Origin of the sequence: Bradyrhizobium sp. (assembly GCF_030646015.1) — a bacterium.
In the GTDB taxonomy this organism is placed as follows: Bacteria; Pseudomonadota; Alphaproteobacteria; order Rhizobiales; family Xanthobacteraceae; genus Bradyrhizobium.
This window is the reverse complement of sequence record NZ_JAUSLT010000049.1, coordinates 1-56,632: the sequence shown is the minus strand read 5'-3', so window position 1 is coordinate 56,632 and position 56,632 is coordinate 1. Positions and strand designations below refer to the sequence as shown.

The window sequence follows — 56,632 nt, the reverse complement described above, 5'->3', positions numbered from 1 at the left end:
GAATTGGGAGCGGTGGAAACCACCGGCGTGTCGCGAACGCCGGTGCGCATGGCGCTGGTCCGGCTCGAGGAGGAGGGCCTGCTGGAGGCGATTCCCTCCGGCGGCTTCATGGTGAAAGCCTTCACCGAGCGCGACATCCTCGATTCCATCGAGCTGCGCGGGGTGCTCGAAGGCCTGGCAGCACGCTTCGCCGCCGAGCGCGGGGTGAGCGCGCGCGACCTCGAACCGCTGAAGCAAAGCCTCGCGGAGCTGGACGAACTGGTGGCGCGCGACGCGGTCTCGGTGGAGGCGTTCTCCGCCTACGTCACCATGAACGCCCGCTTTCATGCCCTGCTCACGGAATTGTCCCGCAGCGCGCCGCTGATCCGGCAGATCGACCGCGCCTCCGCTCTGCCGTTCGCTTCTCCTAGCGGCTTCGTCATGGCGCAATCGGCGCTGCCGGAAGCGCATCAGACCCTCATCATCGCGCAGGACCATCACCGCATCGTGGTCGACGCCATCGAGAATCGCGAAGGGGCGAGGGCGGAGGCCGTGATGCGCGAGCATGCGCGGCTCGCCGCGCGAAACCTGCGGCTGGCGCTGCGCAACCGGACCCATCTGGATCTGCTGCCGGCACTGGCGCTGATCCGTTCGCCCGTCAGCGAATAGCAAAGCGTTTTCAAGCGAAGTGGGCACCGGTTCGCGTCAAGAAAACGCGTCAAAATAGAGAGTCTACGCCATGCGGTTCGAACGCAAATGGACGAAATGCACGGTTCACGCCATCCGCGACGTGACATCAACAATTCGCGAATTCGTGCTGCGGCCCGAGCCGTTCTCCATCGAACATTATTCGCCCGGCAGCCATGTCGCTGTCGGCGTATCGATCGACGGACGGCCGGAAACACGCAACTATTCGCTGGTCGGCGACGCCGGCCCTGACGGCTACCGTATCGCGGTTCGGCGCGCGCCCGACAGCCGCGGCGGCTCGCGCTATATGTGGTCGCTGCAGCCGGGCGCGCGGATCGATGTTTCGAGCCCGGCCTCGCTGTTCGAGATCGACTGGTCGCGACAATCCTGGTGCCTGATCGCCGGCGGCATCGGCATCACCCCGATCGTCGGCATCGCCGGCGCGCTGATGCGCCGCAACGCCGACGTGGAGGTGCACTACGCGGTGACATCGCGGCGCGACGCCGCGTTTCTCGATGAACTCACCGACCTGCTAGGCGATCGCCTGATCGTTCACGCCGGCGACGAAGGCCGGCGCATCGACCTCGACCACAGCTTTGGTCGCCTGCCGCCCGATGCCATGGCCGCGATCTGCGGCCCGATGCGGCTGCTCGATGCGGCACAGCGCAGCTGGGCATCGGCTGGGCGCGCGCCCCAGGATTTGCGCTACGAGACCTTCGGCTCCAGCGGGTTGTTGCCGACCGAGCCGTTCCGGATCCGGATCGATGCCACCGGCCAGGAGATCCTGGTGCCCGAGAACAAATCGATGCTGGATGCGCTGGGCGAGGCCGGCTTCGAGGTGATGTCGGACTGCCAGCGCGGCGAATGCGGCGTCTGCGCAATCGACGTCATCGCGGTGGACGGCGCGATCGATCACCGCGACGTGTTCTTCAGCGATCACCAGAAGCAGGCCAACGGCAAGATCTGCCCCTGCGTGTCGCGCGCCGTCGGCGCCGTTACCGTGAATACGCACTACCGGAGCGACGCCCGCTAGCGCTTTTCTTCTCCCCTCCCTCCGCGAAGCGGTGGGGAGGGGTCGGGGGTGGGGGGTCTATCGGCGTATTCTTCTGCAAGCGAGTTTGCGGAAGCGCCCCCCACCCCCGACCCCTCCCCGCCACGCGCAAGAGCGCGTGGAGGGAGGGGAGCGAAGAGCATCGCGAAGCATCTGCATCTCGAAGGATGAAGCATTAGAGGTGGAAGATGCTTGAGCGCTAAACTAGCCGCTATTCTTCCTTGACCCGCGACAGCAGCGCCAGGCCGGCGACGAAGAACAGCACCAGCACCGCCATGCCGGCCTTCTGGCTTGCGGTGATGGCGGTGATGGCGCCGACCAGTAGCGGGCCGACAAAGGACGTCACCTTTCCGGTCAGCGCGAACAGTCCGAAATATTGCGCGACGCGGTCTTTCGGCGCCATGCGAACCAGCAGCGAGCGCGACGCCGCCTGCAGCGGGCCGCCGGCCATGCCGATCAGGCAGCCCAGCACCAGATAGGCGCGCTCCGCGGCGCCGGAAAACAGCGCGCCGCCGGGCACCGGCGGCGCCACCTTGACCAGGAAGATCGAATCCCTGTCGACGGACAGAATGGCGATGATCGACAACAGCAGGACCACCGTACTGCCGGCGATGACCCGCTTCGGTCCGAGCGTATCGTCGAGCTTGCCGCCGAGCCACGCGCCAAAGGTGCCGGCGATCGCGAGCAGGATCCCGAAGGTGCCGATCTGGATGGTGTGCCAGCCGAAGGTGCTGGCGGCGTAGATGCCGCCGAATGCGAACAGCGACACCAGCCCGTCGGTGTAGATCATGTTGGCGAGCAGGAACGCCGCCATCGACTTGCGTTTCGGCAATTCGGCGAGCGTTCCCTTCAGTTCGGCCAGGCCCACGCGCAACGCGTCGCGCACCGGCAGCTTCGCCGGATAGTCCGGCGTCAGCAGGAACATCGGCGTCACGAAGATGATGAACCAGATCGCGGTCAGTGGACCTGTGATGCGATCGCCCTGGTGCGACACCGGATCGAGACCGAACAGCGGCATGAACCCGAACAGCGTCCGTCCGGTCGCGGGGTTGGCCGCCAGAAACCCGAGCACCAGGATCAGGCTGATGATGCCGCCGACATAGCCGGTCGCCCAGCCGGTACCGGACAATCGCCCGATCTTGTCCGGCGGCACCAGCGACGGCATCATCGCATTATTGAAGACCATCGCGAATTCGACGCCAATGGTCGCGATGCCAAAGGCCAGCAGCAGCGCCGGGATCACGCTGGGATCGCCGGGCTTGCCGAACCACATCAGCGAGGATCCGATCACCAGCAGCGCGCCGAACACAGCGATCCACGGCTTGCGGCGGCCGCTGGCGTCCGCGATCGCCCCCAGCACCGGCGACAATAGCGCGATCACCAGCCCCGCCGCCGCGGTGGCAAAGCCCCACATCGCCTGCCCGCTGGCGGGATCGGACGCCACATGGGTGACGAAATAAGGCGCGAACACGAAGGTGGTGATCAGCGTGAAATAAGGCTGCGCGGCCCAGTCGAAGAATATCCAGCTGACGACGGCGGCGCGTCGCGGATAGGTCTTGGTATCCGCAATGCGCGCATCCGAGGCAACGACTGTCATGCTCAAAATCTTCTGTCGAATCACGAAGAGGCGTTTTGCCCCCCGCATTGGAACTCATATAGCATTCGTGGCGGCAAAGAGACCGCGTCATTTCACTGATCCCGGCCCACAATGGATGGTTTGATGGTTTCGTTCACAGCCGAACGGCGCACATTCCTCGCCGCAATCGCACTGGTTGTTGCATTGGGCGTGCCCGCAGGCGCGCAGGAGCGCCGCGCCTACATCCCCACCGGCGCGGCTCACGCCGTTTCCGCCGAGCACGGCATGGTGGTGGCGCAGGAGAAAATCGGCGCGCAAATAGGCGCCGATATCCTGCGGCAGGGCGGCAATGCGGTCGACGCCGCTGTTGCGACCGGCTTTGCGCTGGCCGTCACCTATCCGCGCGCGGGAAATATCGGCGGCGGCGGCTTCATGATCATCCACTCGGCGGAGCACGGCGAGGACGTCGCCATCGACTACCGCGAGACCGCGCCTGCCGCGACGACGCGCGACATCTTCCTCGGCGCCGACGGCAAGCCCGACATCGCGAAATCGCGCGATTCCGCGCTCAGCATCGGCGTGCCCGGCACTGTCGCGGGCCTGGCGCTGGCGCTGACGAAATACGGCTCGGGAAAATTCACGCTGGCGGATCTGCTTGAGCCGGCCATCGAGCTCGCGCGCGACGGCTTTGTCATTGCCGACGACATGGCCGACACGCTGCCCGGCATTGCGCGGCGGCTGTCGCGCTGGCCGGCCTCGGCAAAGGTATTTTCCCGCGCCGACGGCAGTTCGCTGCGGGAAGGCGACACCCTGGTTCAGACAGATCTGGCGGCGACGCTCGCGGCCATCGCGACGCAGGGAGCCCGCGGATTTTACGATGGGATGGTCGCGGAAAAACTGGCGGCCGGGGTTCGCAACGCCGGCGGCATCATGACGGTTGACGACCTCAAATCCTATCAGCCGGTGATCCGCGCGCCGGTACGCGGCAGCTACCGCGGTTACGAGATCATCTCGATGCCGCCGCCATCGTCGGGTGGCGTCGTGCTGCTGGAGACACTGAACATTCTGGAAGGGTTTGCGCTTGGCGACATGAAGCAGGGATCGGCGCCCTCGCTGCATGTCATGATCGAGGCGATGAAGCGCGCCTATGCCGATCGGGCGCGCTATCTCGGTGATCCCGATTTCATCAGCGCGCCGGTGGCGACGCTGATGTCGAAGGAATACGCTGCCCAACAGCGCGCCAGCATCGACCTCGACCGCGCCACGCCGTGGACCGATGCACTGTCGGCGACGCCGCCGGCGCCACCGCGCGAAAGCAGCAACACCACGCATTATTCGGTGGTGGACAGCCGCGGCAACGCCGTCAGCAACACCTATACGCTGAATTTTCCCTATGGGGTCGGCCTGATCGCCGACGGCACCGGCGTGCTGCTCAACAACGAGCTCGACGACTTCACCGCCGCGCCCGGCGCCTCCAATGCCTTTGGCCTGGTCGGGTTCGAAGCCAATTTGCCGGGACCCGGCAAACGGCCGCTGTCGTCGATGTCGCCGACCATCGTGCTGAAAGACGGCAAGCCAGTGCTGGTGACGGGCTCGCCGGGCGGCAGCCGCATCATCTCGACGGTGCTGCAGGTCATCGTCAACGTGCTCGATTACAAAATGGATGTCGCAACTGCCGTGGCGGCGCCGCGCCTGCATCACCAATGGCTGCCGGATGTGGTGCGGATCGAACGGGGTTTCGCCGACGACGCCCTGGCTGAGCTGCGGGCCAGGGGCCACGAGGTGATCGAGCCGCTAGGCCAGACCTCGGCCAATTCGATCGCGGTGACGCCGAACGGATTGCTCGGCGCCCCCGATCCGCGTACCCGTGGCGCGGAAGCCGCGGGGCAATAGGGCTGATCAAACCATCGGTGCCTGCGGCCCATGCTTCGAGACGCGGCCAAGAGGCCGCTCCTCAGCATGAGGTTGTTGTGTTTCAACAAGCTAAACCTCATCCTGAGGAGGCCACAAAGTGGCCGTCTCGAAGGATGGGCCGCAAGCACTGCTGGCAAAGACCATGGCAGGGGAGAAAAACATGACGTCACTCAAGGGCAAGACGCTGTTCGTCTCCGGCGGCAGCCGGGGCATTGGGCTTGCGATCGCGCTGCGCGCCGCGCGCGACGGCGCCAATGTCGCGATCGCCGCCAAGACCGCGGAGCCGCATCCGAGACTGAAGGGCACCATCTACACCGCCGCCGAAGAGGTCCGCGCCGCCGGCGGCAAGGCGCTGCCGATCCTGTGCGATATCCGCGAGGAAGCCCAGGTGATGGCGGCGATCGACCAGACGGTCGCCGAATTCGGCGGCATCGACATCTGCGTCAACAATGCGAGCGCCATCAGCCTGACCAATTCGCAGGGCACCGACATGAAGCGGTTCGACCTGATGATGGGAATCAACACCCGCGGCACCTTCATGGTGTCGAAATATTGTATCCCGCATCTCAAGAAGGCGGAAAACCCGCACATCCTGATGCTGTCGCCGCCGCTCGACATGCAGACGAAATGGTTCGAGCATTCCACCGCCTACACCATGGCGAAGTTCGGCATGAGCATGTGCGTGCTGGGTCTGGCCGGTGAACTGAAATCGGCCGGCGTCGCCGTCAACGCGCTGTGGCCGCGCACCACCATCGCCACCGCGGCCGTCGGAAATCTGCTCGGCGGCGACGCCATGATGCGCGCCAGCCGCACCCCTGACATCATGGGCGATGCCGCCTACGTCATCTTTACCAAACCGTCGCGCGAATTCACCGGGCAGTTCTGCATCGACGACAAGGTGCTCTATGAAAGCGGCGTGCGCGATTTCGAGCATTACCGGGTCGATCCTTCGGTGCCCCTGATGTCGGATTTCTTCGTACCCGACGACGATTTGCCGCCGCCCGGCGTCAGCGTGAGGGCGCTGCCTTCCGTGGGCGAGGCGCAGAAGGGGCGCTGATCGGGGGGAGGACGCGTGGTCCTGCGAAAACTCATGGCCGGCGCAGTCGTCACGGCGCTCCTGGTGGCAGGCGCCGCGGCGGCGGCGGTCATTTTTCGCCCCGATCGCGCCATTCGCGTCGCCACCGGCGTCGTCGCCCATAACCTCTGCGTCAAAGTCTTCATCTCCGGCCTCGATCCGCAAACGGTGTTTGAGGAGGGCAACGATCGGGCCGGTATCCGCCGGCTGCGCTATCTGCTCGGCTATCGTCTCGATGCAACCGCAAAAACCGTCGAAGCTTCGACTTTTGGATTCTTCCGCAGCCGCGCGGCGTTTCATGAAGGCCAGGGCTGCATCGAATTGCATGGATCGAATCCGCCCTATCTGCTGAGAAGCGATCTGCAGGCGCTGAAGGTGCCGAAAACGCCACCGCTTCTTCCCGAGATCGCGGGACCTCGCGTGGTCGAGCCATCCGATCCCGCCCTGAGGGCCGCACTCGACCATGCCTTCGAGGAACCGGCCGCACCGCCGTTGCGGCGGACCAAGGCGGTGGTCGTGGTGCATGACGGCCGCGTCATCGCCGAACGCTATGCCGCCGGCGTCAGTGTCGATACGCCGCTGCTCGGCTTCTCCATGACCAAGTCCGTGGTCAACGCCCTGATCGGGATACTGACCCAGCAAGGCCTAGTCACGCCGTCGATGCCGGCGCCGATTCCGGAATGGCGGGCGGCTTCCGACCCCCGACGCGAGATCGAAGTCGAGCATCTGATGCGCATGACATCGGGCCTCGCGCTGGATGAAACCAATTCCGGCTTCGATCCATCGAGCCAGATGTCCTTGCATGACGACATGGCCGGTTTTGCCGTGAGGGCAAAACTGATCGCGCCGCCGGGATCCCGATGGCATTATTCCAGCGCGACCACGCAGTTGCTGGCCCGGATCGTCCGCGACGCCGTCGGTGGCCCCGAGCAGACGCTGGCCTTCGCGTGGCGCGAATTGTTCAGTCCGCTGGGAATGCGCCACGTGACGCTGGAGTTCGACGGCGTCGGCACGCTGCAGGGATCGAACTGGATGCTGGCGAGCGCCAGGGACTGGGCGCGGTTCGGCCTGCTCTACCTCAATGACGGCGTGGTCGGCGGCAAACGTCTCCTGCACGAGGACTGGGTGGATTTTTGCATCGCCGCCTCACCCGGTTCGGACTACGCCGCAGGCTTCTGGACCAATCGCAGCGAGCACCCGAACGCGAAAGGGCGCATCGGGCTCGGGATTCCGCACGACGCATTCTTTGCGTCCGGCGATCTCGGCCAGCGCGTCGTCATCCTGCCATCGCACAACCTCGTGATCGTCCGGCTCGGCGACTCCGTCGACCCCACCGGCGACATAAGGGGGCTCGGTCGCCTGGTCAGCGAAGTGATATCAGCCACGCGGCCGTGATGCAGGGTTGAATGAGCCGGCGCAGCGCCTCGCATCATGGCTCCGGTGCTGGCGCTCGCCTCACCTGACCCCGATCCCGTAATACTACGGGGCGCAAGCGTTCCAAAGTTCTTAAGATCTGCGCGGTATTGGTCAATCTTTCTTAATCGGAGAGACGACATGATTGGGTTCCGCAATATTGCGATCATTGCCAAAATTGCGGTCCCAGCGACCATCGTCGCGGTCGTATCGATCGGGATCGTGCTTTATGCCTCGCTGGCGGTGACCCAATTGTCAGACACCGCGGCGGCTCTGGTGGACGGCAACGCCACGCGGGTGCAGCTCGCGCTTCAGGCCGAGAGCGCCTTCAATAATGCCGCCATCAGCGAAAAGAACGTGATCCTCAGCGACGAGGAAAAGGTGGCGAAGGGACATATCGCGCTTTACGACAAGGCGACTGCCGCCACCCTTGACGCCATCAAGCGATTTGAGGCCATCACCCAGGAAGCGGAACAGCGCGCTCTGATCGAGACTTTCCGCACCGCCGTCATCGGTCGGCGCGAAGCGAGTGCCCAGGTGTTCGCACTCGCGCTAGCGGGCAAGGTGAAGGAAGCCTTTGACCATTCGCGCGGAGTCGCCGCCAAGCATCGCCAGGTCGCCATCGGTGCGGTCAGCAAGCTGATCGCCATGAACGTGGAGAAAATGCGGGAGGCGCGCGACGCCAGCGTGGCCATGGCCGCGCAGACCCGCGCGTGGCTGGTGATCGGCGCCGCTGCGGGGCTGGTCTGCGCCTTCGGCGTGCTCGGCTGGATCGCGCTCTATCAGATTTCCCGCCCGCTCGCCGCGATGACGGGCGAGATGACCAAGCTCGCCAACGGCGATCTCGACATCCTGGTCGACGGCGCCGATCGCGCCGACGAGGTCGGCGGGCTGGCGCGGTCGTTGCAGGTGTTCAAGGAGAACGCGATCACGGCGCGCCGCCTCGAGGCCGAGCAGCGCGAACAGCAGGAGCAAAAGCAGAAGCGGCAGCTTGCCGTCGAAGGTTACATCGCCGTCTTTGACGAGCAGGTTTGCGAGGCACTGGACACCCTGACCGCCGCGTCGACGGAGATGCACGCGACAGCAGGCAGCATGTCGGCCACGGCCGAGGAAACCAGCCGGCAAGCCACCGCGGTTACCACCACCTCGGACCAGACGTCGTCCAATGTGTCGACCGTGGCGGCGGCGACCGAGCAGTTGCACGCCTCCACCAACGAGATCTCGCGTCAGGTGACGCAGTCGGCCGAATTCGCCTCTACGGCGGTGGTCGAGGCGGAACGCACCAACGCCACCATCCAGGGGCTGGCGGACACGGCGCAGAAGATCGGCGACGTGGTCGCGCTGATTCAGAACATCGCCTCGCAGACCAACCTGCTGGCGCTCAACGCGACCATCGAAGCCGCGCGGGCCGGAGAAGCTGGCCGGGGCTTTGCGGTCGTGGCGAGCGAGGTCAAGGCGCTGGCCACTCAAACCGCCAAGGCGACCGAGGATATCTCGACGCAGATCGCCGCCATTCAGGGCGAGACCGGCAACGCGGTCGAGGCGATCAAGGCGATTGGCGGTACCATCCGCCAGATGAACGAAATCGCGTCGGCGATTGCCGCAGCAGTCGAGCAGCAGGGCGCCGCGACGCGGGATATTTCCAACAACATCCAGCTGGTGGCGCAAGGCACCAGTGGCGTCGCTGTCAATATCGCCGGGGTGAACGAGGCCGCGCAGGAGACCGGCACCGCGGCCGGCGAGGTGCTCACCGCGGCCGACGATCTCAGCCGTCAGGCCGACAAGCTTCGGGCCAACGTCAACGGCTTCCTCGACAAGATCCGCGCCGCGTAACGAGCCGGGAGCGCGCGGGCGAAGCAACTTCGTAGCCCGGATGGAGCAATAGGACGGCGCGAAGCGCCGCCCTGTTGCGTAATCCGGGAACGGATGTGAGGCTGGCCCGGATTACGCAAGGGCTCCATCCGGGCTACGGGCTCTGTCTGTTAGATCGCCAACCCGTTCAGCGTCGACCGCCAATGCGCCGCGCGCTCCTTCAGCAGCGCGTCTCTCACGTAGGCGAGTTCCTCATCCTTCAGCCGTTCGATCGCCTCGAAGGAGAAGCTATCGCCGCCATGCGCGGCCCACGCGCTCTGCAGATCGCGGTTGGCATGGCTGCCCATTCGCAAGCCAAACCAGATCCGGTTTTGGATGGTGTCGAGATTGGGCGTCTGGCCGACCCAGGCCTGACCGGAGGCGCCGCAGCGGACGACATAGATTCCCGCGACGGTTTTGCGCTCCTTGTAAGCGGTGATGGCCGCCTTCTTGTCTTCGCTTTTCATGACGGCCCTCGGGGAAAGTCTGCCCGTTGGCGGTGGCGATAGCAGACGCCCCTCTGGTTGTCAATTTAATCCGGGTAATATTATTTATGCTAAATGCAGCAATGGCTTGGGAGAACGGCGAATGCTCCCTGGGGAGCCAGCCGGCGGCCAACCATCACCGTCCAACCGTGTACGGCCCACCCTTTTCCAGCGCCCGCTTGTAGGCCGGACGGGCGTGAATGCGGTCGAGAAATGCCATCGCCCTGGGGTGGCCTTGCTCGAGTCCGCCGCGCGCGGCGGCGGCCTCCAGCGGAAAACTCATCTGGATGTCGGCGGCGGAAAATTCATTGCCGGCGAACCACTCGCTTTTCCCGAGCTCGCTCTCCCAATAGGCCATGTGCTGCTTGATCTGTGGATTGACCAGCGCGGTCAGCGCCTGATTGCAGACCTTGCGCACCAGCGGACGCAGCAGCGCCGGCGCGCGCTTCGGCATCAGCGTGAACAACAGTTTCAGCAGCAGCGGCGACATCGCCGATCCCTCGGCGTAGTGCAGCCAATAGGTATAGCGCAGCCGCTCCGGCGTTTTGGCCGGTGGAATCAAGCGTCCTTCGCCATAGGTCTCGATGATGTATTCGGCAATCGCGCCGGACTCAGCGACCGTGTTCCCGTTGTCGGTAATGACAGGCGATTTGCCGAGCGGATGCACCGCGCGCAGTTCCGCCGGCGCCCGCATGTCCGGCTGACGCTGATAACGGACGATCTCGTAGGGAACGCCAAGTTCTTCCAGCAGCCACAGCACGCGCTGGGAGCGGGAGTTGTTGAGGTGATGGACGGTGAGCATGGCGTCTCCCAAGGGGCGTGGCGTGGCGCGTCGGTTGCGGCGGCGCATGGTGGTGCCAGCCGCACGCCGGAAAGTCGAGATACCCAAACGGACTGTATTACCCGGGCATTATTGACGTCGCTATATTACCCGGATAATAATCCCCTCGGGAAATTGAGAGGTTTGTCATGAATCCGGGATCTGATCCGGCTTGCGTCGCCTTCGAGGGCGACCGGCGCATCGCTTCCGGCGATCTGCGCGAGGTTGCGCGCGCAGCCAAGGAGGCGCTCGACCGGACCAGGGATGCGTCGATCATCGTTTTCGACGGCAACACCAGTGCGACCATCGAAATCGATTTCCGCGGCTCCATGGCGGATGTTCTGGCGCGGCTGCCGGACGATGCTCGGGCGCCGATCCCGGCGGAAGCCGCCGCAGCGTCCGCCCCGCGCGGTCCCGGCCGGCCGAAACTGGGCGTGGTCGCGCGCGAAGTGACGCTGCTGCCGCGGCACTGGGAATGGCTGGCCAGGCAGCCCGGCGGCGCCTCGGTCGCGATCCGCAAACTGGTCGAGCAGGCAAGCCGGACCGGTGAGGACAAGGACCGCATCCGTCAGGCCCAGGAAGCTGCCTATCGCTTCATGTCGGTCACCTCGGGCAACAGACCGCATTACGAGGAGGCCATCCGCGCGCTGTTTGCCGGCGACGCGATCCGGTTCGAACAGCGGATCGCCGAATGGCCCGACGACATCCGCGCCCACACATCGGGGCTGGCGGAGCGGGCATTCCGTCGCGCGGCGCAGCCGGGCGCCTCCGGTTGATCCCATCCGGGCGAACCGCTAGGCTGTTGAAATGACAAGGATCATATAAGAACCGTCGCATCAGGGAGACCGCCGCTGTGAGTCCAACCGCCCCGCAATTCCTGTTTGATGTCGGCAGCCCCAATGCGTTCCTCAGCCACAAGGCGATCCCGGCGATCGAAGCGCGCATCGGCGTGAAATTCGAATATGTGCCGATCCTGCTCGGCGGCATCTTCAAGGCCACCAACAACAGATCACCGGGCGAAACCCTGGCCGGCGTCAAGAACAAGCCCGAGTTCAACAAGCTGGAGACAGAGCGCTTCCTGAAGCGATTCAAGGTAAAACCCTATGTCTGGAATCCGTTCTTTCCGGTCAACACCCTCAATTTGATGCGCGCCGCCGTCGCCGCGCAGTTCGAGGGCGTGTTCGAACAATACGTCGACGCCGCGTTCCATCACATGTGGGTCGAGCCGAAGAAGATGGACGACCCCGAAGTGGCGATGAAGGCTCTTGCGGCGTCCGGTCTCGACGCCGCAAAGCTGTTCGCGCGCGCACAGGAGGCGGACGTCAAGGCAAAGCTGATCGAGAATACGCAAAGCGCGGTCGAGCGCGGCGCGTTCGGCTCGCCGACCTTCTTCGTCGGCAAGGAAATATTCTTCGGCAAGGAACAGTTGCGCGACGTCGAGGAACTGATTCGAGGCGAGTAGCGAGTGGCGAATAGCGAATGGACCTTCCCTATTCGCCATTCGCCACTCACCATTCGCCCTCCAACAACAACAATAAAAAGGAAACCCAGCAATGCGCATTCTCGTGGTCGGCGCCGGCGCCATCGGCGGATATTTCGGCGGCAGGCTGCTGGAGGCCGGCCGTGACGTGACCTTCCTGGTGCGGCCGCGGCGCGCCGGGGAGCTGGCCAGCGCCGGCCTCGTGATCAGGAGTCCGAACGGCGACGTGACCTTGAAAAACCCGCCGACGGTGCAGGCCGGCAAATTCACCGACACGTTCGACGTCGTGCTGTTGAGCTGCAAGGCATTCGACCTCGACGACGCCATCAAATCGTTTGCCCCGGCGGTCGGACCGCAGACCTCGATCATCCCGCTGCTCAACGGCATGCTGCACCTGGACGTACTCGACAAAAGATTCGGGCCCGAGCGCGTGCTCGGCGGCCTCTGCGCGATCGCCGCCACCCTGAACGAGGCCCGCGAGGTGGTGCAGCTGGCGCCGATGCAGTCGCTGAATTTCGGCGAGCGCGACGGCAAGCTATCGGAACGCGTCCGCGCCATCGCCGAAATCATGGCGAGCGGCAAGCTCGGCTCGGTGGCCAGCGAGAACATCGTGCAGGAAATGTGGGAGAAATGGGTGTTCCTGGCTTCGCTCGCGGCCTCGACCTGCCTGATGCGTGCCTCGGTCGGCAATATCCTGGCGGTACCAGGCGGCACGGATTTCATCCTCGGCGTGCTCGATGAATGCAGTGAGGTGGCCGCCGCCGAAGGCCATGCGCCGAGCGGCCCGTTCTTCCAGCGCACCAAGGGTCTGCTGACCACGGAGGGTTCGCAGATGACCGCGTCGATGTTCCGCGACATCAAGGCGGGCGCCGCGGTCGAAGCCGACCACGTGATCGGCGACCTGATCGCGCGCGGCGACGCCGCCAAAGTGCCGGTGCCGCGGCTGCGCATCGCCTACACCCATCTCAAGGCGTATGAAAAACAGCGGGGGTGATACTTACCCTCCCCTGGAGGGGGAGGGTCGGCTCGCATGGAGCGCAGCGAAATGCGGGACGGGGTGGGGTGACGGTCCCTCAGCTCGCGCACCTGCTCGAAACGAGAGACTGTCACCCCACCCCGATCGCTTCGCGATCGACCCTCCCCCTCCAGGGGAGGGTAAGATCAAAGATGCGCCAAATAATGCGCCAGCGCCTCGATTTCCTCCTCGCTGAGGGAATAGGCGACATTCGCCATCGCGGCCATGCCGCCGCCGGATCGCACGCCGGACTTGTAGTCGTGCAGCGCCTTCACGAGATACTCCTGGCGCTGGCCGGCGACGCGGGGAATCGCCTTGGTCCCGGCATAGTTGTCGGTGTGACACGAGGTGCAGCGCCGGCCCGCGGCGGCCTGCGCGCCCTTGGCGGATAGATCCGGGTTGTCGTCAGGCTTTGCCTTGGGCGGCGTCAGCGAGGCGAAATAGGCGCCGAGATTGCGGATATCCTCGTTGTTGAGTTGCTCGACGATCGGCAGCATCTGCTCGTTCTTGCGGGTGCCGGCGCGAAAGAACACCAGCTGCCACTGGAGGAACTGGTCGGGCTGGCCGGCGAGCGACGGTGTGTTCTCGATCTGCGAAATGCCGGCTTCGCCGTGACACGCGATGCACATTTCGGCCTTTTGTTTGCCGGCGGCGACGTCGGCGGCGTGGGCGGCGACACCCGTTGCGGCAAAGACGAGACCGCAAAGTGCACCCAGTGCAAACCAGCGAGGTATGATCAATATTTCCACTCCAACTCAAGCTCGTCATTCCGGGATGCGCCACTTGGCGCAGGCCCGGAATCCATACGCATTATCGTGGTTATGGATTCCGGGCTCGCTCCGCTTCGCTACGCGCCCCGGAATGACGGTTTCTGGGAAACGCAAAGCTGCGGCCACTCGTTCCCGAGCGACCGCAGCCCTGCGTTATCCAGCCTTACTTCTTGCTGTAGCTGATGCGGTAGATCGCGCCGGCCCAGTCGTCGGCGACGTACATCGAGCCGTCCTTGCCCAGAACGATATCGGCGGGCCGGCCGAGATAGTTCTTGTCGCCCTCGAGCCAGCCGGAGGCGAAGATCTCCTGCTTGGCGTTCTTGCCGTCGGGCCCGACGATCACCCGCTTGATCCGCGCGCCCTGGTACTTGGCCCGGTTCCAGGAGCCGTGTTCGGCGATGAAGATGTTGTTCTTGTACTCGGCGGGGAACTGGTCGCCGGTGTAGAACTTCATGCCGAGCGGAGCCACATGCGCGCCGAGTTTCAGCACCGGCGGCGTGAACTCCGAACATTTGTGACCCATCGCGAACTTCGGATCCGGCATGTCGCCCTGGTGGCAGTAGGGATAGCCGAAATGCTCCCCGAGCTTCGAGATCATGTTGAGCTTGTCGCTCGGGGTGTCGTCGCTCAACCAGTCGCGGGCGTTTTCGGTGAACCAGTACTTGCCGCTGCGCGGATCGACGTCGCCGCCGACGCTGTTGCGGACGCCGAGCGCCACCAGTTCGGCGTTGCCGGTCTTGGGATCGACGCGGCGGATCTGCGACAGGCCGGTCGGCGGAATCCCGATGTTGAAGGGAGGCCCGAACGGCAAGTAGAACCAGCCATCCTTGTCGACCGCGATATACTTCCAGCCATGCGGGATATAGGGCGGCATGTCGTCATAGACGACCTTGCCGGCACCGAGATTGTCGAGATTGGCTTCGGCGTTGTCGTACCTGATCAGCTTGTCGATATCGACGACGTAGAGCGCGCCGTCGCGGAACGCGATGCCGGTCGGCATCTTCAATCCCTTGAGGACGGTCTTGACTTCCTTCTTGCCGCCATTGTCCTTGATTGCATAGACGTTGCCGACGCCGAACGAGCCGACGAACAGCGTGCCCTTGTCGCCCCAGGCCATCTGCCGCGCGGACAGCACGCCGGACGCGTAGACTTCGATCTTGAAGCCCGCGGGCAGCTTGATCTTCTTCATCATCGCCGCGAGTTCGGCTTCGGAGGCACCGGTCGGCGGACCCGACGGTGGCGCCTGCCCCCTCTGGGCTTCGATCTCATCGCCGAGGAACCAGTCGGGCGGCGGATTGGCCCAGAAGTCCTTGGTGCCGGATTCGTATTTCTTCAGTGGCTTTTGCTGCGCGCTGGCCTGACTGGCCCCCGCGACAAAGGCAATCGTCGCGAGCGCAAGAATGGATCGATTGAAGGCCGATTTCATCGCGTCACTCCCCTATGCAGCCGGTGCGGCCGCGCGTGTTATTTATTTTGAACGTTTCGAGAGACGAACATTGGTCTGTGGTGAGGTGGGTCAGACGCAACAATGCTAGCACATCTTCCACGGGTGAGAAGTGCGCGTTGCGCGGCCCTGTCAGGTGAATGCAAATTGAACGAAAACTTTTATGGAGGTCAGGTCAGCCGGAAGGCTGTTGCGCCGGGTCGCGCTGCATTGCGGCAACGTCCCATTGCAGCGCGGGCGCCGTGGCGCCTGGCACTCAGTGGGCAGGCATCATTTCCGCGTGACCGTCAGTTTGGCCACGCCTCGATTGTTGCGATAGAAGTAATCGTAGAGGCCGGGAATGCCGATCACCGCGTCGTTGACGAAGATGAAGAGTTCGCCGTCGCGCGTGGGCCTGATGTTGGCCTGGATCTTGTAATCGTCGGGATCGGGGTCGAGAAAGGCCTCTTCGCCACCGACGCCACCGTAGCGCAGCACGATCCGGAACCAGTCCTGCGTCAGTTCACGCCGCAGCGGCACGCCGAACCCGAGCAGGAACCGGTGGTACCAGACCGGCGGATCGTTGGCGGAGAACCCGCCTTCCGGGACCGGAAAATCGGCGTCCATCCAGGGTACCGTCGTCTTCACCTCCACATGATATCTCGCATTCCTCTCGAGAAGAATGCCCGTCGGCTTGCAGAGGTCCGACGTGTTGAATTCCACCGTTTTCGATTCGCCGTCCGGCCTGGGCGTACCAAAGCCCCTCGCAAGGCCGGTGGCATTGCCGCTTTCCTCACAGGTCAGCCCCGCCACATCCTGGATATTGTAGAGCAGATGGCTGGCCAGCGAGAGCCCGAGATAGACCAGCAGCAGCGCAAGGAAGGCCGGGGCCCAGGTGCGCTTGAGGCCCTCATGGAAAGCGATATAGAATCGATTGCTGCGAAGCCGGTAGATGAAGTTGTGCGGCGGGCCCGGCGACGCGGGGGTTACACCGCGCCAGATCGATGCCATGCGGCCCGAGATGCGGGAGGCGATCCGCATTCCCCATAGTATGAAGAACGCCACAAGGCCGGCGAGCGCCAGGAAGTGCTCGGGCGCGCGCGCGTAGCCTTCGACCCATGTCGAGGCAAAGCCGGGCAGGAAGGCGCCGACGAAACGAATGATGTCCGAGACCCACCGGATCGGGCTCTTGAATTCGTCGGCGCGCTCCGCGCCGCTGAGCAGCGGAAACGCCAGCAGCCATAACGTGGCGCCTACGGTGGCGAAATAGACGATCCGGCGTTTCCAGATTTCATTCCAGACGTATTCCTGCGTTTCCGCCCGGGCTTCGGCATCCTTGTTGGTCTCGAAACCATATTGATCCGGCGTCAGGATCGAGCCGTCGTCCGTAACCACGTCATAGACCGGCGGCAGGCCGACCGGGGAATAGGCATGAGCGCGATTATCGATGCGGCGGAACACGGTTTCGTGGATCTTCGGCCGCTCGATCAGGACCTCGTCGTCTTCCTTTTTCTTGTATTGGGGCCTGCACAGCTGCACCAGCTTGCGCGGCCCGTAGCGGTAGTAGGCGCCCAGCCCGGCGCGCGGATCGTAGATGCGGCCGTCCTTGTCGCGTTTCGAGACCGCGTTCTTGAAAGGGTCGGGGTCCGCCGGCGGCGCGATCGCATCCGATTTGAACTTCACACCGCAGCGCTGCGCCTCGGTGATCATCCAGACCAGGGGAATGTAGGACAGCGTGTCATCCGGATAGCCGCCGCCGACGTTGGAATGCACGCCGGCGAACCAGACCTGGCTGAGCTGCTCGTCCTTGATGCAACGCGGGCTGTCGGGGTCGAATTGATCGGGCGGGTCGACCCGCTCGTTCCACAATTCGGGATGAAACGTGGTTCGCTCTTCGTCGAGCGCGAGCGCCTGGCAGGCGCGCATGACCCGCGTGCGGTCGAGCGTATGGTGCGGAAGCTCCAGCGGCCAGATATACTGGCTGATGCCGCGCGTCATCTCGTCCAATGGCGCGCCGTAGGCGGCAACCGTGTCCCAGACCCCGATGAAGCGGATCGCGGTCACCGGCCGATTGTCCGCCTTGTCGTAATCCTTCGACAGGAACAGATCGCGAAACCAGCGGAAGACATTCTCGATCCGGAACACGGTGTGATACCGCTCCCGGCGATACTGGCGGTAGGCGGCGTTGGCTTTCTTGTCGAGCTCCGCTTCGTCCTGCGCCCACACCAGGCCCTGATTGAGAATCAGGCCCATGACGACGCGGATCGTGAAGGCGCCGCGGCTGAAGCCGAAGCCGTAGATGCGGTCGCCTTCGTCGCGATAGTTGCGGCAGGCGAATTTATAGACGTCGACCACGTTGCGCTTCAGGCCGAAACCGAACGCCCCACCGAGGATCGCCAACGGCTTGAACGGCGAGGTGCCGACGCCGTCGTCGTAGAAGGCGACCTGGTCGTTGCCCGACAAATCGAGCGCCTCGAAGGTGCGCCAGACATTGGTGCGCCAGACTTTTGCGGCGGAATTGCCGGTGCCGTCGGACAGAAGAACGATGTTTCGGCTCATGGGATTACCCTCGCCGGATCAAAAATTGAGTATGCAACCTCTGATGTCATAGCATTGCATGTTCCCTCCAGCTAGGAAAGGCTTTGCTGGCCGGCGACATGAACCGCTTATTTCGAAGGAGGATTCGTTGCGCGTTTTCGTTCTGGGCGGCACCGGCTCGATCGGCTCGGCCGTGGTGCAGGCGCTGATCCGGCGCGGCCGGATATCTCGGCCGCGAAATCAGACGAAGCTGCCGTGAACGACGACGCCGCTAGCTCATCAATAGAGCGGCTCATCATAGACTGGCACGCCATCGATCAGCAGGCGCTTGATCGCCGCCTGGCCGGAGGGTGCGACGGCCGCGACAACCTCCAGCCGCGCCCTTGCCATCAACTCGATTTTCTTGCCCTCGCCCTGCGGCACGAAATAGCTTTCCAGGCCATAGCGCACACCGACGGCGTTGGTTCCGAGCTTGCAATCCCGCGTCCCGGCTTCGTTCAGCCGGCAGGTCGAGCTGGCCGTCACAAAACCCGCGATGACGATGTCGTTCCCGGTGACCGCGGGGCGCTCGGCCGAGATGGCGACGGCTTTCGCCTTGTTGTTTGCGTCGGGGCGCAGGGTCACGAACACCTGCTGTCCCCGCTTGAAGGAGGTCGTGAGACTCGACGGCACGTCCACCGTGCCGATGCGATAGGCGAGAACCACATAATCACCACGAAACAGATCGCGCGGATCGACCGGCGCGATCTCCAGCCGCACTTCCTGCCCGTTCCGGAGGATCGCCGCGCGCGGCAGGATCATGGCCAGGATGAGTCCGCACAGCACCAGCGCGGCAAGGAGATAGCGCAGCAGCAGCGGCACACGAGCGATGATGTTGTCCAGCACAGGCATCAGGCCGGACTCCCTGACGGTGTGTCGGTGCCGGGTCTCGACCAGTTTGCCAGTTTGTGGGCCCCCGCCGCCAGAACCAGCAGCGCAACACCGGCAACGAGGAAGAACAGCGACTGGCTCAGCAGCGTGCCGATGGTTTGCCAGAGCAGGATCAGGACCGACACGCCGAACACCGCGTAACCGACGACAACGAATGTCCTGAGCCCGAGGAGAAGTCCGCCCGCAATCAACGCCACGGCACTGACGAAGACGGCGATGGAGACGAGCGCGCGACGGAGAACATCGGTTTCAGTCAGGCCGACGAACATCAGCGGGATCGTCAGGCCGACGGCGCAAGCCGCGATAATGACGAGTCTCCCGCCGTCGCGTTGCCGCGCCAGCACCGCGAAGGCGGCCAGTGCGGCCAGCGCCGCGCCATAGGCAGGATAGACGACGGACGTAACGGCATGCCGGTCGCCAAAGAGCGACTTTTCCAGAACCAGGCCGATTTCAACGCAGAGCAGGATTCCGAAGACCACGGCCCCCCACGGCAGCAACGCCTTGATGACGGTGGGCCAGCCCCGGTCCAGCGCCAATAGCCCGATCGCCATGTAGGCGGCCGAGATCGCGAGGCCTCCATCAACCAGATTGAAAAAACTCTTGGCGCCGCCCTCGGGCATCAACAGCGCCGCCAGCCAGAAGCTCAGCGCCAGCACGGCCGCGTGCGCAAGCAGGCGGCTTTCGCGGCCCAGCGCCAGCAGCAACCCCGGCACGAACAGCAACAGAAAGGACCAATGCACTTCGCGCCAGAACGAACCGTCAAACCTTCCCCATGACCACGACGTCATCGCCGCGAAGGCAATGACCAGCGGGCCACTCTTGCCGGTCAACGCGGCGGCTATCAATCCGCCGATCGCGACCAGCATCGCGCCGGCCGGCCAGTCGCTGGGCAGGTGATACATCTGACCGACGAGCGCGATGCCGGCGCCAAAGCAAAGCGTGGCGAACGTGATCGCCGCATCGGCGGCGGCCGGGTGGCCGCGCCGCTGCAACAGCAGCGCGGGAAAGAAGCAGCCCGCGATGATGGCGAGAATGCCGACCAGCCGCACCAGCCGCGGAATTTCCTGCCAGTTCGCCGCCACGAAAGCGCTGACGCTGGCCGCCAGCATCAGCGCGCCGAGCATGGCGAAGATGCCGGGGAGGCGTGACTTCGCCTCGTCGCTAAAGCGGGCCTTGCGGATGGATTGCGCGGCGTCGCCCGAAATCACCCCCGCGGCGACCCATTTGACCAGATCCGCCTCGAGCTGTTGCCGATAGCCGCGTTCGAACACTCGTTATCCTCATCCTCGCGCGGCGCGACGCCTGCAACCACCGGTGCGAAACATCGCACAGCGGTTTGACGCGAGAAAGACCGCCGCGGTTCAGCGCGCGAGCCACAAACAACAAAGCCGCCCATAGGGCGGCTTGTCGTTTGATCGCTTTGCCAATTTAGAAATTCTGGAGCGGGCGAAGGGATTCGAACCCTCGACCCCGACCTTGGCAAGGTCGTGCTCTACCACTGAGCTACACCCGCATCCGAGAGATTGGCGGCGCACGCGCCGGCAACGGGCAGAGCTATGCCAAATGCCGCCCATGAATGCAACAGCTCGCACGAGGCCAGGAAGGGCCAGGAAAGACCATGAATTGGGCCGGTGAAGGGGGTATCGGCGGCATTTCGCGGCATTTCCGCCCGAAAGCCCCCGGTTCGGGTTCCGCCGATTGCAAATTGGCCGTCCAAGGGCCAATTAGGGCACAGACCGTGCTAGAATAGCCCCCAATCCGAAAAAGACATCAGACGAGGATTCCCCGTGACGATAATTGAGCAGGGCAGCGGACCGGCGCCCCAGGCGGCGCCCGATTTGATCAAGGAAACCACCACCCAGACCTTCGTGAAGGACGTCATCGAGGAATCGAAGCGCCAGCCGGTGCTGATCGACTTCTGGGCGCCATGGTGCGGCCCCTGCCGCCAGCTGACCCCCATCATCGAAAAGGCGGTCCGCGCCGCCAAGGGCAAGGTCAAGCTGGTCAAGATGAACATCGACGAGCATCCGGCGATTCCGGGCCAGATGGGCATCCAGTCGATCCCGGCCGTGATCGCCTTCGTCAACGGCCAGCCCGCCGACGGTTTTATGGGCGCGGTGCCGGAAAGCCAGGTCACCGCCTTCATCGACAAGCTGACCGCGGGCATGCCGGGCACAGGCGAGCCCAATATCGCCGAGATCCTGCAAGAAGCCGAAGCCGTTCTGGCCGAAGGCGATGCCGCCACCGCAGCGCAGATCTATGCCGAGGTGCTGGCGGCGGATGCCACCAACATCCCCGCTCTGGCGGGCCTGGCGAAATGCTATGTCACGACAGGCGCCATCGAGCAGGCCAAGCAGACCATCGCCATGGTGCCGGAATCCAAGCGCAACGACGCCGCGGTCAAGGCGGTGCAGGCCTCGATCGATCTCGCCGAGCAGGCCAAGGCGGTCGGCCCGGTCACCGAGCTCGAACAGAAAGTCGCCGCAAACCCGCTCGATCATCAGGCCCGATTCGATCTGGCCACCGCGCTCAATGCCGGCGGCAAGCGTGCCGAGGCCACTGAACAGCTGCTCGCCATCGTCAAGAAGGACCGCAAGTGGAACGAGGACGGCGCGCGCAAGCAGTTGGTGCAGTTCTTCGAGGCGTGGGGCCCGGCCGATGAAGCCACCATCGAGGGGCGGAAGCGGCTGTCGACGATTCTGTTTTCGTAAATCGCACTGATTTCGAGCCTAGCACCGGGACCGCCAATGCCGATCAATGCCGAATATCGCGGACCCGGCGACCTTCCCGAGGTGATCCCGGTGTTTCCGCTACCGGGCGCGCTGTTGCTGCCGCGCGGCCAGATGCCGCTCAATATTTTCGAGCCGCGCTACCTCGCGTTGGTGGATGATTCGCTGCGCGACGGCCACCGGCTGATCGGGATGATCCAGCCGGATTTCTCCCACTCGCGCGACGAGGCCAAGCCGGCGCTGTTTCGAGTCGGCTGCGTCGGACGGATCACCCAGCTCGCCGAGGCCGGCGACGGCCGCTACATCCTCGAACTCACCGGCATCGCGCGCTTCAAGGTGATCGAGGAGCTGACGGTGCTGACCGCGTACCGGCAATGCAAGGTGGATTATTTCCCCTACATCGACGATTTCACCGCGCGCAAGGGCGAGGAGGAAGTCGACCGCGAGGCGCTGCTGACGGTGCTGACGGATTTTCTCAAAGCCAACAATCTCAAAGTGGACTGGGAAGGCGTCGAGAGCGCGCCCAACGAGGCGCTGGTCAACGCGCTGGCGATGATGTCGCCCTACGGCGCGCCGGAAAAGCAGGCGATGCTGGAAGCCCCCGACCTCAAGACCCGCGCCGAAATCCTGGTCGCGGTGACCGAGATGGATCTCGCCAAGAAGCGCACCAGCGGCGACACCGGATTGCAGTAGCCCGGGCTCACGCGGCCCGGACCGTCGCGAGAGACTTGCCCACCTCCAGCTTGAGCCGGTTGCTTTCCGCCGACAGCGATTGGGCGGAGGAGAGCACTTGCGACGAGGCGGAGCCGGTTTCGGCGGCGCCGCGATTGACCTGGACAATGTTGTGCGGTTGGCCGATCAGCTCCTGTTCGATGAAGCCTGATGCGGCGATAAACTGGTCGTTGAAATGGGTGAGCCTGCCTTTGATGTCCGTCTTCGAGACGATCAAGGTTGCAGCGTGGCCTAGAGTTTCAGCGCCATGTCTCGGGCGATCTGGATCAGATGCTCGACAATCGTGACCTGGGCGCCAAGGTTTTTGTTCAACGCGGGATCATCGGTTCGCTTCGCGATCTGACGTGCGTGCTGCGCGGCGATGTCGAGCAACAGGATGGAACGAAAGATTTGCTCCCTTGCCTTCGACTGAGCCTCGATGATCCGGGAGCGCAGTTGGACCTGGTCGGCCTCCTCGAGGTATGGCGGCGGCAGGCCTGCGATAGGAAGAGCGCTCGGCAACGAGCGACCGACTGCTAACTAATTCATCCGGGTTAGTACGGGCTTAGACCGTTCGGTGACGGCAAAGCCGGATTCCGCCAAGACGGGAAAGGCAGGATTGGCCGGTTACCGGAAAGGCGTGGCGGTATCTGGTTGCCCGAGGCGCGATTTGAATATCGGCCGCGGCAATTCGTAGCTGCCCCGATTGTTGGTGGACTGGAGAAGGAAGGGTACGCATCATATATACGCCGATCAAACTGGGCCTGATTCGCGGAATGCCTTTACGATCCCCGTTGTTGAATCGTTATCCGGTGATGCGATCGAACGACCCGGCGTTCGCGCGCGACCGCCTGTTCAGCGTCTTCGGCGCCATCGGCTTCGACATCGGCGGCAGCCGGAGCGAATTCGGGGTTCGGGCCAACCATCTGCAGATGATCGGGCTTGGGCTCTCTTATTGCGAGTACGCCAGCGACGTGTCGCTGGATTTTGGCCAGGCCACCTTCGTCCGCCAGATCTTCAATATTCAGGGCTCGGGGCAGTACACGGTCGATGGCCAGACCGGCGAGATTGCACCAGGATCCTGGACTATGGTGTTACCGCCGGAGAGACCCGTGAAGCTCGATTTCAAGGGCGGCTATTGCCAGCTCGTGCTGCGAATCGAAATTGATGCGCTGCATCGGCATCTCGGTGCGCTGATCGGACAACCGATTTCGGGGAACCTGGTGTTTGACGACAGCGTCGACCGCAGTCCCGCGATGGACGCGTTGCGACGCAGAATCTTCAGCTTCGCGACGGACTTCAACGAGCGCGGCACTTTTTTCTCCGACCTCGCGGCCGCGGAAGTCGAGCGCATGGTGATCATGAAGTTTCTGATGTGCCACCGGCACAACTATACGCAGTTCCTTCTGCGGGAGCCGCTGCCAGCCGGTTCGTCGGCGGTCAAGCGGGTCGAGGAATTCATCGAGGCGAACTGGGACAAGCCCATCGATATCGAAGCGATGGTAGCGGTGGCCAATGTGAGCGCCAGGAGCCTGTTCCGGCAGTTCAAGAGAGACCGTGGCTACTCGCCGGCAGACTTTGCCAAGCGAGTACGACTGGACCGGGCGCGCGAGATGCTCGAACAGTCGAGCGAACGCACCGCGGTGATCCAGGTCGCGCTGAAATGCGGATTTCAGAATCCCGGCCATTTCGCACGGGACTTCCGGCTCACTTTTGGAGAGCTTCCGTCCGAGACCCTGAAGCGGTCCGCCCCAATTGCCTGATGGCGCGTCCGGCAGGACTGCGGGCGGAAAATTCCGATTGCGGGTCCGCTATTCCGGTAGCCCCGCCTTCCGCAAGCCGCCTGCAAGCGTCGCAAGATTTCCAGGCGCTGAGCGGCAGCCAGCCCCTGAGTTTGGAAATGCGCGAGCGAGCATCGAGCTGGCGTCGATAATCCACGCTTGCCGCTCCGTCTCTGGTCTTTAGGCGCGGGCTTGACTCATACATAACCCCGAGGTTATGGATTATATCCATAATCAACTGGTTATTGAAGATGATGCCAAGCGCTCCCGACGTGCTGTTCAAAACGCTGGCCGATCCGACCCGGCGGGCGCTGTTCGAGCGGCTGTGCCGCGAGGGGGAGCAGACGGTGGGGGCCCTGACGGCGCAGTCCGGGGTCTCGCAGCCGGCGGTCTCGAAACATCTGGGCATTCTGCGGCAAGCCGGGCTGGTGCTCGACCGCCACGAGGGCCGCCAGACCCATTACAGCGCGCAGCCCGGCGCGCTCGGGCCCCTGATCGACTGGAGCGGCCAAATGGTCGGCTTCTGGCAGGCCCGGTTCGACGACCTCGAAGACCTGCTCAAAAGGATGGACCAATGACCGCACGAGCGACTGAAACGCGCTCCGTCGCCGTCGAACGTGAGTTTCCCCATCCGCCCGCAAAAATCTGGCGCGCGCTCACCCAGCCACACCTGATGGAGGAGTGGCTGATGAAGAACGATTTTGCGCCGGTCGTGGGTCACCGCTTCAATCTGCGCGGCGACTGGGGCGGCGTGCTGGACTGCGAGATCCTCGTCGTCGAGCCGGACAAGACGCTGTCCTACACCTGGAATTTTGCGCACGCCGATGCGGCCTTCAATCTGAACAGCGTGGTGACCTTTACGATCAAGCCGACGAAATCAGGGACTCTGCTGCGCATGGAGCAGGTTGGCTTCCGGCCGGACCAGCGACAGGCCTTCGGCGGCGCCAACGCCGGATGGCAGCAGTTCTTTGCGAAGCTGGAAGAGGTGCTGGTGCGGACGGGCTGACGTCTGCCGCGCCGCACATGAGTTCATCTTGAACGGAGGCCCCATGAATTGGAACAAGTGGATTCGGCAGATTCACCGCTGGCTGTCGATCGCCTTTACGGTGACGGTGATCGCCAACTTCGTCGCGATGGGCGTGGGCGAGCCTCCTGCCTGGGTGGTCTACTCGCCACTGCCGCCGCTCTTCCTGCTGCTGTTTACCGGCCTGTACATGTTTGCGCTGCCGTATCTCGGGCGGAGCAGTGAACGCGCTGCCGGCGGATAGGAGGGAGGCAATGAAGGCAACGATCATGAAGAAAAGCGACCAGAAGGAGGCGAAGACAGAAGACCCTCCCTCCCGGCAGATCGATGCGAGGATCCGGGAGCTCGGCGATTGGCGCGGCGAGACGCTCGCCCGGGTCCGAGCTGTCATCAAGCAGGCCGATCCCGAAGTGGTCGAGGCGTGGAAGTGGCGCGGGGTTCCGGTGTGGGAGCATGACGGCATCCTCTGCACCGGCGAGACCTACAAGAATGCGGTGAAGCTGACTTTTGCCAAAGGCGCCGCGCTCGAAGACCCGTCAGGCCTCTTTAACTCCAGCCTCGAAGGCAACGTTCGGCGCGCCATCGATATCCATGAGGGCGACAAGATCGATGAAAAGGCATTGAAGGCGCTCATTCGCGCCGCGGTGGCACTGAACATTTCGGCGCGGGCAGCCAAAAAGAAATCAAAGAGCGCGTGAGGCTCCGGTCACGCGAGCATCGAGGCTTCTAATACCCCGCCACCGCCAGCGCGACCACGCCGCTCAGCGCTACCCAGCCAATGTGCCGGCCGCGCATCGCCCATGCGTTGGCGAGAGCGGCGAATCCGAACACGACGGCGAGCGTGACGATGATCCAGTGCCGCGCCGGCTCCGACGCCATCGAGGGCGCCGCGATCAGCAGCGCACCGCCGCCGATCCAGGCCACGGTGCCGGCCTGCCAGACCAGCCGGATCAGCTGGCGCAGCCGAGGCGGCTCGATGGTGGCGCGGGCAAACACCTTGGTCTCGCCGAGCACGCCGTGAATCAACGCCACCGCGATCGCGGCGACCCCTGAACATTGCAGCAGAAGATCGCGCATCGGAACCGCCTCCATACATGACTGTATGGTAGGTATGGATGTTGCGCCGCCGGCTGTCAATACAGTAGTGTATGGTGAGATGTCACAGGGATCCCCATGGCCGATCAACTCTCCGCCAAAGACTGGCTCGATCAGGGCCTCAAGACGCTGACCGCCAGCGGCTTTACGGCGCTGAAGGCCGAGCCGCTGGCCAAGGCGATGGGGGTGTCGCGGGGCAGCTTCTACTGGCACTTCGCCGATATCGGAGCATTCCACGCCGCGATCCTCGCGCATTGGCGCGATGTCGCCGCCGAACAGGTCATCGCCAATCTCGAAGCCGCATCCGGCACCGCCAATCCGCTGCCTAGGCTGCTGCGCGGCGCATTCGGCAACAGGCCGGCGCTGGAGAGCGCGGTCCGCACCTGGGCAAGCGTCGATCCCAAGGCCCGGGCGGCGGTGCAGGCCATCGACCGGCGCCGGCTGAGCTACGTGGAAAACCTGTTTCGGGCCAACGGACTGCCCCCCGCGGTGGCCCGGGCCCGGGCGCAGATCCTCTATTGGGCCTATCTCGGCTATGCGCTGTCGGAACAGAAGCTGCCTAGGGCGAAACAGGCCGCCGTGATCGACGAACTGCTCGTCATCGCGACGCGATGACGAGGCGGCTGGCCGCGCCGAACGAATATGCTAAGGGATCGCAACCCGAGCCGGAGACCACCGCATGACCTCCCCGTCCGAACGCCTTGAAGGCACCGTCGATCCCAAATTGCTGGAAATCCTGGTCTGTCCGCTGACCAAGGGCCCGCTGGAGTTCGACGCGGCCAAGCAGGAACTGATCTCGCGTTCGGCCAAGCTCGCCTATCCGATCCGCGACGGCATCCCGATCATGCTGCCGGAAGAGGCGAGGAAGATCGATTGAGGAATTAGCGCAAACCTCTTTCTGCGTCGTCCCTGCGAACGCAGGGACCCATAACCCCGGTCATCTGACGCAATGGCGCAATAGTTCAATACGTCCGTTACCACTACCGAAAATATCGACGGCACGGCGTATGGGTCCCTGCGTTCGCAGGGACGACGGGCTCTACAGCGCCTCACCCTTCAGCAGCCGCGGCACTTCGCCGGACAGGCCCGCGGCCTGGCGGATGAACAGGTTCTTCAGTGGTGGGGCGCGGTCGACCAGGCCGAGGCCGATGTCGCGCACCGTGCGCAGCAGCTTCGATTCGTTGGAGAACAAAAGATTGAGCGAATTGGTGGCGAGCCCCATCGCCATGGTGTCGAACCGGCGCCAGCGCTGGTAGCGGTCGAGCACGTCGGCCTGGCCCAGATCCATGCCGAGCCGCGCGGCGTCGACAATCACTTCGGCCAGTGCGGCGACATCCTTCAGGCCCATATTGAGCCCCTGGCCCGCGATCGGGTGAATCACATGCGCGGCGTCGCCGACCAGCGCCAGACGCTCGCCGATGAAGGAGCGCGCGACGAAATAGCCGAGCGGAAACGCGCGGGGCTTGTCGAGCGCCTTGATCTCGCCGAGGTGCAAGCCAAAGCGCTGCTCGAGTTCGCCGTGAAATTCCTCTTCGCTCAAGGCCACCATGCGCGCGGCCTCAGTGCGCTTCTCGGTCCACACCAGCGACGAGCGGTTGCCGGTCAGCGGCAGGATCGCGAACGGACCCGCCGGCAAAAAATGTTCCTCGGCGCGGCCGTGATGTTCGCGCTCGTGGCCGACGGTGACGACGATGCCGGACTGGTCGTAATCCCAGCCATGGGTGGCGATGCCCGCGCGCTCGCGCAGCTTCGAGCGCGCGCCGTCGGCGGCGACCAAAAGGCTCGCCTCGATCATGCTGCCGTCGGCCAGCGTCACATCGACGCCATCGCTGCGCGACTCGAAACTGGTGACCGCGGTGGCCCTGAGATCGATGCCCACGGCCTCGGCGCGCGCGACCAGCGCGTCGATCAGGTGGCGGTTCTCGACCATGTGCGCGAACGGTTCGCCCGGCTCGACGTTGCCGGCAAAGGTCAGGAACACCGGCCTTGTGGCGTCTTCCAGCTTGGAATCGGTGACGACCATGTCGGTGATCGGCTGCGCCTGCCCCGCGACCTGGTCCCAGACACCGAGGGCCTCGAACAGCCGGCGGCAGGCCGCAACGATCGCCGTGGCCCTGGGGTCGCGGCTCGGCCGCGAGGCTAGCGCCGGATCGGCGACAATGACCGGAATATCGGCGCCGAGGCCCTGACGCAGCGCCAGGGCCAGCGCCAATCCGGCGAATGCGCCGCCGCAGATGACAATGCTTCGCTGTCCCGACATGCTATCTCACTCACTGACGCCCTTGCCCACGGAGTATAGCTGGGCGAAACAGATACGCGAAGCAAGGGGCCGTTGGCTCCAATGCCGTCATTCCGGGGCACGCGTCTTGGCGTGAACCCGGAATCTCGAGATTCCGGGTTCCTTCGCTACCGCTCACGCCCCGGAATGACGGAAAGAATTGAAAGCGCTGCCATGTCCAAAGGCGTCATCGACCTGATTTCCATTCTCGATCTCGAGCCGATCGAGGTGAACCTGTTCCGCGGCAACAGCCCGAAGACGAGCTGGCAACGGGTGTTCGGCGGGCAGGTGATCGGGCAGGCCATGGTGGCAGCGTGCCGCACCGTCGAGGGCCGGCTGCCGCATTCGCTGCACTGCTATTTCATCCTGCCGGGCGATCCGCAGATTCCGATCATCTACGAGGTCGAACGGCTGCGCGACGGCAAGAGCTATTCGACCCGAAGGGTTACCGCGATCCAGCACGGCAACGCCATCTTCTCGATCATGGTGTCGTTCCATGTCGAGGAGGAAGGCGCGTTCGACCACCAGGACAAGATGCCCGACGTGCCGCCGCCGGAAAAACTCACCGCCGACGAGATCGTAAAACAGCCGATGTTCCGCGAGATGCCGGAATTCATCCGGCGCTATTACGAGTCGGACCGCCCGATCGAACTGCGCCCGGTCGAGCTCGGCCGCTATTTCGGCCAGAAGATCGACGACGGCCGTATCAATGTCTGGATCCGGACCGCCTCGAAACTGCCGGACGATCCGGCGCTGCACATGTGCGCGCTGGCCTATGCCTCGGATTTCTCGCTGCTGGATGCCGCGATGGCGCGTTACGGCCGGACGCTGTTCGACAAGCGGATGATGCCGGCGAGCCTCGACCACGCGATGTGGTTTCACCGCCCGTTCCGCGCCGACGAATGGCTGCTCTATGCGCAGGATTCGCCGAGCGCGCGCGGCGGCCGCGGCCTCACCCGCGGCATGATCTTCAAGCAGGACGGCACGCTGGTGGCTTCGGTGGCGCAGGAAGGCTCGCTGCGCGAGCGCAAGTGAACGGCGTAAGCTTGCGTCAGGCGGCCCGCTCGACAAGCTCGAACTGGGAGACGAACCAGCGGTTATACCAGCGCAGCACCCATGGAATCGGGATCAGGAAGGCGCAGCCAATCCCGAGCACGATCGTCCGCCACAGGATTTCCAGCCCCGAACCGTTGAAGATCACCTCGCGACGCGTGCCGCTGATGTTGCGGCAGATCCAGCGCACCCAGGCCGCGGTGACCCAGGCCCAGCCGATGATGGTGATGAACGAGATGTACGTCAGCAACTGCCATCCGATGAAGGTGACCGCGCTGCCGTTGAAGGCGATCGGAAGCGGCTGCCCGTTCGAACTGAGATTACCGGCGAGCCATCGCAGCAATATCCAGGACAGATACGCCGAAACCGGAATGGCGAGAAGTTGCAGGGTGCTGTCGTACACGCTCGCATAGTTCAGCAGCCCCGTCGCGATGAAGACGTACCAGATGTCGCCGGGCTGGCCGTTGAAGGCGAAATTCGGCCGGCCGGGCACCTGGGTTCGCGACGCCATCCAGCGGTAAAAGGCGGTCCCGGTCCACGGCGCGGGAATCACCAGCAGGGATCCGATCCCCAGCAGCAGGACACGACCGAGGAAGCTCCACAGCGGCAGGTCGATCGAAAGCGGTCCGTCGCTATACCCGCCGGTGCGCGGCAAGGCGGTGCCGGCGCGCGGCATCGCCGGCGGTCGCGAGGCGCCCGGAGCGAGGCCCGGGATTTCTGCCACCCGCTGCCAATTGGCCATGCCCTCGGTCCAGACCAGCGTCTCCAGTGTGATGGTGCCCCGGGCGATCAACTCGCGAAGCTGGATCTCGGGATAGGGGCCCTGCTGCTGGCCCTCGGATGCATAAAACCAGGATCGAGCCGCCATATGATCTTCTCCCCCGGTTGGCCGCGCGACGCGCCTCCAAGGCTCCGGCGCCGCAAAAAGCCATTGTGGCGGACGATCCGGGCCCCTGTACAGGGATGCCGGCGGCCGGCCACAAATGTTTTCCCACCGCTTGCAACTTTTTTGTGCCATTTGCCCAGAAAGATGCCAGATTTGGTCAGGCGCAAATCACCCGACGCCCAATTACCGAAATTGAGAAGATAAGGCCTGACCATGAAACTCGTCGTCGCGATCATCAAACCGTTCAAGCTGGACGAAGTCCGCCAGGCGCTCACGGCCATCGGCGTCCACGGCATGACGGTGACCGAGGTCAAGGGTTACGGCCGCCAGAAGGGCCACACCGAAATCTATCGCGGCGCCGAATATGTCGTGAACTTCCTGCCCAAGCTGCGGATCGAGATCGCGGTCGCCTCCGACATCGCGGACAAGGCGGTCGAGGTGATCACGGCAAGCGCCCGCACCGGCCAGATCGGCGACGGCAAGATCTTCGTGACGCCGATCGATCATGCGCTGCGCATTCGCACCGGTGAGACCGACAGCGACGCGCTCTGACGGGCTTTCACGGCATCAACACAGCGGTGCTCCAAGACACCGCGTGAAGACATCGCATCAAGACATCTTATTTCGATAACAGGCTGGGGAAACATCATGGGGGTTCTGCCACGTCACGCAGCTCGCGCTGCGGCGACCTTTTCGATCGCATCATTGTTGGTATCGCTGGTGACGCCGGCCCTGGCCGCTGAACCGTCCGGCATCAATGCCGCCGATACCGCCTGGATGATCGCCGCCACCGCGCTGGTGCTGATGATGACCATCCCGGGCCTGGCGCTGTTCTATTCGGGCATGGTGCGCAAAAAGAACGTATTGGCGACGATGGCGCAGAGCCTTGCCGCCGTGGCGCTGATTTCAATTCTCTGGGTCGCGTTCGGCTATTCGCTGGCTTTCGTCGGCGACGGTCCGTGGCTCGGGACGCTGGATCGCTGGTTTCTCGCCGGCATGAAGATGGACGACGTCAACCCGGCGGCGAAGACGATTCCGGAAGCGCTGTTCATGCTCTACCAGATGACGTTTGCGATCATCACGGTGGCGCTGGTGGCGGGTGCCGTGGCTGATCGGATGCGGTTCTCGGCCTACCTGCTGTTTTCCGTCGGCTGGTTCATGTTCGTCTATGTGCCGCTGGCGCACTGGGTGTGGGGCGGCGGCTTCCTCGCCACCATGGGCGTGCTGGATTTTGCCGGCGGCCTCGTGGTGCATCTGTCCGCCGGAGTAGGCGGCCTGGTCGCGGCCAAGGTGATGGGCAAGCGCCATGGTTACGGCACCGAAAATCTGGCGCCGTTCGATCTGTCGCTCGCGGTGATCGGTACCGGCATGCTGTGGGTCGGATGGTTCGGCTTCAATGGCGGCTCGGCGCTGTCAGCCAGTCCCCGCGCGGTCATGGCGATCACGGCGACGCACCTTGCCGCCTGCGCCGGCGCGCTGACCTGGGCCGCGGTCGAATGGTCGACCCGGCGCAAGCCGTCGGTGCTCGGCATGATCTCCGGCGCGGTGGCGGGATTGGGCACCATCACGCCGGCCTCGGGGTTCGTCGAGCCCTGGCACGGCATCGTCATCGGCGTGATCGCCGGCCTGCTGTGCTTCTGGGCCTGCACCAGCCTGAAGCAGCGCCTCGGCTACGACGATTCGCTCGACGTCTTCGGGGTTCATGGCATCGGCGGCATGACCGGCACGTTGCTGGCCGGCGTGTTCGCGACCGCCGCGATCGGCGGGACCTCCGGCCTGCTCGAGGGCAATGGGCGGCAATTGCTGATTCAGTTCTACGGCGTGGCCGTCACCCTGCTGTGGTCGGGCGGCATGACCTTCGTGCTGCTGAAGCTGGTTGGCGCCTTCGTGCCGCTGCGGGTTTCGCTGCAACAGGAGATGGAAGGCCTGGATATTTCGCAGCATGGCGAGGCGCTTCAATAGGCTTCTCTACCTAAATACCTGAAAGTTGCCCGCCCCATGGGCACAATTATGTCCGCAGTCTGTCCTGCCTCATAACTGAGCAGGCATGGCTAGGCTTTAGGCGCGGCGGAATAGCGCAGGTCGGGCCGATTCCCGAAAAGTCCGAAAAGGCCCGCGTTCATAAACCGTTAGGGAATGCGGCCGATCTGGCACGGCATTTGATTCTATCTGGTCTGGCTGTGCCCGCGTAGTGAACTTCTCCGCGTGGTGAACCTCAGTCGAGAACGCCCGGTCGTGTCTGGTCCGGGCCCAAGCGGGGATAGGACCCATGAAAATTGTTATGGCGATCATCAAGCCATTCAAACTCGAAGAAGTCCGGGACGCCCTGACCGCCATTGGCGTTCACGGTCTCACGGTGACGGAAGTCAAGGGATATGGCCGGCAGAAAGGCCATACGGAAATCTATCGCGGTGCCGAATACGCCGTGAGCTTCCTGCCCAAGATCAAGATCGAGGTCGCGATCGCCTCGGACCAGGTCGACAAGACCATCGACGCCATCACCACGGCGGCCAAAACCGGACAGATCGGCGACGGCAAGATCTTCGTCATCAACCTCGACCATGCGGTCCGCATCCGCACCGGCGAGGCCGATGCCGCGGCCCTTTGATTTCGCGCTCAACCTTACACTCAGGAGTACAACAAATGACGTTCAAACGTCCCTATAGCGCGGGATTGGCGGCCTTCGCAGTCGGCCTGCTCACCGCGACCGCTGCCTGTGCCGAGGCAACCGTCAACAAGGGCGACAATGCCTGGATGATGACATCGACGGTTCTGGTGCTGTTGATGACGATCCCCGGCCTTGCGCTGTTCTATGGCGGCCTGGTCCGCTCCAAGAACATGCTCTCGGTGCTGGCGCAGGTTTTCTACACCGTCTGCATCGTCACCATTATCTGGGTGCTGTACGGCTACAGCCTGGCCTTCACCGGCGGCTCGGACTTCATCGGTGGCTTCTCCAAGGCCTTCCTGAAGATCGCGCCGGAAGGCAAGACCATTCTGGATGCCCAGGTGGCGACCTTCACCGCTGACGTCAACATCACGGAGCTGATCTACATCTGCTTCCAGATGACGTTTGCGGCGATCACCCCCGCTCTCATCGTCGGCGCGTTCGCCGAACGCATGAAGTTCGCGGCGGTCGCGCTGTTCGTCCCGCTCTGGGTAACCCTGATCTATCTGCCGATCGCGCACATGGTTTGGTACTGGGCTGGACCGGACGCGATCACCGCGGCGCTGAAGGCCGTGGAAACCGCAGCCGACGGCGCTGCCAAGACGGCTGCGACCGCCGCCTTCGAAACCGCGAAGACCGCGTTTGCGGACGATGCCGGCTGGATCTTCAAGAAGGGCGCGCTCGATTTTGCCGGTGGCACCGTGGTGCACATCAACGCCGGCATCGCCGGTCTCGTCGGTGCGATCCTGATCGGCAAGCGTACCGGATACGGCAAGGACCTGATGGCTCCGCATTCGCTGACCATGACCATGATCGGCGCCTCGCTGCTCTGGGTCGGCTGGTTCGGCTTCAACGCCGGATCGAACCTCGAAGCCTCCGGCGGCGCCGCGCTCGCCATGACCAACTCCTTCGTCGCAACTGCGGCGGCGGCACTGGCCTGGATGTTCGCGGAATGGATCATCAAGGGCCATCCCTCGCTGCTCGGCGCATTGTCGGGCGCGGTGGCTGGACTTGTCGCGGTCACCCCCGCGGCCGGCTTCGCCGGTCCGATGGGAGCGATCGTGCTCGGTCTCGTGGTCGGCGTGGTCTGCCTGTTCTTCTGCACCGTGATCAAGAACGCGCTCGGCTATGACGACGCGCTCGACGTGTTCGGCGTCCATTGTGTCGGCGGCATCGTCGGCGCGCTCGGCACCGGAATCCTGGTGAATCCGGCTCTCGGCGGCACCGGCGTCATGGACTACACGATCGGCAAGATCGCGGAGTACGATCTGGTCGCGCAGATGACGTCGCAGTTCTGGGGCGTCGGCACCACGCTGGTGTGGTCGGGCATCGGTTCGGCGATCCTGTTCAAGGTCGTCGATGTGATCGTAGGCCTCCGCGCCACCGTCGAGGTGGAACGCGAGGGTCTCGACATCACCGAGCACACCGAACGCGCCTACAACATGTGAGGTCTCCCGGGGGCGCGACCTTACGAGGTCGCGCCCAGAACTACGGTTTGGGCACATACCCGGCAATGCCCCGACCGTTGAGGGGCTCCAGCGCAAGCTGGGGCCCCTTTCTTTTTGCCGCGTAAGACCGCTCCACGGAATAACCGGAACCGATAGCCGGACGGCTGCGTGTTGACGCGGGCGGAAATGATCTGTTTGTTTCCGGTGCGGTGAACCAGATGGGCGAACTGCCACGCAGCGGCTAGAGATACGCCCTCGCTGTCGAATCGCTTGCTGCCGCAGAACAAGAAACGAAGGGTAGAAACACCTATGGAAGCCCACGCCAGCAATGCGTCCGGTTCGGCCGGCAAATGGTCCCCCGCCCCCGACGCCAGCGAGATCGTGAAAAGCATCCATGCGATGCTGCATCCGCGCAACATCGTGCTGGTCGGCGCCACCGACAAACCGGGCAATTATGCCGAGCGGATCTGGAACAACCTGGTCAAGTACAAGTTCGCGGGCGGCCTCTATCCGGTGAATTCGAAGCGCGAAACCATCTGGGGCGTCCCCTGTTTCAAGGACTTCGCCAGCCTGCCGGACAAACCGGACCATGTTCTGGTGCTGGTGCCGGCCCGTTTCGCGGTGCAGGTGATCCGCGACGCCGCCGCGGCGGGCGCCCGTTCCGCCACCATCGTCACCTCGGGCTTCAGCGAATTGCAGGACGATGAAAGTCAGAAACTGGCGGTCGAGCTGAAGCAGGCCGTCAAGGAAACCGGCCTCGCCGTCACCGGCCCGAACTGCCTCGGCAATCTCAGCGCCGGCGAAAACCTGTTCACCAATATCGACGACCGCATCGTCACGATGGAGGCAGGTCCCGTCGCGATCGCCGGCCAATCCGGCGCGATCGTGATGGCGATCCGCCAGGCGCTGGAGGATCGTGGCGTCGGCGTCGGCTACATGGTGACGACCGGCAACGAAACCGGTCTCGAAACGCCCGACCTGATGAGCTATTTCGCCGCCGATCCCTCGGTTCGCGTGATCGTGGTCTATCTCGAGGGCGTGCGAAATACAAAAGTGTTTCGCGAAGCCTGCAAGGCCGCGCGCGCCGCGGGCAAGCCGGTGATCGCGCTCAAGCTCGGGGCGTCGGAGGGCGGACGCGCCGCCGCGATGGCCCATACCGGCGCGCTGGCCGGCTCGATCGAGACGTTTGATGCCATCTCGACCCGGGAGGGCGTGATTCGCGTCCGTGGCCTCGATGAGCTGATCGAAACCACCGAATGCTTCGTTCACGCCGACCCGCCGAAGAGCAACCGGCTCGCCGCGGTATCGCTGTCCGGCGGCAAGCGCGGCCTGCTGATCGACGCGTTCTTTTCGGCCGGGCTGAACTTTGCGCCGCTGAGCCCCAACGCCACCGCGAAACTGGCGAAAATGCTCGGCCCCGGCAGCATCGTCGGCAATCCACTCGACGCCGGTTTTGCCGCGGTGGTCGATCCCTCGGTCTATATGGCCTCGATCCAGGTCATGATCGACGATCCCGACACCGACATCGTCATCATCGACGCCGAATTGCCGAAAGCGCCGCACGAACTGCGCGAGCGCAATCTGCGCATCGTCAACGACATGGCCGGCGCCGCGTCGAAGCCCGTGGTCTACATCAGCACGATGTCGATCGGCTTTACCGAATTCACCAAGGGCTTACGCAAATCGTTGCCGAACATCGCGGTGATGCAGGGGCTCGATCGCGCAGTCGGCGCCATCAAATCGCTGATCGACTATGCCGGCTTGCGCAAGGTGGTGCCGGACATCGTATCGAGCTCAAGCGCCTCGGCGCGCGCGACGCTGGAGAAGACGCTGAAGGGCGCCAATGGCGCGGCCGCGCTCGACGAAGTCGCATCGAAAAAGCTTCTCAAGGCCTACGGCATTCCGGTCTCGAAGGAAGAGATCGCGCAGACATCCGCCGATGCCGTCAGGATCGCGAAGAAGATCGGCTTTCCCGTCGTTGCAAAGGTGGTCAGCGCGGACATCCTGCACAAATCCGACATCGGCGGCGTGGTGCTGAACATCAACAACGCCGCCGAGGTGAAGAAGGCCTTCACCGACATCACCAACCGGGTCAAAAAACTCAAGGGCAAGCCGAAGCTTGAAGGCATCCTGATCGCGCAGCAGGTCAAGGCCGACCTCGAACTGGTGGTCGGCGCCGCGCTCGACGCCGAGATGGGACCGGTGGTGCTGTTCGGCACCGGCGGCGTCGACATCGAGCTGATGAAGGACGTCGCATTGGCCGGCGCGCCGCTGGACGCCGCCGAGGCCAGGGAGTTGATCAACCGCACCAAGGCCGGCGTCAAGTTGAAAGGCTATCGCGGCAAGCCCGCGTTGCACGAGGCATCCGTGATAAAAGCCATCGTCGGTCTCTCCAATTTGATGGCGGACGCCGGCAATCGCATCGCCTCGATCGACGTCAATCCGTTCCTGATCAATACCAAGGTCGGCGTCGCCGTGGACGGCCTGATCGTGCTCAACAATGCCGCGGCCAAGAACGCGGCCTCGGACGCCGCCAAACATTAGGGAGAAGTGCCATGAGGCTCGAAGGCGGATGCTATTGCGGAGCGCTGCGCTATGAGGCCGAGGGCGAGCCGATGATGAAGGCGCAATGCCATTGCAGGGAATGCCAATACATCACCGGCGGCTCGCCCAACATGTTCATCATGATGCCGATCGACGGCTTCAAATACACCAAGGGCACGCCCAGGCAGTTTACCCGCAGCGACCTCGAGCGCCCCGTGACGCGGGAATTCTGCGCCGAGTGCGGCACGCATGTCGTCACGCGGCCACGCAGTTTGCCCGGCGTGGTGTTGAAAGTCGGCACACTCGACGACCCCAGCCTGTTCGGAACCCCGCAAATGGCGATCTACACCATCGACAAGCAGACCTTTCACCAGATCCCCGAGGGCCTGCCGAGCTTCGAGCGGCTGCCGAAACGATAGCGGGCGCTTCACGCCACCCTTTTTGGCCATTGCCCGCGTTTAAGCGCCGGAGACCATCCATGAACCGGGAATCGCCACAACTGCCGTTGTCCGGCATCACCGTCGTGTCGCTCGAACAGGCCATTGCGGCACCGCTCGCCAGCCGGCATCTGGCCGACTGGGGTGCGCGGGTCATCAAGATCGAACGGCCGGGCAAGGGCGATTTCTGCCGCGACTACGATTACGTGATGAACGGGATGTCGAGCCAGTTCGCCTGGACCAACCGGTCGAAGGAGAGCCTCGCGCTCGACGTCAAAAGCGACGAGGGCCAGCGCGTGCTCGACGCGCTGCTGCCGCAAGCGGACGTGTTTCTGCAGAATCTCGCGCCCGGCGCCGCCAGGCGCCTCGGTCTCGATGCCGCCACGCTGGTGGCGCGCTTTCCCCGCCTGATCGCCTGCGACATTTCCGGCTATGGCAGCGGCGGTCCCTATGGCGAGAAGAAAGCCTACGATCTGCTGGTCCAGTGCGAGGCCGGATTTCTGTCGATCAACGGCACGCAGGAGCAGCCGGCGAAATGCGGCATCGCCGTCGTCGATACCGCGACCGGCATGTATATCGTCAACGGCGTGCTGATGGCGCTGTTCAACCGCGAGCGCACCGGCAAGGGAATGGCGATCGAGGTCTCGCTGTTCGATTCCATGACCGAATGGATGAGCTATCCCGCCTACTACACCGATGGCGCCGGCAAGCCGCTGCTCCGCACCGGCACACGGCACGCCACCATCGCGCCCTATGGCCCGTTCCGGTGCGGCGACGGTCGGGTGGTTTTCTTCGGCATCCAGAACGCGCGCGAATGGACAGCGCTCTGCGCGCAGGTGCTGCAGGATGCGGCTTTGGCGAGCGATCCGCGCTTTTGCGACAATCCGCAGCGCATGCAGAACCGCGACGCGCTGGAGGCGCTGATCGAGGAAAAATTCGCGAAATTTTCGGTGGAGCAGGTGATTCAGCGGCTCGACGACGCCGCCATTGCCAATGCCAACATGAATACGGTTGAAAGCTTCCTGCAGCATCCGCAACTTCACGCCCGCGACCGTGTCCACAAGGTCGGTTCGCCGAACGGGCCGCTGATGAGCTTTCTGCCCGCAATCACCATTCCCGGCGTCAATCCTGTGATGGGCGACATTCCCGCGGTCGGCGAGCATACCGACGCGATCCTGGCCGAACTCGGCCTGCTCGAGAAAACCCGCATATGAGCGCACCGCGACTGACCCGAACCTACCTCGCCGTTCCCGCCCATCGCGCGCGGATGGTGCAAGGCGCCGCAGCGTCGGTCGCCGACGCTGTCTTCATGGACCTCGAAGACGCGGTGCCGCCGGCCGAAAAGGCGGCGGCGCTGGAAGCCGCCGCTGATGCATTGACCGCTCTCGATTGGGGTCAGAAGACCGTCGCGGTCAGGCTGAACGCGATCGACAGTCCGTCGATTCAAGCGGAGATCGCGCGGCTCGGCGGCATCCATCGGCTCGACGCCTTCATCATCCCCAAGGCGGAGGCGGTCGCCGACGTGGCGAAGATAGGCCAATGGATCACCGAAGCCGCCGGATCACGCGAGGCGCCTGTCGCGATGGAGTTGCTGATCGAGACGGCACGCGGCCTGGTCAACGTGGAAGTCCTGGCGGCGGCTGACCCGCTGGTGACCGCGCTGCATCTTGGCGTTGGCGACTTTGCCGCCTCGATCGGCGCGCGCAGCTCAGAGATCGGCGCATCGCCATCGGGTTACCGGCATGTCGGCAGCGCTGCGGACGGCCATCCCTCGGTACCGCTCGACCTGTTCGCCTATCCGATGATGCGCCTGCTGGTCGCCGCGCGGGCCTTCGGGTTGCGCGCGATCGACGGCCCCTGCGGCGCGTTTCGCGACGCGATCGCCACCGCATCGACCGCGGCCAAGGCCGCCGCGATGGGGTACGACGGCAAACAGGTCATTCACCCCAGCCAGATCGAACCGACGCGAAATGCCTTCATCCCCTCGGACGAGGAACTCGCCTACGCCGAACGCGCCATCGCCGCGCTGGAAGAGGCGGAGCGAAACGGGCAGGGCGCGGTCACCGTCGACGGCAAGATGGTGGACTACGCCAACATCCGGATGATCAAGCGGCTGATGAGTTTTCGAGGGCAGGATTGAGGGGACACACAGGGCCCTGCAAAAAAAAATCGCGAAAACAACCCCATGTACAGAAAGGATGCCCTTGGAATCGCTGCACAAAAAATGCGCCGGAGTTGGATCTTGACCCGCTCACGTCCCGGACTGGAGGTCAAAGGAGCGAGTAATCCTCATTCCTCGGTTTCCGGTGCGATCAACATCACGCTGGGGAAATAATGCCGATATCGTTGCGCATCGCGCGTCAGTAGCGGCAGTCCCTCAAGTTCAGCATGCGCTCCAATGAAAAAATCCGGCAACACGCCGGTCCGGGTGCCGCCAGCGACGCGATAACGCGCGAAGGCTTTACCGGCAAGAAACAGCGCTTTCCGTGGCATCGACGCGACTGTGATGCCGGCAACCGCCAACGCCGCATCGAATTCATTAATGCTCTGAAAGCGAACCGAACTCTCTGCATAAATAACATCGTTGATCAGCAACGGGCCATGTAGCGCCGCTTCCTCCAATTGGAGGAGCGCCCATTCCCACCAATTTGGTGTCTTGGTGAAGATATCGAGCAGAATATTCGAATCCACCAGCGTCACGGGCTATTCCCCGCGAGTCATCGCCATAATTTCATCGGTTGAAGGACCGGGGCCAGCAATACCCACGAGCTTGGCGAAGCGGCTCGGCTGACGCGTTCCGTCGGCCTTCTCGATGACGATGCTGCCGTCGGCAGCGCGCCGGAACGCTACCTGACTGCCAGGACCGATCCCCAAATGGTCGCGAACCGGCTTCGGGATCGTCACTTGGCCCTTGCTCGTAACCGTGGTTGCCATCGCGAACTCCAAAAGTAATACCTTGAAATAGTATGGTAACACCTCGCAAATTGTCCAGTGGCGTCGATGGTTAATCGCGTCTTAACCTCGCCGTATCTATGGTGGTTTGATCCGTTTTGGCCGGTCTCGATGTGCGACCGGCTGCCCCGAGAGTGCTGGCGCTTTACGTATGGCAATCACCGCTTCATCACGTGCGCCGCAGGCCGCCGGCAGCCAGGAAGGCGAGCGCTCGCCGTTTTTGCGGACGGCAGAGCTGCTGGCGCCATATCAGCCGGGTAAGCCATTGATTGCGCTGTCATTAGGCGAGCCGCAGCATCCCGTGCCGGACTTTGTCGGCCCGGTGCTGGCCAGGCACATCGCCGATTTCGGCCGCTACCCCATCTCCAAAGGCATCGAGCCGTTCCGCCGGGCCGCCGCCAACTGGCTTGCCACCCGGTTCGACCTGCCGCGGGCGATCGATCCCGACACCGAGCTGTTGGTGCTGAACGGCAGCCGCGAGGGACTGTTTTTTGCCGCGCTCACCGCGGCGCGCTATGTCGGCGAGCGCAAGGGCAGGCCCGCGATCCTGATACCAAATCCGTTCTATCCGGCCTATGCCGCCGGCGCCCGCGCCGCGGGCTGCGAAGCGATTTTCCTGCCGACCACGCTCGCCAACGGATTCCTGCCGGATCTCGACGCGCTCGACGACGCCACGCTGGCGCGAACCGTGGCGATCTACATCGCCTCGCCGGCTAATCCGCAGGGAGCGGTGGCATCAAAGCAATATTTCAGCCGGCTGAAGCAACTCGCCGACCGCTTCGGCTTCATGATCTTGAGCGACGAATGCTATTCGGAAATCTACACCAGGGAAGCGCCCGGCAGCATGCTGGAATGCGCCGGGCCGGATTTCACCAATGCGGTGGCGTTCCAGTCGCTGTCGAAGCGCTCCAACCTGCCGGGCATGCGGGTCGGCTTTGCCGCCGGCGACGCGAAATTTCTCGGCATGTTCCACGAGCTGCGCAATGTGGCGGCACCGCAGGTGCCGGTGCCGCTGCAGCAGGTTGCGGTCGCGGCTTATTCCGACGAGGCGCATGTCGAAGAGAACCGCAGGCTCTACCGGATCAAATTCGATCTCGCCGACCAGATCCTCGGCAATCGTTACGGATACCATCGTCCCGCCGGCGGTTTCTGTGTCTGGCTGGATGTGTCGGAGCACGGCGGCGACGAAGCCGCGGCGATAAAGCTCTACAGGGACGCCGGCGTGCGGGTGATTCCCGGGAGTTACCTGGCGCGCCCGCAGGCCGACGGCAGCAATCCCGGCGCCGGCTACATCAGGCTGGCGCTCGTTGCAGACAGTGAAACAACAGCCGAGGCGTTGCACCGGCTGGTCGAAACTTTGAAATAGTCGCGAAGGCCCCATGAGCATGCCGGCGATCGAACGCGTCCTTCCCCTGGTCGGCCACTTGCCGGCGTCTATCCGCGAGGCGCTGGCGCGGCGCCTGCGCGAACTCGCCGGACTTGCGCTGATCTCGCTGTCCGGCGTGGCAACGGCGGCGCTGATGACCTGGTCGGTGCAGGATCCCAGCCTCAGCCACGCGACCTCGCGCCCGATCCGCAATATTCTCGGCTATCCCGGTGCGATCACCGCCGACCTGTTGATGCAGATCATCGGCCTCGGCGCCATCATGCTGATCCTCCCCGTCGCGGTATGGGGCTGGCGCATGCTGACCCACCGCACCTTCGACCGCGAGGCGCTGCGGATCGCCTGCTGGATTCTCTGCACGGTGATCTCGGCGGGCTTTGCCAGCTGCTGGGCGCATGGCGGGGCATGGCCGCTGCCGACGGGGCTTGGCGGCGTCGTCGGCGACGCGCTGGTGCGCGCGCCCGCCGTCGTGTTCGGGCCGCCCGGTCTGGTCTATCGCCTCGTCCTCGGGGTCATCCTGTTCGCAGGCGTGGTTGCGACCTTCCTGTTCGCGAGCGGCATGGGCTCGCGTCCGCACGAAGCGGAACTGACGCCGATCGAGGACGACGACGCGCCGTTCGTGGAGGAAGGCGATCGCGGCTCGGTCTCGCTGGGATGGGCCTTTCATGCCGTCATGAGCGCCAAGGCGCGGCTCGCATGGCTGTTCTCGCTGGCCTATCGCTCGCTGGTGGCGAGTGCGCCGCAGCCGCGCACGGCCTCGTTCGAGCGCCAGGAACCCAATCTGGGCGGCCGCGCCGCGCCGTCACTGGCGCCGCAGGCCGAAGAGGATTTCGTCGACGAGGAAGAAGACGAAGAGCAAGTTCCCGCCGCCCGCGCCCCGCGCAAGAAGGCCGCACCGCGTACGCCGCAGCGCAAAGCCTCCGAAAAATTCGAACTGCCCTCGGTGTCGGTGCTGACCGCGCCGAAAGCCTCGGACCGCCAGCCGCTGAGCAAATCGGAACTCGAAGCAAATTCGCGCGCGCTGGAAAGCGTGCTCGGCGATTTCGGCGTTCGCGGCGAAATCGTCAAGGCGCATCCCGGCCCTGTCGTGACGCTGTACGAACTCGAACCCGCGCCCGGCATCAAATCCTCGCGCGTCATCGGCCTCGCCGACGACATCGCCCGCTCGATGAGCGCGCTGTCGGCACGCGTCGCCGTGGTCCCCGGCCGCAACGCCATCGGCATCGAACTGCCGAATGCGCATCGTGAAAAGGTCTACTTGCGCGAATTGCTGACGGCCAAGGACGAATCAGTGGCGAAACTGCCGCTCTGTCTCGGCAAGAACATCGGCGGCGAATCCATCATCATCGATCTGGCGCGGACGCCGCATATGCTGATCGCCGGCACCACCGGCTCCGGCAAATCCGTCGCCATCAACACCATGATCCTCAGCCTGGTCTATCGGCTGCGGCCGGATCAATGCCGCCTGATCATGGTCGATCCGAAGATGCTCGAACTCACGGTCTATGACGGCATCCCGCATATGCTGACGCCTGTCGTGACCGATCCGAAGAAGGCCGTGGTCGCGCTGAAGTGGGCGGTGCGCGAGATGGAAGAGCGCTACAAGAAGATGTCCAAGCTCGGCGTGCGCAACATCGACGGCTACAACCAGCGCCTGCTCGAAGCCAAGACCAAGGGCGAAGAGCTGAGCCGCACCGTGCATACCGGCTTCGACAAGGAAACCGGCAAGGCGATCTACGAGGAAGAGAAGCTCGACCTCGATCCCTTGCCCTACATCGTCATCATCGTCGATGAAATGGCCGACCTGATGATGGTCGCCGGCAAGGATATCGAGGGCGCGGTGCAGCGTCTGGCGCAGATGGCGCGCGCCGCGGGCCTGCACGTGATCCTGGCGACGCAGCGGCCGTCGGTCGACGTCATCACCGGCACCATCAAGGCGAACTTTCCGACCCGCATCTCGTTTCAGGTCACGTCGAAAATCGACAGCCGCACCATTCTCGGTGAAATGGGCGCCGAGCAGCTGCTCGGACAGGGCGACATGCTCTACATGGCGGGCGGCGGCCGCATCAGCCGCGTCCACGGCCCCTTCGTTTCGGACGAAGAGGTCGAGAAGGTGGTGCGTCATCTCAAATCCCAGGGCCAGCCCGAATATCTCGAGGCGGTCACCGCGGAAGAGCCCACCGACGAGGACGGCGCGGTGTTCGATTCCACCGGCATGGGCGGCGGCGAGGGTGGCGGCGGCGACCTGTTCTCGCAGGCGGTGGCGATCGTCAAGCGCGACCGCAAGGCCTCCACCAGCTACATCCAGCGCCGGCTGCAGATCGGCTATAACCGCGCCGCGTCGCTGATGGAGCGAATGGAACTCGAAGGTATCGTCGGGCAGGCAAATCACGCCGGCAAACGTGAAATTCTGGTCGAAGAAGAAGAAAGCCGTTTTTGAGCATTATCGAACCTGAAGGGGCTGCCTGACGGAGCATGTTATTCTCACGGAAAAACGATATCTCCTTGGGCCGAAAGCACGGTAAAAAGGCAGCCAGGCAGGACGACACGTTGAACAGAAATCTGAATTTTCGAATGGCCCAACGATCAGCAACCCGCAGCATGCGCGCCGGCATGTACACCGCCCTGGCGCTGCTGATCGTGACAGCCGTGGCCGGCGCCGCGGCGCCGTCCGAGGCGCAGACCGTTCCGATTCCAAAGCCCGCGCCGAAGGGCCGCGACGTGCAGCTCAGCGCATCGGAGCCGCGGGCACCGATGACGACCGGAGCGACCCAGGCGGTACCGAATCCGGTGATTCCCGATCCGCGCCGCAATGTTCCCGCCAATATCTTTGCGACCTTCGACGCCAACCAGAAGGCGCAGGCGGCCAAGGTGAGTTCCTACCTTTCGTCGCTGCAGACGCTGGTCGGAAATTTCGTCCAGGTCGGGCCCGACGGCACCAAGATCAAGGGCGACTTCTACATCCAGAAGCCCGGCAAGGTGCGTTTCGAGTATGAGCCGCCGAGTCCGATCGCGATCATCGCCGACGGATCCTCGCTGGCGGTGCGCGACAGCAAGCTTGCGACCCAGGACATCTATCCGCTGTCGCAGACGCCGCTGCGGTTTTTGCTGTCGGACCGGATCGACCTGTTGAAGGATACCAACGTCGTCAGCGTGACCGCGGACGACCTGTTCATCAGCGTCACCATCGAGGAGAAGCAGGCACTGATCGGCACCAGCCGCCTGATGCTGATGGTCGGCGCCAAGGACGGCCAGCTCAAGCAATGGACCGTGACCGACCCGCAAGGCTATGACACCACGGTCGCGGTCTACAATGTGGATTCATCCCGGAAGCTCGATCCCGGTCTGTTCAAAATCGACTTCACCAATTATACGACCCCGCCGGGTTAGTTCTCGGCCAATTTCGTAGTTCGTAGGGTGGGCAAAGGCGCTCTTGCGCCGTGCCCACCATTCCACCGGCAAGATCATCCGAGAGATGGTGGGCACGGCGCGAAGACGCGCCTTTGCCCACCCTACGAATCGTTGCTTGCGCTCGCCGCAATGACGTTCATAAGTCCTGCCATGCGCTTTTCCCTGACAACCTGGAATATCAATTCGGTGCGCCTGCGCATCGAGATCGTCGCCAAATTCCTCAAATCGGTGCGGCCGGACGTGCTTTGCCTGCAGGAGACGAAGTGCATCGACGACGCATTCCCGCTGAAACGCTTCAAGCGTCTCGGCTATGAGCATGTCGCGCTGAACGGGCAGAAGGGTTATCACGGCGTCGCCGTGATCTCGAAGCTGCCGTTCGAGAGCACGGATATCCGCACCTTCTGCGACAAGCTCGATTCACGCCACATCTCGGTGTCCTTCGGCGAGAAGGCGCAACTGACAAAACCGCTGGTGCTGCATAATTTCTACGTGCCGGCGGGCGGCGACATTCCCGATCCCGCGCTGAATTCGAAATTCGAGCACAAGCTGCGGTTTCTCGACGAGATGAAGGCGTGCGAGCCGCTGCATCCGCGCGGCGAGGACCGGCATATCCTGGTCGGCGATCTCAACGTGGCGCCGCACGAGAACGACGTATGGTCGCACAAGCAGCTCCTGAAGGTGGTGTCGCACACCCCGATCGAAACCGAGAAACTGCTCGCCGCGCAGGCTCACGGCGAATGGTTCGACGTCGCGCGCGAGCGCATCCCGCTGTCGGAAAAGGTCTACACCTGGTGGAGCTACCGTGCCGCCGACTGGACGCTGGCCGATCGCGGCCGCCGGCTCGATCACATCTGGGTATCGCGCGCGCTGAAGGACGGCGTCAGCGATTTCCGGATCACCAGGGACGCGCGCGGCTGGGAGCGGCCGTCCGACCATGTACCTGTCACGGTGACGCTGGAGGTGTAGACTTGTCGTCCCTGCGAACGCAGGGACCCATACCGCGTGATCCTCGATCTTGGATGCTGTTCGACGACTTGTCGTAACCACGCGCGCCGGTGGCTATGGGTCCCTGCGTTCGCAGGGACGACGGGCGTTAAATGCTCAGCTTGGCGCCGGCCATCAGGATGTCGCTGGCAAGCTGGCTGGTGCGGGTGGCGAATTCGTCGCGCAGCCGGCGTGCCGCGGCGGGGTCGCTTTCCAGCACGCGCTGAAACAGGCTGCGCGCGACCCGGATCACCGAGGAGTTTTCCAGCGCGGTCGCGGTCGACGGCCGCTGCATCGCCACGACCAGCGCGAGTTCGCCGAGCAGGGCGCCCGGACCCGCGATGACCTCCGCGCCGCCGCCGTCCTCGACCCGGAACGCGCCGCGCTGCACGATGAAACCGGCATCGGCATCGTCGCCCTCATTGAACAGGATTTCGCCGCGCGCGAAATTGCGCTGCTCGGAACCGATCGCGAGCATGCGCAGCGCCGTCGCCCCCAGCAGGCGAAGGGTGGGGACGCGCTCGAGTAGCGCTACATCATCTTCGATCGACATGCAGAACCGGTGATCGGGATGCGCGGATAAATACGAATCGTCTGATGAATCGTATCACGGCACCAGCTTGTAGCCACCGGCTTCCGTTACCAGTATCTCGGGATTGGCCGCATCCTTCTCGATCTTCTGACGCAGCCGGTAGATGTGGGTTTCCAGGGTGTGGGTGGTGACGCCCGAATTATAGCCCCACACCTCCTGCAGCAGCGTCTCGCGCGAGACCGGCAGCTGGCCGGCGCGATACAGGAACCGGAGGATCGCGGTTTCCTTCTCGGTCAGGCGTACCTTCCGGGCATTGGCGCCGGTCAGCATCTTGGAGCCGGGCCGGAATGAGTAGGGGCCGACCGAAAACACCGCGTCTTCGCTGGCCTCATGCTGGCGCAGCTGGGCCCTGATTCGCGCCAGCAACACCGCAAACCGAAACGGTTTGGCCACGTAATCGTTGGCGCCGGATTCCAGCCCCAAAATCGTGTCCGAATCGGTATCGTGCCCGGTGAGCATGATGATGGGGGCCTTGAAGCCACCCTTGCGCAGGCTGCGCACCACTTCGCGCCCATCGGTGTCCGGCAGCCCGACATCCATCAGCACGAGATCGGGAGAATTGGCCTTGGCGGCGCTGGCGCCCTTGGCGCCGGTATCGACGGCGGAGGCCTCGAACTCGTCGTGCAGCGACAATTGCTCCACCAGCGTATCGCGCAGATCGGTGTCGTCATCCACGATCAGGATCTTGCGGGCAGTGGCCATTGGTACAATCCTCTTGGGGCAGGCGACCGTAAGCGCCGTCGGCCGAGTCCAGTTTCGTCAGTCAGGTTCGTATTGAGGTAAGGGGCTGTTACAGATTCACAAGCCGAAACCCATTCTACTCCAGATTTGGATGGCTTTAGGATGAATGTCGGGGTTGGCGTGAAATAGAGCATTTGCCGTCAAGGTGGCAACCGGGATTTGGCGATTCGCATGGGAAAGTCCAATATTTCAATCACTTATCAGACAAGTCCGCGTGATCGGCCGCTTTCCGCGATCCGGATTCACGCCGCCGCCGGCGATCCGCGCCGGGGCTGGCTGACGGCCGGCGGGCAGACCATGCCGGTCGCGCTGGGACGCGGCGGCATTCTGGCCAACAAGCGCGAGGGCGACGGCGGCACCCCGCGGGGCATTTTTCGGCCCCGGCAAGTGTGGTGGCGGGCCGACCGCCACGCCCGGCCGCGGACTCATCTGCCGGTCCGCGCCATCCAGCCCGAAGACGCCTGGTGCGAAGACCCCGGCGACCGCCATTACAATCAGCCGGTGCGGCTCGAGGCCGGGCAGGGCGGCGACCGGCTCAGGCGCGAAGATCACCTCTATGATTTCATCGTCGAGATCGATCACAACACCGAGCCCCGGATCGCGGGCCGGGGCAGCGCGGTCTTCCTGCATCTGGCGCGCGACAATTTCGGACCGACCGCCGGATGCGTCTCGATGACGAAATCGGTGATGCTGCGGTTGCTGCGACGGATCGGACCCGAGACCAGGATCGTGATTGAGTAAGTTCACCTCTCCGCGGAAAACAACCATGCTCGACCAGAACCAGATCGCAGCGGCGTCACGGATCCTGCACGACCATTGGCGCGCCGGCGCCAAGCTCGAGGGTCTCGAAACCTCGCTGCGTCCGCGCGACCGCGCCGAAGCCTATGCGATCCAGGCGGCCATCGAAAACCACTCCGGCGAAAAACTGTTCGGCTGGAAGATCGCAGCCACCAGCGAGGCCGGGCAAAAACACATCAATGTCGACGGCCCGATGGCCGGGCGCATCCTGCCCGAGACCGTGATTGCGGAAGGCGGCACGGCATCGATGTCGGGCAATGAGATGCGCGTCGCCGAGCCGGAATTCGCCTTTCGCATGCAAACCAATTTGCCGCCGCGCAACTCACTCTACACCGTGCAGGAGGTGCTCGGTGCCGTCGACACGCTGCATCCGGCGATCGAAATTCCGGATTCGCGCTTTTCGGATTTTGTCGGCGCCGGCGCCGAGCAAATCATTGCGGACAATGCCTGCGCGCATCGCTTCGTTCTCGGCGCGCCGACCCAATCGAACTGGCGCGCGCTCGACCTGGTCGAGCACAAGCCGGTCATCAAGTTGCGCGGCAAGCAATATATTGGCCACGGCAAGAACGTACTTGGCGATCCCCTGATCGCGCTGACATGGCTCGCCAACGAATTGCGCCAGCTCGGCGTGACGCTTCGAGCCGGCGAGGTCGTAACCACCGGCACCTGTCACCCGCCGCTGCCGATTCAATCCGGCGATCTGTTCGAGGCTGATTTCGGTGTGATCGGGAAAGTGTCGGTGAGATTCGAGTAGACCTCGCTCGCTATTCTTCCCCTCTCCCCCTGTGGGAGAGGGTGGACGCGATGCGCAGCATCGCGGACGGGTGAGGGGTTCGCTCAACGGCTAACTTGCCGGCGGATAGAGACCCCTCATCCGGCGCTTCGCGCCACCTTCTCCCACAAGGGGAGAAGGGAAGGAAACTGCATCACCGCGTCCCGAAAATCGCCGAGCCGATCCGCACATGGGTGGCGCCGAACGCAATCGCGATGGCGAAGTCGGCGCTCATGCCCATCGAGAGTTTTGTCAGTCCGTTGCGCGCGGCGATCTTTGCGGTCAGCGCGAAATGCGGCGCCGGGGCCTCGTTGACAGGCGGAATGCACATCAGGCCGGTGATCGACAGACCATACTTTTCCCGGCACGCGGCAATGAAGGCGTCGGCGTCGCCGGGGGCGACGCCCGCCTTCTGCGGCTCCTCGCCGGTATTGAGCTGAACGAACAATTCGGGCCGGCGCTTTTGGGAATCGATTTCCTTGGCTAACGCTTCGCAAATGCTCGGACGGTCGACCGAATGGATCGCGTCGAACAACGCCACGGCTTCCCGGGCCTTGTTGGATTGCAGCGGGCCGATCAGATGCAGCGCAATGCCGGGGTAAGCCGACATTAACCCTGGCCACTTCGCCTTGGCCTCCTGCACGCGATTTTCGCCAAAAACGCGCTGTCCCGCCGCGATCACGGGCGCAATCGCATCGGCATCGAAGGTCTTGGACACCGCGATCAGCGTCACCGATTGACGATCGCGGCGCGCGTCCTCGCAGGCGCGCGCGATGTCGTGCTCCACCGTGGCAAGCCCGTTTGGTAAATGCGTGGTTATCGGCAGGGGATTTTGCGGCGTCATGTCATCCGTTGGCGGTAGATTTACGGGTTATTTCGAATTTTACCGAGTTCCGGAAAGGCTTCTTGAACCCTTCCCTATACCCTGCATCCGGGGTCAGGGGACTAAGATGTCACGGGTCAGTTTCAACCGCAAAAGAGTGAAACTCAAGAAGGTTCTGGGAATCCGCGCGCGGCTGGCGTTGCTGGCGCTGATCCTGGTGACGCCGTTGATGCTGGAGCGGGTCCGCTCGCTGGAGGACACGAGGGCCAAGCAGATCGCGTTGGCCTCGGCTGAATTCGCCAGTCTCGCCAAGCACAGCGCCGATATGCAGCGCGAGGTGATTTCGTCGGTCGAGACGGTTCTGAAATCCGCGGCCTATATCCGCGGTTCCGAGGGTGGCGTCGGCCGCAGTTGCGACATCATGCGCGCCAGCCTGCCCAGCAATCTGCCCTGGATCCGCAGCCTGATGATCGCCGGCGGCGATGGACGTATCCAGTGTTCGACCAACAACCTGTATGTCGGCCTCGATCTCAGCGACCGGCCCTATCTCATCAAGGCGCGCGAGAGCCGCGACTTTGTCTTCAGCGACTTTGTGCTCGCCAGACCGACCAATACACCCGTCGTGATGGCGGCCTATCCGGTATCGGCCATCAACCCGGACGCCGACTCGGTTGTTCTGGCCGGTGTCAATCTCGACTGGATGTCGAAGATCATGAGCAATCTCGGCAGCCGGCCCGGCATCACCGCTGCGCTGGTCGACAGTGCCGGAACAGTGCTGGCGGCGCCGGCGGATCAGGCCGGCATGATCGGCCGTCCCCTGGATACTGTGCCGCTGCTGTCGTCGATCGCCGAAAAGGCCATCGGTTCGAACCAGCCGGAAGGCTCGCTTTCATTCCTTGCCGTCGATGGCTCGAAACGCATCGTCAACTTCGCGCGCATCACCGGTACGCAATCGCGCCTCATCATCAGCATCGACGAAGCCAGGGTTTCCGCGGCGATCAATGGCGAGATTCGCACCGCCTATCTGCAACTCGCCTTCGTCTGCCTGTTCGTGCTGCTCGGCGCGCTGGTCGCCGCCGAGAAGCTGATCATCCAGCCGATCGAGATGATGGCGGCGATGGCGAAGCGGTTCGGCCAGGGCGAATGGTCGGTGCGCGCCACGCGCAAGTCGTTGCCGGCCGAATTCGTTCCGCTGGCCCGCGCCTTCAACGCGATGGCGGCGCAGCTCGGCAAGCGCGAACGCGAACTGGTCGCCACCAATGACCGGCTCACCGTAATGGCGTCGATCGACATGCTGTCCGGCCTCGCCAACCGGCGCGGCTTCCAGAGCCGGCTCGACTTCGAGTGGATGAAGGCCCAGCAATATGACAGCGAGCTGTCGCTGCTGATGATCGACGTCGATCACTTCAAGCTGTTCAACGACACTTATGGCCATCCCGAAGGCGACGCCTGCCTGACCCGCCTCGGCGAAACCCTGGCCGCCGTCGCCGGCGAGACCATGGGCTTTGCCGGACGCTACGGCGGCGAGGAATTCTGCCTGTTGCTGCCGAACACCGACGCCAAGCGCGCACTGGAAATCGGCGAGATGGTGCGGGCTGCGGTCCAGAACCTCGCAATGCCCCATTCCACCTCGAGCTTCCTGACCGTCACCGCCAGCGTCGGCGTGGCCTGCACCAGGCCGAACGAAAAGCAGCAGCCCGGCGACCTGATCGAAGCCGCCGACGCCGCCCTCTACGCCGCCAAGCACCGCGGCCGCAACGCGGTGGTCGAGCACGGGTTCGTGCGGCTGACGGATGGCGGGATGGCGCTGGCGAGCTGAGGGTTGCCGTCAGCCCTTTGAGGCGCGGGGGCGTTGACCCCCCTGCCGCTTTTGTGGCCTAGTCCGCCGTCCCCTGAGACGGCCCCTGACCTGCAAAAAGCCCAGCGATTCCATGACCTCCGAACGATACAACGCACGCGAAACCGAGCCGCGCTGGCAACGCCAGTGGGATGAAAAGGCGATCTTCGCCTCCAGGAACGACGATACCAGGCCGAAATACTACGTGCTCGAGATGTTCCCCTACCCCTCCGGGCGCATCCATATCGGGCATGTGCGCAACTATACGCTGGGCGACGTGCTGGCGCGGTTCATGCGGGCCAAGGGTTTTAATGTGCTGCACCCGATGGGCTGGGACGCCTTCGGCCTGCCGGCCGAGAATGCCGCGATCGAGCGCAAGGTGGCGCCGAAGGCGTGGACCTACGAAAACATTGCCGCGATGAAGAAGCAGCTGCGGTCGATCGGGCTGTCGCTGGACTGGTCACGCGAATTCGCGACCTGCGATCCCAGCTACTACAAGCACCAGCAGAAGATGTTCAACGACTTCCTGCGCGCCGGCCTGGCCGAGCGGGAGAAGCGCAAGATCAACTGGGATCCGGTCGACATGACCGTGCTCGCCAACGAGCAGGTGATCGACGGCCGCGGCTGGCGCTCCGGCGCCGTGGTCGAGCAGCGCGAGATGAACCAGTGGGTCTTCAAGATCACGAAGTATTCGCAGGAATTACTCGACGCGCTGGATGGGCTGGACCGCTGGCCCGACAAGGTGCGGCTGATGCAGCGCAACTGGATCGGCCGCAGCGAAGGCATGCTGGTGCGCTTCGCGCTCGATCCCGCCACGACGCCGGCGGGTGAGACCGAGCTGAAGGTTTTTACCACGCGGCATGACACGCTGTTCGGCGCCAAGTTCATGGCGATCGCGCCGGATCATCCGCTGGCGCAGGCGATGGCCGCGAAGAATCCAGAACTCGCGGAGTTCATCGCGGAAGCGAAGCGTCACGGCACCGCGCAGGAGATCATCGACACCCAGGAGAAGCTGGGTTTCGACACCGGCATCCGCGCAGTCCACCCGTTCGATCCCGACTGGAAGCTGCCGGTCTATGTCGCCAATTTCGTGCTGATGGAATACGGCACCGGCGCGATCTTCGGCTGCCCGGCGCACGACCAGCGCGACCTCGACTTCGTCAATAAATACGGGCTCGGCAACACCCCGGTGGTGTGTCCCGAAGGCCAGGACCCGAAGACGTTCGTCATCACCGACACCGCCTATGACGGCGACGGCCGCATGATCAATTCGCGCTTTCTCGACGGCATGACCATCGAGCAGGCCAAGCAGGACATCGCCAAGCGCCTCGAAGGAGAGATCCGCGGCAACATGCCGGTCGGCGAGCGGCAGGTAAACTTCCGGCTGCGCGACTGGGGCATCTCGCGGCAGCGCTATTGGGGCTGCCCAATCCCGGTGATCCACTGCCCCACATGCGATGTGGTGCCGGTGCCCGATGCGGACCTGCCGGTGGTGCTGCCGGAGGATGTCTCCTTCGACAAGCCCGGCAACGCGCTCGACCATCATCCGACCTGGAAGCACGTCGCCTGTCCGAAGTGCGGGGCCAAGGCGCAGCGCGAAACCGACACCATGGACACGTTCGTGGATTCATCGTGGTATTTCGCGCGCTTCACCGATCCCTGGAACGAGAAGGCACCGACCACGCCTGATGTCGCCAACCGGATGATGCCGGTCGACCAGTATATCGGCGGCGTCGAGCATGCGATCCTGCATCTGCTCTACAGCCGCTTCTTCACCCGCGCCATGAAGGCCACCGGCCATATCGGCATGGATGAGCCGTTCGCCGGCATGTTCACCCAGGGCATGGTGGTGCACGAGACCTACCAGAAGGCCGACGGCAGCTATGTCACGCCGGCCGAAGTGCGGATTGAAGCCGGCGGCAACGGCAAGCGTGCCATCCTGCTGACCACGGGCGAGGACATCACCGTCGGCGCCATCGAGAAGATGTCGAAGTCGAAGCGCAACACGGTCGACCCCGACGACATCATCGCCACCTACGGCGCCGACGTGGCGCGCTGGTTCATGCTTTCGGATTCGCCGCCGGACCGCGACGTGATCTGGAGCGACGAGCGGGTGCAGGGCGCCTCGCGCTTCGTGCAGCGGCTGTGGCGGCTGGTCAATGAATCCGCCAGGATCGCCCAATCAGCCCCGGCGGCACGGCCGGCGGCGTTCGGCGCGGACGCGCTGCTGCTGCGGAAGGCCGCCCATGGCGCGCTGGACAAGGTCTCCACCGGGATCGAAAAGCTGCATTTCAACGTCTGCCTCGCCCATATCCGCGAGTTCACCAACGCGCTGGCCGAGGTTCTGGGCCGCGAGGGGGAGCCTTCGCCGGATCTGGCCTGGTCGGTCCGGGAGGCCGCGGTCATCCTTGTTCAACTGTTCGCGCCCATGATGCCGCATCTGGCCGAGGAGTGCTGGACGGTCTTGGGCCAGAAGGGGCTGATTTCAGAGGCGAATTGGCCCCAAATCGAACGCGATTTGCTGGTTGAAGATAGCGTGACGCTGGTGGTCCAGGTCAACGGCAAGAAGCGGGGTGATGTCACCGTGCCACGGGGTGCCCAAAATCCGGAAATTGAGGCTGCCGTTTTGGCTCTCGATGCGGTAAAACAGGCCCTCGGCGGCAACGCCGTCCGCAAGGTCATTATTGTTCCCATGAGGATCGTGAATGTCGTTGGCTAAGACCCGCATCGCCGCTCGGCTCCTGGTCGTGGCCGCCCTGGCGGCGCTGACGGCCGGCTGCTTTCAGCCGATGTATGCCGAGCGTACCGACGGCACCCCCGGCCTGCGCGAAAAGCTGATGGGGGTGGACGTCCCGCCGGTCGACAAGCCCAATGCCTCCCGCGAGGCACGGGTCCAGGTCGAAATTCGCAACGCGCTGAAGTTCAAGCTCTACGGCAACGCCACCGGCATGCCCCCCACGCACAAGCTTGTGCTGCGGTTCGGCACCAGTCGCTCGTCGCTGATGCTCGATCCCGCCACCGCGCTGCCATCCAGCGAGAATTACGGCATCGACGCCCAGTACAATCTGATCGAACTCGCCACCAACAAATCGGTCATGACGGGAACCACGTTCGCGCGGGTGTCCTACGACATTCCCGGCCAGATGCAGCGCTTCGCCCACGCCCGCGCCTTCCGCGACGCCGAGGATCGCGCCGCAGCCGAGATCGCGGAAAACATCCAGACCCGGCTGGCGTCGTACTTCGTCGCGGGGACCTGACCCATCTCGTCATTCCGGGGCGCGCGCAGCGCGAACCCGGAATCCAGAAGTAGCAGAATTCGATCGAGATTCCAGGTCCGCGCGAAGACGAGCGTCTCGGAATGACGGCAAGGATCTCGTAGTGGTCGCGCTTCGCGGAAAAGAGATCGACGCTTTTCTCGCCCGGCCCGACCCGGCGCGTCCCATCATCCTGCTTTACGGGCCCGATGCCGGCCTCGTGCGCGAACGCGCCGATGCGCTGCTGGCGTCCGCGGTCGACGATCCCAATGATCCGTTCTCGCTGGTGCGGCTCGATGGCGACGAACTCTCGGCCGAGCCGTCGCGGCTGGTCGATGAAGCGATGACCATACCGATGTTCGGCGGCCGCCGCGCCATTCGCGTCCGCGCCGGCTCGCGCAATTTCGCCAGCGGCGTCGACACCCTGGCGGATTCTCCCTTGAAGGATTGCCGCATCGTGATCGAGGCCGGCGAGCTGCGGCCGGAATCGCCGCTGCGCAAGGCCTGCGAGCGCGCCAGGACCGCGGTCGCCATCGCCTGCTATGCCGACGACGCCGGCGCGCTCGCGCGATTGATCGACAGCGAGCTGCGGGTTTCGAATCTGAGCATCGCCGCCGACGCCCGCGCGGTCCTGATGTCGCTGCTCGGCGGCGACCGCCAGGCCTCGCGCAACGAGCTGAAGAAGCTTGCGCTGTACTCGCACGGCGGACGCGAGGTCACGCTCGACGACGTGATGGCGGTGGTCGCCGACGCCTCCGAGCTCAAGATCGACCCGATCGTCGACGGCGCCTTCGCGGGAAGGCCGGATCTGGTGGAAACCGAATTCGCCAAGGCCATGGTGGCCGGCACCTATCCGGGCATGATCATTTCGGCCGCGCAGCGCCATGCCGCCTGGCTGCACAAGACCAGCCTCGCGGTGGCCGAGGGCACGCCGGTATCGACGCTGCTCGACAGCGGATTCCCGCGGCTGCATTTTTCCCGGAAGCCGAGTGCCGAGGTGGCACTGCGGAATTTCAGCCCGGCGCGGCTGATCGGAATCATCGAACAGCTCGCGACCGCCGCGCTGGAGTCGCGCAAGCAGTCGACGCTGGCCGCCGTGATCGCGCAACGCGCGCTGATGTCGATCGCGGTGAATGCCAAGCGGCGGGGATGATCTTCCCCCTCTCCCGCTTGCGGGGGAGGGCCGGGGTGGGGGACTCTCCGCGGGCACAGTCCAGGAGATTCAAGATCGAGCGAGAGAGATTGCTCGCTGAGAGAGCCCCCACCCGCGCGCTTTGCGCGCGACCTCCCCCGCAAGCGAGAGCTTTGCATAAAGGCGAATCTGCGATTCACTGGCGACCTAGCTGTGGAGAGGGCTGGGATGGCATATCGGCCGGTTGGGCAACCGAGTTTCGCGGATGCGCTAGCGTCGCGGCGAGGGACAGGG

55 protein-coding genes and 1 tRNA gene (1 of these 56 cut by a window edge) are annotated in these 56,632 nt (G+C 64.0%); 37 read left to right on the top strand and 19 right to left on the bottom strand.

Annotated features, from left to right (window positions below; translation table 11 throughout):
- Together Q7T45_RS07715 and Q7T45_RS07710 are read left to right on the top strand one after the other, a co-directional pair.
- Positions 1-648: the 3' portion of a GntR family transcriptional regulator gene (locus tag Q7T45_RS07715; RefSeq protein ID WP_304869359.1), read on the top strand. It extends 108 nt beyond the left edge of the window; 648 of the gene's 756 nt are visible here — the last part of the coding sequence; its start codon lies beyond the left edge, outside the window; its stop codon occupies positions 646-648.
- Between the two features lie 70 nt (positions 649-718).
- Complete coding sequence (locus tag Q7T45_RS07710; RefSeq protein ID WP_304869358.1) at positions 719-1,699, top strand: PDR/VanB family oxidoreductase; 981 nt, start codon at positions 719-721, stop codon at positions 1,697-1,699.
- Positions 1,700-1,928: 229 nt separating this feature from the next.
- Here the strand turns inward: Q7T45_RS07710 and Q7T45_RS07705 are convergent, their stop codons facing one another.
- A complete protein-coding gene (locus Q7T45_RS07705; protein WP_304869357.1) occupies positions 1,929-3,314 on the bottom strand; it encodes an MFS transporter in 1,386 nt (461 codons plus the stop codon).
- Positions 3,315-3,437: 123 nt separating this feature from the next.
- Here Q7T45_RS07705 and ggt point away from each other — a divergent pair, with 123 nt between their 5' ends.
- The 4 genes from ggt to Q7T45_RS07685 all read left to right on the top strand — a co-directional run bounded on the left by ggt (position 3,438) and on the right by Q7T45_RS07685 (position 9,528).
- Complete coding sequence (gene ggt, locus Q7T45_RS07700) at positions 3,438-5,186, top strand: gamma-glutamyltransferase (RefSeq protein WP_304869356.1); 1,749 nt, start codon at positions 3,438-3,440, stop codon at positions 5,184-5,186.
- Positions 5,187-5,367: 181 nt separating this feature from the next.
- Positions 5,368-6,264, top strand: coding sequence for an NAD(P)-dependent oxidoreductase (locus tag Q7T45_RS07695; protein WP_304869355.1), 897 nt, complete (start codon positions 5,368-5,370; stop codon positions 6,262-6,264).
- A gap of 33 nt (positions 6,265-6,297) precedes the next feature.
- Positions 6,298-7,677 carry a serine hydrolase gene (locus tag Q7T45_RS07690; RefSeq protein ID WP_304869354.1) on the top strand — a complete coding sequence of 460 codons (1,380 nt, stop codon included), beginning with the start codon at positions 6,298-6,300 and terminating at the stop codon, positions 7,675-7,677.
- Positions 7,678-7,722: 45 nt separating this feature from the next.
- A complete protein-coding gene (locus Q7T45_RS07685; protein WP_304869353.1) occupies positions 7,723-9,528 on the top strand; it encodes a methyl-accepting chemotaxis protein in 1,806 nt (601 codons plus the stop codon).
- 149 nt (positions 9,529-9,677) lie between these two features.
- Here the strand turns inward: Q7T45_RS07685 and Q7T45_RS07680 are convergent, their stop codons facing one another.
- Positions 9,678-10,013 (bottom strand): GIY-YIG nuclease family protein, encoded by a 336-nt coding sequence (locus Q7T45_RS07680; protein WP_304869352.1) that lies wholly within the window; start codon positions 10,011-10,013, stop codon positions 9,678-9,680.
- A 154-nt stretch (positions 10,014-10,167) separates the two neighbouring features.
- The gene (locus tag Q7T45_RS07675; RefSeq protein ID WP_304869351.1) at positions 10,168-10,833 is read right to left on the bottom strand and encodes a glutathione S-transferase family protein; all 666 of its coding nucleotides are present in this window, start codon (positions 10,831-10,833) and stop codon (positions 10,168-10,170) included.
- Positions 10,834-11,000: 167 nt separating this feature from the next.
- On the opposite strand from Q7T45_RS07675, the gene Q7T45_RS07670 reads away from it, so the two are divergent.
- The 3 genes from Q7T45_RS07670 (at position 11,001) to panE (ending at position 13,325) form a co-directional block, all read left to right on the top strand.
- Positions 11,001-11,627 carry a DUF2239 family protein gene (locus Q7T45_RS07670; protein WP_304869350.1) on the top strand — a complete coding sequence of 209 codons (627 nt, stop codon included), beginning with the start codon at positions 11,001-11,003 and terminating at the stop codon, positions 11,625-11,627.
- A 77-nt stretch (positions 11,628-11,704) separates the two neighbouring features.
- Positions 11,705-12,313, top strand: a complete 609-nt coding sequence (locus tag Q7T45_RS07665; RefSeq protein WP_304869349.1) for a 2-hydroxychromene-2-carboxylate isomerase — start codon at positions 11,705-11,707, stop codon at positions 12,311-12,313.
- A gap of 91 nt (positions 12,314-12,404) precedes the next feature.
- Positions 12,405-13,325: a 2-dehydropantoate 2-reductase gene (gene panE, locus Q7T45_RS07660; RefSeq protein ID WP_304869348.1), complete on the top strand. Its 921-nt coding sequence runs from the start codon at positions 12,405-12,407 to the stop codon at positions 13,323-13,325.
- A 167-nt stretch (positions 13,326-13,492) separates the two neighbouring features.
- Here panE and Q7T45_RS07655 read toward each other — a convergent pair whose 3' ends face one another.
- The 6 genes from Q7T45_RS07655 to Q7T45_RS07630 form a co-directional block, all read right to left on the bottom strand.
- The gene (locus Q7T45_RS07655) at positions 13,493-14,062 is read right to left on the bottom strand and encodes a c-type cytochrome (RefSeq protein ID WP_304869378.1); all 570 of its coding nucleotides are present in this window, start codon (positions 14,060-14,062) and stop codon (positions 13,493-13,495) included.
- A gap of 217 nt (positions 14,063-14,279) precedes the next feature.
- Positions 14,280-15,542: a sorbosone dehydrogenase family protein gene (locus tag Q7T45_RS07650; RefSeq protein ID WP_304869347.1), complete on the bottom strand. Its 1,263-nt coding sequence runs from the start codon at positions 15,540-15,542 to the stop codon at positions 14,280-14,282.
- A 288-nt stretch (positions 15,543-15,830) separates the two neighbouring features.
- Positions 15,831-18,098, bottom strand: a complete 2,268-nt coding sequence (locus tag Q7T45_RS07645; RefSeq protein ID WP_304869346.1) for a DUF2235 domain-containing protein — start codon at positions 18,096-18,098, stop codon at positions 15,831-15,833.
- Positions 18,099-18,356: 258 nt separating this feature from the next.
- The gene (locus tag Q7T45_RS07640; protein ID WP_304869345.1) at positions 18,357-18,968 is read right to left on the bottom strand and encodes a GDYXXLXY domain-containing protein; all 612 of its coding nucleotides are present in this window, start codon (positions 18,966-18,968) and stop codon (positions 18,357-18,359) included.
- Positions 18,968-20,278, bottom strand: a complete 1,311-nt coding sequence (locus tag Q7T45_RS07635; protein ID WP_304869343.1) for a DUF2157 domain-containing protein — start codon at positions 20,276-20,278, stop codon at positions 18,968-18,970. Before Q7T45_RS07635 ends, Q7T45_RS07640 begins: the two co-directional genes overlap by 1 nt.
- Positions 20,279-20,445: 167 nt before the next feature.
- Positions 20,446-20,520 (bottom strand) — tRNA-Gly (locus Q7T45_RS07630).
- Positions 20,521-20,794: 274 nt separating this feature from the next.
- Here Q7T45_RS07630 and trxA point away from each other — a divergent pair.
- Together trxA and Q7T45_RS07620 are read left to right on the top strand one after the other, a co-directional pair.
- The gene (trxA, locus tag Q7T45_RS07625) at positions 20,795-21,718 is read left to right on the top strand and encodes a thioredoxin (RefSeq protein ID WP_304869341.1); all 924 of its coding nucleotides are present in this window, start codon (positions 20,795-20,797) and stop codon (positions 21,716-21,718) included.
- Between the two features lie 36 nt (positions 21,719-21,754).
- Positions 21,755-22,429, top strand: coding sequence for an LON peptidase substrate-binding domain-containing protein (locus Q7T45_RS07620; protein WP_304869339.1), 675 nt, complete (start codon positions 21,755-21,757; stop codon positions 22,427-22,429).
- Positions 22,430-22,436: 7 nt separating this feature from the next.
- Here the strand turns inward: Q7T45_RS07620 and Q7T45_RS07615 are convergent, their stop codons facing one another.
- Positions 22,437-22,685 carry a hypothetical protein gene (locus Q7T45_RS07615; RefSeq protein ID WP_304869380.1) on the bottom strand — a complete coding sequence of 83 codons (249 nt, stop codon included), beginning with the start codon at positions 22,683-22,685 and terminating at the stop codon, positions 22,437-22,439.
- A 14-nt stretch (positions 22,686-22,699) separates the two neighbouring features.
- Positions 22,700-22,969: a hypothetical protein gene (locus Q7T45_RS07610; protein WP_304869337.1), complete on the bottom strand. Its 270-nt coding sequence runs from the start codon at positions 22,967-22,969 to the stop codon at positions 22,700-22,702.
- 254 nt (positions 22,970-23,223) lie between these two features.
- On the opposite strand from Q7T45_RS07610, the gene Q7T45_RS07605 reads away from it, so the two are divergent.
- The 5 genes from Q7T45_RS07605 (at position 23,224) to Q7T45_RS07585 (ending at position 25,950) form a co-directional block, all read left to right on the top strand.
- The gene (locus Q7T45_RS07605; RefSeq protein ID WP_370691233.1) at positions 23,224-24,210 is read left to right on the top strand and encodes a helix-turn-helix domain-containing protein; all 987 of its coding nucleotides are present in this window, start codon (positions 23,224-23,226) and stop codon (positions 24,208-24,210) included.
- Between the two features lie 272 nt (positions 24,211-24,482).
- On the top strand, positions 24,483-24,806 hold the full coding sequence (locus Q7T45_RS07600; protein WP_304869374.1) for a helix-turn-helix transcriptional regulator: 324 nt from the start codon (positions 24,483-24,485) through the stop codon (positions 24,804-24,806).
- Positions 24,803-25,234, top strand: coding sequence for an SRPBCC domain-containing protein (locus Q7T45_RS07595; RefSeq protein ID WP_304869335.1), 432 nt, complete (start codon positions 24,803-24,805; stop codon positions 25,232-25,234). The genes Q7T45_RS07600 and Q7T45_RS07595 overlap by 4 nt, the downstream gene beginning before the upstream one ends.
- 43 nt (positions 25,235-25,277) lie before the next feature.
- Complete coding sequence (locus Q7T45_RS07590) at positions 25,278-25,496, top strand: hypothetical protein (protein ID WP_304869333.1); 219 nt, start codon at positions 25,278-25,280, stop codon at positions 25,494-25,496.
- Positions 25,497-25,506: 10 nt separating this feature from the next.
- Complete coding sequence (locus tag Q7T45_RS07585) at positions 25,507-25,950, top strand: DUF1801 domain-containing protein (RefSeq protein WP_304869372.1); 444 nt, start codon at positions 25,507-25,509, stop codon at positions 25,948-25,950.
- Between the two features lie 28 nt (positions 25,951-25,978).
- Here the strand turns inward: Q7T45_RS07585 and Q7T45_RS07580 are convergent, their stop codons facing one another.
- The gene (locus tag Q7T45_RS07580) at positions 25,979-26,329 is read right to left on the bottom strand and encodes a hypothetical protein (RefSeq protein ID WP_304869331.1); all 351 of its coding nucleotides are present in this window, start codon (positions 26,327-26,329) and stop codon (positions 25,979-25,981) included.
- A gap of 96 nt (positions 26,330-26,425) precedes the next feature.
- On the opposite strand from Q7T45_RS07580, the gene Q7T45_RS07575 reads away from it, so the two are divergent.
- Positions 26,426-26,962 (top strand): TetR/AcrR family transcriptional regulator, encoded by a 537-nt coding sequence (locus Q7T45_RS07575; RefSeq protein WP_304869329.1) that lies wholly within the window; start codon positions 26,426-26,428, stop codon positions 26,960-26,962.
- A 64-nt stretch (positions 26,963-27,026) separates the two neighbouring features.
- The gene (locus Q7T45_RS07570) at positions 27,027-27,224 is read left to right on the top strand and encodes a Trm112 family protein (RefSeq protein ID WP_304743690.1); all 198 of its coding nucleotides are present in this window, start codon (positions 27,027-27,029) and stop codon (positions 27,222-27,224) included.
- Positions 27,225-27,386: 162 nt separating this feature from the next.
- Here the strand turns inward: Q7T45_RS07570 and Q7T45_RS07565 are convergent, their stop codons facing one another.
- Entirely contained in the window at positions 27,387-28,607 is a 1,221-nt protein-coding gene (locus Q7T45_RS07565; protein WP_304869326.1) for a ubiquinone biosynthesis hydroxylase, read from the bottom strand.
- Between the two features lie 192 nt (positions 28,608-28,799).
- On the opposite strand from Q7T45_RS07565, the gene tesB reads away from it, so the two are divergent.
- On the top strand, positions 28,800-29,660 hold the full coding sequence (tesB, locus tag Q7T45_RS07560; RefSeq protein WP_304869325.1) for an acyl-CoA thioesterase II: 861 nt from the start codon (positions 28,800-28,802) through the stop codon (positions 29,658-29,660).
- A 16-nt stretch (positions 29,661-29,676) separates the two neighbouring features.
- Here tesB and Q7T45_RS07555 read toward each other — a convergent pair whose 3' ends face one another.
- Complete coding sequence (locus Q7T45_RS07555; RefSeq protein ID WP_304869324.1) at positions 29,677-30,546, bottom strand: DUF4339 domain-containing protein; 870 nt, start codon at positions 30,544-30,546, stop codon at positions 29,677-29,679.
- A 231-nt stretch (positions 30,547-30,777) separates the two neighbouring features.
- Here Q7T45_RS07555 and Q7T45_RS07550 point away from each other — a divergent pair, with 231 nt between their 5' ends.
- The 8 genes from Q7T45_RS07550 (at position 30,778) to Q7T45_RS07515 (ending at position 39,798) form a co-directional block, all read left to right on the top strand.
- Positions 30,778-31,116 carry a P-II family nitrogen regulator gene (locus Q7T45_RS07550; RefSeq protein ID WP_304743697.1) on the top strand — a complete coding sequence of 113 codons (339 nt, stop codon included), beginning with the start codon at positions 30,778-30,780 and terminating at the stop codon, positions 31,114-31,116.
- Between the two features lie 96 nt (positions 31,117-31,212).
- Entirely contained in the window at positions 31,213-32,526 is a 1,314-nt protein-coding gene (locus tag Q7T45_RS07545; protein WP_304869321.1) for an ammonium transporter, read from the top strand.
- A gap of 307 nt (positions 32,527-32,833) precedes the next feature.
- Positions 32,834-33,172: a P-II family nitrogen regulator gene (locus Q7T45_RS07540; protein ID WP_304743700.1), complete on the top strand. Its 339-nt coding sequence runs from the start codon at positions 32,834-32,836 to the stop codon at positions 33,170-33,172.
- Positions 33,173-33,207: 35 nt separating this feature from the next.
- Positions 33,208-34,677: an ammonium transporter gene (locus Q7T45_RS07535; protein WP_304869319.1), complete on the top strand. Its 1,470-nt coding sequence runs from the start codon at positions 33,208-33,210 to the stop codon at positions 34,675-34,677.
- A 309-nt stretch (positions 34,678-34,986) separates the two neighbouring features.
- Positions 34,987-37,221, top strand: coding sequence for an acetate--CoA ligase family protein (locus tag Q7T45_RS07530; RefSeq protein WP_304869317.1), 2,235 nt, complete (start codon positions 34,987-34,989; stop codon positions 37,219-37,221).
- Positions 37,222-37,232: 11 nt separating this feature from the next.
- Positions 37,233-37,640 carry a GFA family protein gene (locus tag Q7T45_RS07525; protein ID WP_304869315.1) on the top strand — a complete coding sequence of 136 codons (408 nt, stop codon included), beginning with the start codon at positions 37,233-37,235 and terminating at the stop codon, positions 37,638-37,640.
- 59 nt (positions 37,641-37,699) lie between these two features.
- On the top strand, positions 37,700-38,872 hold the full coding sequence (locus Q7T45_RS07520; protein WP_304869313.1) for a CaiB/BaiF CoA-transferase family protein: 1,173 nt from the start codon (positions 37,700-37,702) through the stop codon (positions 38,870-38,872).
- Positions 38,869-39,798 (top strand): CoA ester lyase, encoded by a 930-nt coding sequence (locus tag Q7T45_RS07515; protein WP_304869312.1) that lies wholly within the window; start codon positions 38,869-38,871, stop codon positions 39,796-39,798. The genes Q7T45_RS07520 and Q7T45_RS07515 overlap by 4 nt, the downstream gene beginning before the upstream one ends.
- A 149-nt stretch (positions 39,799-39,947) precedes the next feature.
- Here the strand turns inward: Q7T45_RS07515 and Q7T45_RS07510 are convergent, their stop codons facing one another.
- On the bottom strand, positions 39,948-40,358 hold the full coding sequence (locus Q7T45_RS07510) for a type II toxin-antitoxin system VapC family toxin (protein ID WP_304869311.1): 411 nt from the start codon (positions 40,356-40,358) through the stop codon (positions 39,948-39,950).
- Between the two features lie 3 nt (positions 40,359-40,361).
- Entirely contained in the window at positions 40,362-40,592 is a 231-nt protein-coding gene (locus Q7T45_RS07505) for an AbrB/MazE/SpoVT family DNA-binding domain-containing protein (protein WP_304869310.1), read from the bottom strand.
- 169 nt (positions 40,593-40,761) lie between these two features.
- On the opposite strand from Q7T45_RS07505, the gene Q7T45_RS07500 reads away from it, so the two are divergent.
- From Q7T45_RS07500 to Q7T45_RS07485, 4 genes are all read left to right on the top strand, one after another.
- Entirely contained in the window at positions 40,762-41,976 is a 1,215-nt protein-coding gene (locus tag Q7T45_RS07500; RefSeq protein ID WP_304869309.1) for an aminotransferase class I/II-fold pyridoxal phosphate-dependent enzyme, read from the top strand.
- A 13-nt stretch (positions 41,977-41,989) separates the two neighbouring features.
- Positions 41,990-44,434, top strand: a complete 2,445-nt coding sequence (locus Q7T45_RS07495) for a DNA translocase FtsK (RefSeq protein WP_304869308.1) — start codon at positions 41,990-41,992, stop codon at positions 44,432-44,434.
- Positions 44,435-44,568: 134 nt separating this feature from the next.
- The gene (locus Q7T45_RS07490; RefSeq protein ID WP_370691232.1) at positions 44,569-45,384 is read left to right on the top strand and encodes an outer membrane lipoprotein carrier protein LolA; all 816 of its coding nucleotides are present in this window, start codon (positions 44,569-44,571) and stop codon (positions 45,382-45,384) included.
- A 171-nt stretch (positions 45,385-45,555) separates the two neighbouring features.
- Entirely contained in the window at positions 45,556-46,371 is an 816-nt protein-coding gene (locus tag Q7T45_RS07485) for an exodeoxyribonuclease III (RefSeq protein WP_304869306.1), read from the top strand.
- A gap of 127 nt (positions 46,372-46,498) precedes the next feature.
- Here the strand turns inward: Q7T45_RS07485 and Q7T45_RS07480 are convergent, their stop codons facing one another.
- Together Q7T45_RS07480 and Q7T45_RS07475 are read right to left on the bottom strand one after the other, a co-directional pair.
- Positions 46,499-46,942, bottom strand: coding sequence for a cyclic nucleotide-binding domain-containing protein (locus Q7T45_RS07480; protein WP_304739740.1), 444 nt, complete (start codon positions 46,940-46,942; stop codon positions 46,499-46,501).
- Positions 46,943-46,996: 54 nt separating this feature from the next.
- Positions 46,997-47,683, bottom strand: a complete 687-nt coding sequence (locus tag Q7T45_RS07475) for a response regulator transcription factor (RefSeq protein ID WP_304739738.1) — start codon at positions 47,681-47,683, stop codon at positions 46,997-46,999.
- 210 nt (positions 47,684-47,893) lie between these two features.
- Between Q7T45_RS07475 and Q7T45_RS07470 the strand changes: the two genes are divergently transcribed.
- Positions 47,894-48,463, top strand: coding sequence for a L,D-transpeptidase (locus tag Q7T45_RS07470; protein WP_304869303.1), 570 nt, complete (start codon positions 47,894-47,896; stop codon positions 48,461-48,463).
- Positions 48,464-48,488: 25 nt separating this feature from the next.
- Entirely contained in the window at positions 48,489-49,274 is a 786-nt protein-coding gene (locus tag Q7T45_RS07465) for a 2-keto-4-pentenoate hydratase (protein ID WP_304869301.1), read from the top strand.
- A gap of 172 nt (positions 49,275-49,446) precedes the next feature.
- On the opposite strand, the gene Q7T45_RS07460 is transcribed toward Q7T45_RS07465, so the two are convergent.
- Positions 49,447-50,136 (bottom strand): YggS family pyridoxal phosphate-dependent enzyme, encoded by a 690-nt coding sequence (locus Q7T45_RS07460; protein WP_304869299.1) that lies wholly within the window; start codon positions 50,134-50,136, stop codon positions 49,447-49,449.
- Between the two features lie 106 nt (positions 50,137-50,242).
- On the opposite strand from Q7T45_RS07460, the gene Q7T45_RS07455 reads away from it, so the two are divergent.
- From Q7T45_RS07455 to holA, 4 genes are all read left to right on the top strand, one after another.
- Entirely contained in the window at positions 50,243-51,934 is a 1,692-nt protein-coding gene (locus Q7T45_RS07455; protein ID WP_304869297.1) for a diguanylate cyclase domain-containing protein, read from the top strand.
- Positions 51,935-52,046: 112 nt separating this feature from the next.
- A complete protein-coding gene (gene leuS / locus Q7T45_RS07450; RefSeq protein WP_304869295.1) occupies positions 52,047-54,671 on the top strand; it encodes a leucine--tRNA ligase in 2,625 nt (874 codons plus the stop codon).
- On the top strand, positions 54,658-55,209 hold the full coding sequence (lptE, locus tag Q7T45_RS07445; RefSeq protein WP_304869293.1) for an LPS assembly lipoprotein LptE: 552 nt from the start codon (positions 54,658-54,660) through the stop codon (positions 55,207-55,209). The genes leuS and lptE overlap by 14 nt, the downstream gene beginning before the upstream one ends.
- Positions 55,210-55,330: 121 nt before the next feature.
- Entirely contained in the window at positions 55,331-56,359 is a 1,029-nt protein-coding gene (holA, locus tag Q7T45_RS07440) for a DNA polymerase III subunit delta (protein WP_304869291.1), read from the top strand.
- The last annotated feature ends 273 nt before the right edge of the window (positions 56,360-56,632 follow it).

Coding starts and splice junctions, on each gene's coding strand:
- Q7T45_RS07710 (WP_304869358.1), top strand. CDS start 719: ATGCGGTTCGAACGCAAATGGACGAAATGCACGGTTCACGCCATCCGC.
- Q7T45_RS07705 (WP_304869357.1), bottom strand. CDS start 3,314: ATGACAGTCGTTGCCTCGGATGCGCGCATTGCGGATACCAAGACCTAT.
- ggt (WP_304869356.1), top strand. CDS start 3,438: ATGGTTTCGTTCACAGCCGAACGGCGCACATTCCTCGCCGCAATCGCA.
- Q7T45_RS07695 (WP_304869355.1), top strand. CDS start 5,368: ATGACGTCACTCAAGGGCAAGACGCTGTTCGTCTCCGGCGGCAGCCGG.
- Q7T45_RS07690 (WP_304869354.1), top strand. CDS start 6,298: ATGGCCGGCGCAGTCGTCACGGCGCTCCTGGTGGCAGGCGCCGCGGCG.
- Q7T45_RS07680 (WP_304869352.1), bottom strand. CDS start 10,013: ATGAAAAGCGAAGACAAGAAGGCGGCCATCACCGCTTACAAGGAGCGC.
- Q7T45_RS07675 (WP_304869351.1), bottom strand. CDS start 10,833: ATGCTCACCGTCCATCACCTCAACAACTCCCGCTCCCAGCGCGTGCTG.
- Q7T45_RS07670 (WP_304869350.1), top strand. CDS start 11,001: ATGAATCCGGGATCTGATCCGGCTTGCGTCGCCTTCGAGGGCGACCGG.
- panE (WP_304869348.1), top strand. CDS start 12,405: ATGCGCATTCTCGTGGTCGGCGCCGGCGCCATCGGCGGATATTTCGGC.
- Q7T45_RS07650 (WP_304869347.1), bottom strand. CDS start 15,542: ATGAAATCGGCCTTCAATCGATCCATTCTTGCGCTCGCGACGATTGCC.
- Q7T45_RS07645 (WP_304869346.1), bottom strand. CDS start 18,098: ATGAGCCGAAACATCGTTCTTCTGTCCGACGGCACCGGCAATTCCGCC.
- Q7T45_RS07640 (WP_304869345.1), bottom strand. CDS start 18,968: ATGCCTGTGCTGGACAACATCATCGCTCGTGTGCCGCTGCTGCTGCGC.
- Q7T45_RS07620 (WP_304869339.1), top strand. CDS start 21,755: ATGCCGATCAATGCCGAATATCGCGGACCCGGCGACCTTCCCGAGGTG.
- Q7T45_RS07605 (WP_370691233.1), top strand. CDS start 23,224: ATGCCTTTACGATCCCCGTTGTTGAATCGTTATCCGGTGATGCGATCG.
- Q7T45_RS07600 (WP_304869374.1), top strand. CDS start 24,483: ATGCCAAGCGCTCCCGACGTGCTGTTCAAAACGCTGGCCGATCCGACC.
- Q7T45_RS07595 (WP_304869335.1), top strand. CDS start 24,803: ATGACCGCACGAGCGACTGAAACGCGCTCCGTCGCCGTCGAACGTGAG.
- Q7T45_RS07590 (WP_304869333.1), top strand. CDS start 25,278: ATGAATTGGAACAAGTGGATTCGGCAGATTCACCGCTGGCTGTCGATC.
- Q7T45_RS07585 (WP_304869372.1), top strand. CDS start 25,507: ATGAAGGCAACGATCATGAAGAAAAGCGACCAGAAGGAGGCGAAGACA.
- Q7T45_RS07580 (WP_304869331.1), bottom strand. CDS start 26,329: ATGCGCGATCTTCTGCTGCAATGTTCAGGGGTCGCCGCGATCGCGGTG.
- Q7T45_RS07575 (WP_304869329.1), top strand. CDS start 26,426: ATGGCCGATCAACTCTCCGCCAAAGACTGGCTCGATCAGGGCCTCAAG.
- Q7T45_RS07570 (WP_304743690.1), top strand. CDS start 27,027: ATGACCTCCCCGTCCGAACGCCTTGAAGGCACCGTCGATCCCAAATTG.
- Q7T45_RS07565 (WP_304869326.1), bottom strand. CDS start 28,607: ATGTCGGGACAGCGAAGCATTGTCATCTGCGGCGGCGCATTCGCCGGA.
- tesB (WP_304869325.1), top strand. CDS start 28,800: ATGTCCAAAGGCGTCATCGACCTGATTTCCATTCTCGATCTCGAGCCG.
- Q7T45_RS07555 (WP_304869324.1), bottom strand. CDS start 30,546: ATGGCGGCTCGATCCTGGTTTTATGCATCCGAGGGCCAGCAGCAGGGC.
- Q7T45_RS07550 (WP_304743697.1), top strand. CDS start 30,778: ATGAAACTCGTCGTCGCGATCATCAAACCGTTCAAGCTGGACGAAGTC.
- Q7T45_RS07545 (WP_304869321.1), top strand. CDS start 31,213: ATGGGGGTTCTGCCACGTCACGCAGCTCGCGCTGCGGCGACCTTTTCG.
- Q7T45_RS07540 (WP_304743700.1), top strand. CDS start 32,834: ATGAAAATTGTTATGGCGATCATCAAGCCATTCAAACTCGAAGAAGTC.
- Q7T45_RS07535 (WP_304869319.1), top strand. CDS start 33,208: ATGACGTTCAAACGTCCCTATAGCGCGGGATTGGCGGCCTTCGCAGTC.
- Q7T45_RS07530 (WP_304869317.1), top strand. CDS start 34,987: ATGGAAGCCCACGCCAGCAATGCGTCCGGTTCGGCCGGCAAATGGTCC.
- Q7T45_RS07525 (WP_304869315.1), top strand. CDS start 37,233: ATGAGGCTCGAAGGCGGATGCTATTGCGGAGCGCTGCGCTATGAGGCC.
- Q7T45_RS07520 (WP_304869313.1), top strand. CDS start 37,700: ATGAACCGGGAATCGCCACAACTGCCGTTGTCCGGCATCACCGTCGTG.
- Q7T45_RS07515 (WP_304869312.1), top strand. CDS start 38,869: ATGAGCGCACCGCGACTGACCCGAACCTACCTCGCCGTTCCCGCCCAT.
- Q7T45_RS07505 (WP_304869310.1), bottom strand. CDS start 40,592: ATGGCAACCACGGTTACGAGCAAGGGCCAAGTGACGATCCCGAAGCCG.
- Q7T45_RS07500 (WP_304869309.1), top strand. CDS start 40,762: ATGGCAATCACCGCTTCATCACGTGCGCCGCAGGCCGCCGGCAGCCAG.
- Q7T45_RS07495 (WP_304869308.1), top strand. CDS start 41,990: ATGAGCATGCCGGCGATCGAACGCGTCCTTCCCCTGGTCGGCCACTTG.
- Q7T45_RS07490 (WP_370691232.1), top strand. CDS start 44,569: ATGGCCCAACGATCAGCAACCCGCAGCATGCGCGCCGGCATGTACACC.
- Q7T45_RS07485 (WP_304869306.1), top strand. CDS start 45,556: ATGCGCTTTTCCCTGACAACCTGGAATATCAATTCGGTGCGCCTGCGC.
- Q7T45_RS07480 (WP_304739740.1), bottom strand. CDS start 46,942: ATGTCGATCGAAGATGATGTAGCGCTACTCGAGCGCGTCCCCACCCTT.
- Q7T45_RS07475 (WP_304739738.1), bottom strand. CDS start 47,683: ATGGCCACTGCCCGCAAGATCCTGATCGTGGATGACGACACCGATCTG.
- Q7T45_RS07470 (WP_304869303.1), top strand. CDS start 47,894: ATGGGAAAGTCCAATATTTCAATCACTTATCAGACAAGTCCGCGTGAT.
- Q7T45_RS07465 (WP_304869301.1), top strand. CDS start 48,489: ATGCTCGACCAGAACCAGATCGCAGCGGCGTCACGGATCCTGCACGAC.
- Q7T45_RS07460 (WP_304869299.1), bottom strand. CDS start 50,136: ATGACGCCGCAAAATCCCCTGCCGATAACCACGCATTTACCAAACGGG.
- Q7T45_RS07455 (WP_304869297.1), top strand. CDS start 50,243: ATGTCACGGGTCAGTTTCAACCGCAAAAGAGTGAAACTCAAGAAGGTT.
- leuS (WP_304869295.1), top strand. CDS start 52,047: ATGACCTCCGAACGATACAACGCACGCGAAACCGAGCCGCGCTGGCAA.
- lptE (WP_304869293.1), top strand. CDS start 54,658: ATGTCGTTGGCTAAGACCCGCATCGCCGCTCGGCTCCTGGTCGTGGCC.